A 57671-nucleotide genomic window follows, 5' to 3' on the forward strand; every position below is an offset into this window, starting at 1 on the left:
AAAGAAAAATAAGTTCAAATTCCAGCTTAGGTGAGACCAAATCATAAATCAGCATGCTGAGCCCGACAGATATCGAACCGAAAAATACGTACTTAGTCAAAAAGATAACGGCAAAGAACGTGACGTAAGCGATTGCGAGTAACGGCAGATTTGCAATCAACAATGCCCCAGCCGTTGTAGCAATGGCTTTGCCTCCGCGAAAACCGGCAAAGATGGGAAAGCAATGGCCGACAACTGCTGCTAGACCAAAGTAAAGCGGTTCTGTATCAAGCTGAAAATAGAGGGGAAGTGCTGCGGCCAATGCGCCCTTAGCCAGGTCAATTACTAGTACGAAAGAAGCAGACTTTTTTCCCAAAACTCTCAGCGTGTTAGTAGCACCGGGGTTTTTACTGCCGTGGTCGCGGATATCAATCCCATAGACCAATTTCCCTATAATCAATGCAGTTGGAATGCTTCCGATTAAATAGGAAGCAAGTAGCAGCCACCAAAACATAAGAATCATTCCCTTTTAAAAGAATTTATCTATAATTCTACCATAAGTATTTGGAAGTATTTTGTCGAACTATCATGATTTGGAAATTAAAAAGTTTGTCTTTGGCGATTAAAGACTCGCAAGTTTATCACAATGATGGCGAAATAAAATGGAGGACCCATGGGAGTCCTCCATTTTATAGATATTAAGATTTCAAGAATCGGCTTAAGAAGGTTTGTAATCTTGGACTTTGAGGGTTTTCAAAGATCTCCTTTGGAGTTCCTTGTTCTTCAATTTGTCCGTCGTGAAGGAAGACGACCCGGTCGGCCACATCACGGGCAAAGTCCATTTCATGGGTAACCAAAATCATCGCCATATCGGTTTCTTTTGCCAGGTCCTTGATCACCTGGAGAACCTCACCCACAAGTTCAGGGTCAAGTGCAGAAGTAACCTCATCAAACAGCATTACCTTTGGCTGCATGACAACCGCTCTTGCAATAGCGACCCGCTGTTTTTGGCCGCCGGAAAGCTGACCTGGGTAAGCATCCAATTTATCGCCTAGGCCAACCTTTTCAAGCATTTCAACGGCCCTTTGATGGGCTTCCTCCTTTGGCATCCCCAATACATGGATGGGTGCCTCAGTGACATTCCGTAAAATGTTCATGTGGGGAAAGAGGTTAAAGTGCTGGAAGACCATTCCTATATTTTGGCGCATGTTGCGTAAATGTTTTTCAGTGGCCGGAACTAATCCTCCATTCATTTCTTTATGCCACAAATAATTCCCCTCTACCTTAATAAAACCGGAAGTCGGTTTTTCCAATGTCATCAGCATCCGGATAATCGTGGTTTTTCCTGAACCGCTCGGGCCAATTAATGCCACTTTTTCACCAGGACTGATGTTAAGGTTCACACCCTTTAATACTTCAACCTCACCATAACTTTTTTTGATATTTTCATAGGCAACAATAGGATTATTCGTTTTCTTCATTGGATATACCTTTGACGGCTCTAGCTTCCTTTCAGGAATACTCATCATCTCAACCTTTCTATTTTCCAATTAATGTTAAGCCCCCGACTTTAATCGAAAAGGTTTTTTGCTCGGGCGTTTATTTTTTCCGCTGAATGCCAGCTTTGACCTCTGTTCCAGTTTATTAATAAGTAGTGCCGATGGATAACTAAGCAGTAGGAATAACAATCCCACAATGGTAATTGGTTCGAGATATTTAAATTGATTAGCTCCTATCAATTGCGCTTTTTGTAAAAATTCCCCGATGCCAATGGCCATTAAAATCGGGGTTTCTTTAAATAACACAATAAAATAGTTCCCAAGCATCGGGATAACTGGAGGTATGGCTTGCGGCAGGATGACACGGAACCAGGTTTGTGTTTTGCTAAAGTTCATCGCAGTAGCTGCTTCCCATTGTCCCTTAGAAACCCCCTCTATTCCCGAACGATATACTTCTGAAATATAAGTGCTGTAATGAACCCCTAGTGTCAGGATCCCTGCCGCATATTTATTGATGGAAATGCCAATCGCAGGAAGTGCAAAGTATACAAAAAACAATTGAACAAGCGGGGGAGTGCTTCTGACAAATTCAATAAATGCGTAAACGGTTAGTGATAATGGCTTAAACCTTGACCGTCTCCCAAAAGTCAAAATTAGCCCGAGGATTAAAGAAACAAGAAAAGATCCAACAGTTATTGCAATCACAAGCCAAATAGCGGCGAGAATTTCAGGGAAAACTTCAATGGCAAAATTCCAATCCCAACTCATGCGTTTGCCACTCCTTTCGCTGACCATTTCTCCAGTTTTCTAGCGAGGATAATAAGCGGCAGTGCCACAATGAAATAGGCGAACAGCAAGGTAACGAAAACTGGCATCGTATAGCTAATATTTGAATTCTGAATGATTAAGCCCCTATAAGTTAAATCGGTTAAGGTAATCAAGGATACAAGCGAGGTCCCTTTCAAAAGTTCAATTGATATATTGCCGAATCCTGGCAGCATCATACGAAAGGCCTGCGGTAAAATGACCAGTCTCATCCGCTGGAAGTTCGTCATATTTAATGCAATTGAAGCTTCTGTCTGCCCTTTGGGGATAGCCGTAATAGCGCCGCGAACAATTTCAGAACCGTACGCCCCATAATTTAGCCCGAGGGCAACGACACTGGCGAGAAAAGCGGAAAACTGAATGCCGAAAGCCGGCAGTGCAAAGAAAATCCAAAATAGCTGTACAAGTAACGATGTTCCTCTAAACAGCTCAACATAAACAGCGGTGACTCGGCGGACAACGGGGAATCGGGATACACGTCCGAGCCCAGCGATGAATGCGATAACAAATGCCAATACGGCGGATGCGAGCAAAACCTCAATGGTCACGACTGCCCCTGGTAATATTTTTGAAAAAATATCGATATATTTATTGATAATTCATCCCTCCAAAAATAGTTTCATAGATTAGCAGGAAAAAGGCACTCTCAATCGGAGCGCCTTTTTAAACTGGAACAACAATCATTATTTGCAAAGTTCTGCTGTTGTGACATCTCCAGGTAATTCTGACTCCGTAAATCCAAATTTGCTGAGGATATCCAAAAGCTCCCCAGATTCTTTCAGTTTATTCAGTTCGTCGTTATAGGCTTTGACAATTTCCTTATCGCCTTGTTTAAACGCTGCCGCTCCGTATCCGCGGACGCTTTTTCCATCAACGGAAGGCTGGGTGAAATCATCGACAATCTCAATGTTCTTAGCATTTGCTGTGTCAAGAGCAGCATTCAGTGTTGGGCCTGTCATCGTAATGGCATCAACACGATTGGACTCTAGTGAGGTGATATTGGATGGAATATCGGTGACAACTTCCATCTGGCTTTCCTTCACCCCGGCTGCCTTAAGATATTCTACTTCAATCGCGCCGTTCATAACTGCAATTTTGGTATCGGGGTTTGCAGCAATGTCTTTGTAGCTGTGAATGTTTTTTGGATTCCCTTTTCTAACAGCGAGTGCTTCGCCGATGGAATAATCAGGTTCGGCAAAATCCACTTGCTTACACCGTTCTGGTGTTATGTACATGCCAGCGGTAATAACATCAAATTTCCCAGCTTTTAGCCCCGGAATCAGTGAACTAAACTTCGTTAATTTTCCTTCCATTTTTTCAATACCCATTTCCTTGAAGATGGCGCGGGCAACCTCAACGGCTTCTCCGGTTAGTTTCCCGTTTTCATCTTCATATGCATACGGCTTTTCACCGGCAAATCCAACCACAATCTTGCCTTCCTTTTTTGCTTTTTCAAGGGTGGATACTTGTTCATCCCCTGAAGTGGTAACCGAACAAGCGGCTAATAGAAAAATAGATAACATGCCTATCAATATAGTTTTTAGCTGTTTCATGATCGACCTCCTTGATAATAATAAAAAATTTCTTTGATTGGAAAAATGGAAGAAAACTGGGCAGAAAAGGGTTGGTTCCCATTTTACTTTAAGTTTAAATATCAGACAAATCTGATATTTCAGGATTATCTTGGATGAGAAGGGTTCTCGCTAGCTCTCGTTTTATGAGCTGAAACATCCTAAAAAATCCTCCCATATGCTCCCAGATACTCTTGGATGCTAACCTGGCACAGTCTAAAGGCCTTTTTCGGTGAGTTAAAAAGGTAATTATTTTTTGCAAAAAAATAAAACAAAGGTATTATAGTAAAGGGACGTTTTTGCTTAAAAATAGGGTGTAAGGCATAATTGTAACGCACTACATTAATTGGTAGAATATAGAAATAACGAGTTGATATTATAATTAGGATGATGATGGATGAAAAGAGCAAGACTGATTTATAATCCTACTTCCGGACGTGAAATGATTAAACGTCATTTACCGGAAATCCTTGAAAAATTAGAACTTGCCGGATATGAAGCATCTTGCCACGCGACAACAGGTGCGGGCGATGCGACAAAGGCGGCGCGAATTGCTGTGGAACGTCAGTACGATGTGGTCATTGCTGCTGGCGGTGACGGAACAATTAATGAAGTGGTTAATGGCATTGCTGAGCAAGACTACCGTCCGAGACTAGGGATTATTCCTGCCGGTACGACCAATGATTTTGCCAGGGCTCTGCATATACCGCGTGATATTACGGCAGCAGTTGATATTATCACACGCGGGGAACTCATTCCTGTTGATATTGGCCGGATTAATGATAAATATTTTATTAATATTGGCGGCGGGGGCAGGATTACCGAATTAACCTATGAGGTACCCAGCAAATTGAAAACAATGCTCGGCCAGCTTGCCTACTACTTAAAAGGAATGGAAATGCTGCCGTCAATTAAAGCTTCCCATCTCAGGATTGAATATGATGGAAAAATATTCGAAGGGGAAGCGATGATGTTTCTTATTGGGTTGACCAATTCCATTGGTGGATTTGAAAGGTTAGCTCCAGATGCATCAATTAACGACGGATTATTTTCACTGCTGATTTTGAAAAAAGTAAATTTAGCTGAATTTATTAGGGTTGCATCGCTAGCTGTTCGCGGTGAGCATGTAAATGACCCAAACGTCCTTTATACCAAAGCAAACCGAGTGAAAGTGTATTCAGATGAAAAGGTGCAGTTAAATTTAGACGGAGAATTTGGCGGCTTGCTGCCGGCTGAATTCGAAAACCTGTACCGCCATTTGGAAGTATTCGTCCGATTTGATGATATCCGTCCAAATGACCGGCCGACGGATTGGGTTCCGGGAAAGCGATATAGTTAGAGGGAAAATAAATACAATCGCGAAAGTTCGTTCCAGATGGAGCGGACTTTTTTATGAATTCTTAATTGTGTGAAAAGGTTTCAAAGACTGTGTATAATGAATTAAAGACATAAGTCATGACACGATTAAAAGGAGCGATTTCACATGGGTAAAAGGGCGTTAATAAATATTGATTATACGTTTGATTTTGTTGCCGAGACGGGAGCATTAACCTGTGGCGCACCAGGGCAGGCTATTGAGGGGAAGATTGTAGAACTGACAAAAGAGTTTATTGCAAGCGGCGACTACGTTGTTTTTGCGATTGATGTCCACGACCAAGGTGATGAATTTCATCCGGAAACAAAGCTATTTCCGCCCCATAACCTGCGCGGCACCTCCGGAAGGGATTTATTCGGGGCGCTGCAGGAAGTATATGAGGGAAATAAGGAACGGGAAAATGTCCAGTACATGGATAAAACCAGATACTCTGCCTTTGCTGGGACAGACCTTGAAATCAAGCTGCGCGAGCGCGAAATCACGGAGGTTCACCTAGTTGGTGTATGTACCGATATTTGTGTGCTCCATACCGCTGTTGACGCCTATAACAAAGGCTTTAAGATTGTTGTTTACAAGGATGCGGTTGCTTCTTTTAATCCGGCGGGGCATGAGTGGACTCTCGGCCACTTCGAACAGTCGCTAGGCGTTGTGGTTAAATAGTCTTATTAATGATAATATGGGATATAATAGTAAAAAGCTGTATTAGTACCTCGGAGGTCAATTATGAAACACATTTATCATGATGATAGTTTAAGTCTGCATACAGATCTTTACCAGATTAATATGGCAGAGACGTATTGGAGGGATGGCATTCACAATAAACGGGCTGTCTTTGAATTGTTTTTCCGCAAGCAGCCGTTTGGTAATGGCTATGCCGTTTTTGCCGGTCTTGAAAAAGTCATCCAATTTATTCAAGGCTTTCGTTTTAGTGAGGAAGACCTCGAGTATTTGAAAAATGAAGTAGGCTACCAGACTGATTTTTTGGACTATTTAAAAGGGATGAGTTTCACTGGAACCATTCGGTCCATGAAGGAAGGCGAACTTGTTTTTGCCAGTGAGCCGATTTTGCGAGTGGAAGCACCACTTGCGGAGGCACAGCTCATTGAAACAGCCTTGCTTAACATTGTGAACTATCAAACATTAATCGCCACGAAGGCATCAAGAATCAAGCAGGTTGTCGGCAATGAAGTAGCGATGGAGTTTGGTTCAAGACGGGCTCAGGAAATGGATGCCGCTATTTGGGGAACGAGAGCTGCATATCTAGGCGGCTTCGAAGCTACCAGCAATGTTAGAGCGGGGAAAATGTTCGGGATTCCTGTGGCCGGGACACATGCCCATTCCATGGTGCAAGCCTATAAGGATGAGTATACTGCTTTTCATAAATATGCCGAGACCCATAAAGATTGTGTTTTTCTAGTGGATACGTATGACACGCTTCGCCTTGGCGTGCCAAATGCCATCAAGGTGGCAAAGGAACTGGGGGACACGATTAATTTCATCGGCATTCGCCTTGACAGCGGGGACCTTGCTTATCTTTCCAAGGAAGCAAGGAAAATGTTGGACGAGGCAGGTTTTAAGGATGCAAAAATCTTTGCCTCGAGCGATTTGGATGAATATACGATTATTAACTTGAAGGCGCAAGGCGCGAGAATCGACAGCTGGGGAATTGGCACGAAATTGATTACTGCCTATGATCAGGCTGCGTTAGGTGCTGTTTATAAAATCGTCTCGATTGAAAACGGTGCGGGTGAAATGGAGGATACGATTAAAATTTCTTCCAACCCTGAAAAGGTAACAACTCCGGGCCTGAAAAAGGTTTACCGGATTATCAATAATACAAACCATCATGCGGAAGGGGATTATATCGCGATGGAGGGTGAAAAGCTTCCGGAAAAGAAGCTGCGCATGTTCCATCCGACCCATACGTATTTAAATAAGGTGGTCACGAATTTTACAGCAAAAGAACTTCATGAGGACATTTTTGTAAACGGGGAGTATGTTTATGAAATTCCTTGTTTGGAGGAATCCCGGGATTATTTAAAACAAAACTTGGCTGCTCTTTGGGATGAATACAAGCGGATGCTGAATCCAGAGCATTACCCAGTGGACTTAAGCCAAAAATGCTGGGATAACAAAATGAGAAATATCAAAGAAGTGAAAGATAAAGTAGAAGCGATGAAAGAAGAAGAATAACAAAAAGGTTGCCCCCAAGATTTATCATGATTGAGGGGGCAGCCTTATTTTTATTTTTACTTTTGTTTAAAGAAGTCGATAAAGGCATGGTAAATTTCGATGCCTTGGAAGGTCAGAAGTCCAGCTGCTGTTAAGGAAAAGTAGCCAATCATTAATAGTCGGAACCACATTGCCATTTATATTTCCTCCCTTGTTTTTAAATTTATTTAAAAAAGGGAGGCCTTAATCACATAATTAGATTGATAAAAAATGGGGATAAGAAAACTTTGCTTTCTGCTGAAGTTTGGCTGAAACAATGGGAGAGGTATTGCTGCGAAAGGCGTGATGGATATAAGCAGGAAGAATAGGTGCAGGTCAAATGGCTGTTTTTTCTCATCGTCCCATTGATGTTTCGCTGTCCAATCATCTAATTGAATGATTGCCTTGCTTTCTGGATGGTGGTGCGGAGGCGAATTTGAAGAATGTAAAAAGGTGAAGGCCAGAAAGGCAAGGAACATGATGATTGAGAAGCCTTTTATCATCTTCATCGCGATCCACTCCTTCCAAAAGGGATAATTTAATCATATACACTATCATTATATTTTAAAACAAAAATATTCTGACAATTTATGTGCCTATTTTACAATATTATTTTTTCAAGGACAAACTCGCATCCAAATCGGATGAAAATGTCTTTAATAAGCCGGAAAAGGGTCTTTTCGCATTTGATACTGCTTTATGATAAAATTTTGCTAGTAAATAGAGACGTAAAGGAAGAAGAAAATGAACAGAGCATTGCCAGTCAATAAAAATGATTATATAGATGTTGTATTTGAAGATTTAACTCATGACGGGGCAGGGGTAGCAAAGGTGGAAGGCTATCCGCTGTTCGTGCCGAACGGCCTGCCGGGTGAAAAGGGGAAAGTCAAAGTCATCAAGGTTAATAAAAGCTACGGGATTGGGCGGCTAATCGAGCTTTACGAACGAAGTCCATATCGGGTGAATATCCCTGACAGTGAGAAAACGAAATACGGAGGCTGTCAGCTTGAGCATATCAGCTACGAGGGGCAGCTAAAGTACAAGGAAAATCAAGTCAGGCAGGTACTCACACGGATTGGTAAATTGGAGGATGTGACAGTTCACCCGATTTTAGGAATGGACAACCCCTTGTCTTACCGTAACAAAGCCCAGGTGCCTGTCGGTGAAAAGGATGGCAAGCTGGTTGTCGGTTTTTTTAAGCCAAGAAGCCATGAAATCGTCGCTATGGATGAAAGTGTCATCCAGCTGCCTGAAGTAAATGAAGCTATCCAGACGGCTAAGGAAATCTGCAGCCAGTTTGGGATTCCGGCTTATAATGAGGAAACGCATAAAGGTGTTTTAAGGCATATTATGGCTCGGTATGGAAAACAAACCGAGGAACTCATGGTCGTGCTGATTACTAGAACGCCGGAAATTCCGCATAAAAAGGAGTTAATTGAAGAAATCATCGCCCGTCTTCCGAAAGTAAAGTCGATTGTCCATAACGTGAATTCGAAGCGGACAAATGTCATCATGGGTGAGAAAACAAACCTTTTATGGGGCAGCGAAGTGATCTATGATTATATTGGCGATGTGAAATTCGCAATCTCAGCGTTATCCTTTTATCAGGTTAATCCTGTTCAAACGAAGGTGCTTTACGATAAAGCTTTGGAATATGCGGATTTAGAAGGTGAGGAAAGTGTCATTGATGCGTATTGTGGAATTGGTACCATCTCTTTATTTTTGGCGCAAAAGGCTCGGAAGGTTTTTGGGGTCGAAGTGGTTCCGGAAGCGATTGAAGATGCGCGCAGGAATGCAGCATTGAACGGAATGACTAATGCTGAATTCGCAGTAGGGGAAGCCGAGGTTGTTATCCCAAAATGGTACAAGGAAGGCAATAAAGCGGATGTGCTGGTCGTGGACCCGCCGCGCAAAGGCTGCGACGAGGCCCTCCTTCAAACCATCATCGACATGAAACCGAGAAAAGTAGTGTACGTCTCCTGTAACCCGGCAACATTGGCAAGGGATTTACGGATATTAGAGGACGGCGGCTACAAAACACTGGAAGTCCAGCCGGTTGATATGTTTCCGATGACGACGCACGTGGAGTGTGTGGCGCAACTCATTTTAAAGTAAGACAACTAACCAAATATTATAATTCTAACCGTGAAAGGTTTTATTTCTATAGCAAAAAACCACTCCTTATAAAATAGTAACGGGTTCGGTTTTGAAGTACAAAATTATAAATAACATAGCAATTAACAACAAAAATAAGCAATAAATCATCAAACAATTAGCAATTGAATTAGTATAGAAAAGAGCATTGGCTTTATGCAATGCTCTTTTTAATATTCAATCATTTAATTTTTTATATGTTTTAACCATTGGACCGAAATTGTTTCAACCCATTCTTTAAATGTATTACAATTGTTAATCTTGTAAAGTGTATACTCTGGATAGTTATCGTAAGGAGTAATGAAATCAAAAAAATGGTCAGAGGCATACATAAGAACTTCACTAGATTGAATATGGTACATCGTAACATTCCCATTCGCTTCGAAAGCAAATGATATATAATCATCGGGCTTTATTTTTACTTCTACTCCTTCTTCCTGACATATTTCATTAAATAAGTCTTCAAATCCGTTGAAACCAATTTGTGTATCTTCATAGGTTAAAGCGTTATTTAAATTCATCAGCCAAGTATCTTCAGGTTCATTCCATCTTTCAGTTATCCCACCAAAATTTTTTAATAAAAGGATATGGTCAGGATGAAGGGGCTTATCAACTTTTATTTTGGGTTCTAAACAAAGCCAACCAAATGACTGAGAAGCTAAATTTGTCCAACCATATAGTTCGTAATTTTGACCTTCGTATTTAATTTTTGTAATTCGTGCTTTTTTGAGTAATTTTGTTAAGGAAGGAAATTTGTCTTCAAATTCTTTAGAACAAATAAATGATTTTTTCTCAATTACTTCTATTTTTTCGTTATCGCTAAAAAACCAAGATATATCGGTCAAAAAGTCTGCCAAATCTTTATTCATACAATTCACCCACTATTATCTAAGATACAATACATCATTAATATTAAATTTTTTAGTTACAAGTCCTAGTCGCTGTGCAGGTGTAGCGATAGTTTCTGTTTTCCCTTCTTTTGTCTTATACGCTAAACAGAAATTGTAATATGTCCGAAGGATTGTTAAAGCCATTTGAGCATATTTAGGATTGAAATTAGAGTAAATATAGCTCTTACCATCGCCACGAGCGGTTGTCAGTGGTCGTTCTAAAATAGATAATCTTCTACGAATATGTTGGATAAATGTATTTGTGGCATTGTCATTTACATTTAAAATTAGTGTCGCAACATCTTTTGGTTCAAGAGAAGAGAGGTCTGTGGTGCAATCAACGGAACGATAACCTCTATCAGGTGTAGCTAAAGGGTGTTCAACTGGATTATCTGCATATTCGTTATGGGAACTTGTTCCATCAGAAACCTCTTTATGAAACCGATGTGTTTCAAATAAATCCGTTAAATAAAGGTATGCCAATTTCCGTAAAGAGTTTGTCCCTAAATCTCTTAAAGAACCCCATTCTAATAAATTCGCTTTGGCTTCTTTAAATTCCTCGTATGCTTTTTTACGAGATTTTGTTTTGTCCGTTTGGCATAAGAAGAGGTGCCCATCAGTCCGGCGAATTTCTTGTGAGAAAACACGATGGATTGAATTGATTAAAGACCTGTCTTCATCAGTTATAAAACGCCATTCTGAAGCCTTTACAAGCTGTTTAATCAGCCAAAAGTGAGCAGTGGTGGTATAAGCAGCCTGAACGTGTAATCCATCAATGTATTTCTCCCTATGTTCCATTTTAAGAAGTTCTCGATGATATTCCGATTGCGTTTGTGTATCACTTTTTGATGGTGGCTGCGGATAATGCGAATATTCATCAAAACGGGCGTGTTTCTTGGCGAATTCGCTTAAATGGTCTACTTTCAACAATACTGTATCAAGAGCGATGTCATTTAGGGTAATATCCCAATCATAAGCCACATCACATCTAAACACATACCTCGATAAAGCATCAGCAGTGACAACCACACTGGTAGGTAATTGGAGTTCTTCAATTCCATCAAATTGAGAACTTCCTTGTCCCTTTTTTCGAACATTGTTTAGATAGTAAGTCATCTTGTCGGTGTTTAGCCACATTTCCTTAAATTCTTTATTTTTTAAGGAGATAGTTTCGTGCTTTTCCAAAAACTCCAAACATCTTCGGTATAGGATTTCGAGCTTGTCATAATATGTTCCTCTGCCAATCTCTAAGATTTCACAAGTTCTACTTACAGGCGTTCGATTAAGCAGAAGTTTTGCGAACATCGGCATTATCTCACTACGCTTTTGATGGTAGGTAGATGATTGTCTTTGGTTCGGAAGAACATTGGTGAACTTCTTACACACCTTACATTGGTATCGTTGAGAGTTTGCGGTACTTTTCCCCCTCTTGTAAAAAGATTTTGGTTCTTTAAAAGGGGTTAAATCAGAAGCGTCACAACCATCCTTATGAAACTCATAGTCTGGCTCTATGTCCTGAACCGTTTGTATTCGGACCAATCGTTCAATTTCTTCAGCAACAGACCAATTTGAAATGGTCGTTGTACGAGTATTCAATACTAAGTTGCTTGTTGGATTTGTTGGGTCTGGATTGCATTTCAACATTCTATCCGTTCCTGATGAATCCAACTTGTATCGACTTGGCTTTCCTTTAACATCATCAAATTTCTTCTGTGGCAAACCATACCATTTACAAAAAGGGTTAAGGCAATGATTGTACTGAAATAGATGTGTTTGTCCATTCCAAGCAAATTTCACTGGCTCAAATAACAATTCTCTGTATTTCGTTCCAAATTGTTTTGGTGTCAGCTTGTCGTAATCCTTCAAACGGTTCGTTAGCTCATTATTTGATAAAGGAGAATGAACTGTAACTAAATTATCATCCTTTGTAGCTAACCGTTTTAACTTAGCCAATCACATTTTCCTCCAATACACCTTCTAATTCTAATTGCTTTATGATGCGGCGATTATTCCTTTTCTTTTCAATCCATTGAAGGAAGTCCTTGTCATCAAGGATGTTTAGGAGGAACTTATCGACTACTTCACTTTCACTATATTCCGTGTATTCAGCATAGTATTTAACAATGGCTCTGGTCCGTTCTGATAATAGCCAATCGACTTTTTCAGCATTCTTGTTTTTTGGTTTAATAAAGTTCATCCTTATTCACCTCGATAAATTGACCTATGTTTTAGCAATGTATTTAGAACTAATATTAGCACACAATTCGAACATATGACATTGAACATTGTCACTCTGTTAATTAGTATGCTAATTTTGGTGCTAATTTATACACAAATTACCAATAAACCTTATTAAATCAACAAAAACAATAGGTCCAAATCATATGCGATTTGGACCTAAAATATATATTCTAATTAAGTTTTTGTACTCTTAAACCGAACCCGTTAATAAAATAGGGAGTGGTTTTTTGTTGATAATCTTCGTAAATGAGGATAAAATTAATCGTCTGATTACGTAATCTTATATTTAAAAATACAATTCACGAACATTAACCTTAAATATAATATACACCATTCGTATTTCATGTTGCCAAAGAGAAATTAATAAATTATAATACTCTATGAAAGGAATACAACTTATACTTGTTTATTAACATGAATAACCCTTTTTGAAAGTGAGGCCAGATATGACACAGCGAAGAATCCCATACATCATCTTGGCTCCAGGATTGATTCTTTTGATTTTATTCTTGGTGTTACCGCTTATTACCGCCATTTACCCAACCTTCTTTGATGGAGGATTCACCTTGGCGAATTATATTTCGTTCTTCTTGGATGATTATAATTTTGGTATTTTTTGGCGGACGATAAAGATTTCACTGATTGCAACATTGATTTGTGTAGTGCTAGGAGTTCCGACTGCCTATTATATTTCGAAAAGTCCAAAAAAATGGCGTGGCCTGTTAATGTCGATTACATTGTTTCCGTTGTTAACGAATTCGGTTGTGCGAAGTTTTGCATGGATCACCATTTTAGGACAAGACGGTATTCTAAATAATGCGTTAAAGAGCTTGGGGTTAATATCAAAACCACTTACCCTGCTTTATACGGAATTCTCCATTGTGATTGGCTCTGTGTATCTCTTCTTGCCTTTAATGGTCATTACTTTAGTGGGGATATTAGAGAACATTGATTCAGAAATTATGGAAGCCGCAGAAACGTTAGGCGCCAATCGTTTGGTTGCTTTTATGAAGGTTATTCTGCCGTTAAGTGTGCCCGGAATTATTGTTGGGAGTATATTGGTTTTCACTGGAAGCATGACCGCTTATACTACTCCGCAATTATTAGGAGGAAACCGGAACATCATGCTAGCAACTTTCTTATATCAAAATGCGACTGCGTTAGGAAACTGGCAGGGTGCCAGTGTTATTGCTTTGATTATGATTGTTGCGACTTTGATCGTGATGAAGCTGTTCAACTGGGTTGCGGGCCGCATGGATAAGAGAGGTGAGGCAAGTGCGTAAAAATGTTGGTTTAAAAGTCTTTGCGGGTTTGGTTTTTGCGTTTTTGCTAGTGCCTTTGCTGATTATTATCGTGACTTCTTTTGGAACGAATTCAACCATTCAATTTCCAATTAAAGGTTTTACCCTTGATTGGTACGGTAAGGTGTTTAGTAATGAAGCCTTTATGGACAGCTTTTTTCTCAGTTTAAAAGTAGCTTTTATAGCGACACTCTTGGCATTGATTATTGGTGTACCAGCTGCCTATTCTTTGGCGCGTCATAAGGTTTTTGGACGAAATTGGATTAAGAGCTTCTTTCTTTCGCCAACAATTGTGCCTGGTTTGGTCGTTGGATATGCGATGTATCAATTTATCGTGATTAAGTTCCAATTCCCGATTATCCAAGGATTATTGTTAGGCCATTTCCTAATTTGCCTACCATACGTAATCCGGGTTGTCGGCTCAACGATTGAGCAGTTAGATTTTTCAATTGAAGAGGTTTCATGGACGTTAGGCTGCACAAAATTACAGACGTTTATCAAAGTAGTGCTGCCAAACATTACTTCGGGAATTTTTGCTTCCTTTATGCTCGCGTTCATTAACTCCTTTAACAATATTCCTGTTTCGCAGTTTTTATCAGGACCAGGTGTTACCATGCTGCCAACCAGCTTAATGAATTATATTGAATACAACTACGACCCATCGGTTTCGGCATTATCCGTTGTATTAATGCTAGGGACGATTGTTTTAATGTTTATTATTGAAAAAACATTAGGGTTAGCCAGTATTTCATAGGAACAGACAGAATACAAAAGCGACGGGGGTAGAACAGCATAATGTCCTATGTTGAATTAAAAGATATTCGTGTAAGTTATGATAACAAAGCTGACATATTAAAAGATTTAAATTTATCGATTGAAAAAGGAGAATTGGTCTCTTTATTAGGACCATCCGGATGCGGGAAAACAACCACTTTAAGAGTAATTGCCGGCTTAATTGAGCCAAATGATGGCGAGTTCGTGGTTGATAATAAAAACTTAACGAAAGTGCCCGTTCATAAACGGGAGTTTGGAATGGTCTTCCAAAGCTATGCCTTGTTTCCCCATTTAACAATTAAAGAAAATGTTGCGTTCGGGTTGAAATTACGCAAGGAAAAAAAGCAAACCATTGAAAAAAAAGTAAGTGATATTTTAGCGATTACGGGATTAGAAGAGTTGGGCAATCGTTATCCTAAGCAGCTCTCAGGCGGGCAAAGACAGCGTGTAGCTTTAGCTCGTGCCTTAGTGATTGAACCGAAATTATTATTATTGGATGAACCTCTTAGTAACCTGGATGCAAAATTGCGCCTTCAGATGCGGATAGAAATTAAACGGATCCAAAGCCAATTGGGGATTACATCCGTGTTTGTCACGCATGACCAAGAGGAGTGTTTCTCCATTTCGGACAAGGTGGCCGTTATGAATAAAGGCGTGATCGAGCAGTTCGACACACCTGAAGAAATTTATAAAAATCCAAAAACGGAGTTTGTGGCTCGTTTTATCGGGTTTGAGAACTTCTTTAAGCTAGCGCCTACTGAAGACTGGAAGTATAAAGCAGTTGATGGAACGGTCTTCGAAAGCACCCGCCAATGGAGACCAGCAAAAGGTACAGGAACCATTCGTCCAGATGATATTGAGATTGGGGAAGGTACCGAGCCAAGTACCAACAATGCGGTATCAGGAAAGATAAAAGTCCGGACGTTCCTGGGCAAGTCCTACCAATATGAGGTAGAAACCCCGATTGGAACATTACGGGCAAATAAAGCGGATGATGTCATCTACCAAGTTGGAGACACAGTTACATTATCCATTCCTGCTCACAAGCTAATCATAGTTTAATAGGCAATAAGTTATTAATAAAAACAACATCTAAGAAAAGGGGAAATAAAAAATGAAAAAAACAATGGGTTTAGTAGGCTTAACTCTTGCAGCAGCTAGTGTACTGGCTGCATGCGGCGGCGGAGGCAGCACTGCAAGCAAGGAAAAACCAAAAACATTAGTCATCTCAACTTTTGGCTTGGAAGAAGATAAAATGCAGGAAGATGTCTTCAAACCATTTGAGAAAAAATATAATGTAGACATTGTGTTAGAAACAGGTACAAGCTCTGAGCGTTTAACAAAGCTTAAAAGCAATCCAAACTCAACGGTGGATGTCATTGAATTGTCGCAATCCAATGCGGCTGACGGTGTAGCAGCAGGTCTTTTTGAAAAAGTAGACAGCTCCAAGGTTCCAAATATGGACAACTTAATCGATAGTGCAAAAGAATTAGCTGCAGACGGATCTGGCCCGGCCTACACGTTAAACAGTATCGGAATTGTCTATAATAAGAAGACAGCAGGGAAAGAAATCAAAGAATGGAATGATTTATGGGATTCTTCTTTGAAAGGGAAAATTTCCATTCCAGACATTGCGACCACCTTTGGTCCTGCCATGCTTTATTTAGGAAGTAATCACGAGAATACTGAGATTTCTAAAGATAATGGTAAGGCAGCATTTAAAGGAATCACTGATATTGCACCAAACGTGGTAAAAACGTATAGCAAATCATCCGATTTGGCCAATATGTTCCAATCAGGGGAAATCACAGCAGCGGTTGTCGGTGACTTTGCTGTTCCGATGATTACAGAATCAAATCCAGATGTCGCTTATGTAGTACCGCAATCTGGGACTTACGCCAACTTTAACACTATCAATATCAACAAAAATTCTAAAAATAAAGATTTAGCTTATAAGTATATCAACTGGAGATTAAGCCAGGAGGCTCAAGAAAAAACTGCCGTATCTCTCAATGAAGCCCCAACCAATAAAAAGGTAGAGCTAAACGAAGAAACAGCAAAAAATAAAACATATGGTGATGTGGCAGCTCGAACAAAGAAAGTGGATTCACTATTAGTCAATAAGAACCTAGAATCTTGGATTAATCAGTGGAATAGAATTTTGAACAAATAGTTTCGGTTAAGGAAAAGGGCTGAGGATCATCTTGGCCCTTTTCTCTTTACCGGTTATCTAAAGGAGGGAATGGGAAATGAAAGCTGACTTAGTCATTATAAATGGACAGGTTTTTAACACGTTTACAAAAAAGTTTGAAAAGAAAAATGTCTACATTGTTGAAGATAAATTTTACTATGTAACAGCTGACAAAGTGGAGAATTTACAGGCCGGTGAAGTAGTCGATGCTAGAGGTCAATATTTGGTCCCAGGTTTAATGGATATTCATATGCACATTGAAAGCTCGATGACGTCCCCTGCCATTTTTTCTGAGGCTGTCTTAACCCATGGAGTGACAACGGTTGTAGCTGATGCCCATGAGATTGCCAATGTGTTTGGCATGGAAGGGCTGGAGGCGTTTTTTTCCCAGCCAAGTGCCATGGATATTTTCTATGCGATTCCTTCCTCTGTTCCTTCGACGACGCCAGAGCTGGAAACGACTGGCGGGTATATTGGCGTTGAGGAAGTGAAGCAGCTCCTCAAGCATCCGAGAGTAATTGCGTTAGGGGAAGCGATGGACTTCAACGGCATTGTCAATCAAGAGGATTCCTTAATTCGGCAGATTTTACGCGTTGTTCAAACGGAGAGGCCAGCTATGCCTTTGGAAGGACATGTGCCGCGTGTTTCGGATTTGGAATTGGCTAAATTTTTATATGCGGGCATTACTGCTGACCATACTCATCAGTCACCCCAATCGATTTATGAGAAAATCACCGGCGGGATGTTTTTAGAATTTCAAAAGAAATCAATAACGCCGGAAAATATGCGTGTTATTGTGGAAAATCAATTCTATGAATATATGGCAATCATTACAGATGATGTGATGGCGGACGATTTGCTTGAAGGACATTTGGATGCGAACGTACGATTAGCCATTTCATGCGGCATGCCGGCGGAACAGGCGCTATACTGTGCTACCTATACCCCTGCAAGACGGATGGGATTCCAGGACCGCGGCGCTATTGTCCCGGGGTTTAAAGCCGATTTTCTATTAGTAGATGATGTGGAACGCCTGGATATAAAGGCAGTTTATAAGGATGGAAAATTGGTACACGAGCGGGGAAATGCAATCAAGTATCCGGCAGTGGAACCTGCTTTTCCTGAGCACTTCTATAAATCTATACATTGTCGGGAACTGACTTTAGAGGATTTGCGGATCAAGGTGAATTCAGCTGAAAAGGCTGTCGTTAACGTGATGCAAATTTCCGAAGTGGGTACCTTTACCGAACATGTACAGCGAGAGATGGCCGTTACAGATGGTTATTTAGATTGGGAGAATAGCGGACTGGCCTTAATTGTAGTGATGGAACGGTATGGGAAAACAGGGAACATCGCCTATGGGTTTGTTGAAAATGCATTATCTGAAAAAGGAGCCGTAGCCACTACCTGGGCACATGATCATCATAATTTGATGGTAATGGGAATGAGTGCGGAAGATATACTAGCGGCACAGAAACAATTATTGGACATGCAAGGCGGATATGTCGTGACACAAGCGGGAAAGGTTCAAGCCGTATGCCCATTGCCAGTCGGCGGGATAATCAGCGATGCACCGATTCAAGAATTAGGTCAGCAATTAAGCGAAGTTCGTCAAGCGATGATTAGCTTAGGCTATCGGAACAGTAATGAAATCATGTCTTTTTCAACTTTGTCTTTGCCGGTTTCACCTGCAATCAAAATTACCGACAAAGGGATGATGAATGTACGTTCGCAAATGATGATCCCATTGGTGGAGGATTGAGAAATTGAAGATAGTTATTAAAAACGCTTGGATATTAACAATGAATGAAAAGATGGAGCAGTTTCAAGACGGCTATTTAGTAGTAGACGATGGAAAAATTATAGAAATTGGTCCAATGGAGTTACTGCCAATGGGGCTGACCTTCGACCAATGCATTGATGCCAGAGGGGCGATTTTGCTGCCGGGTATGGTCAATACGCATACTCATATCGGGATGATTCCGTTTCGTTCTTTAGGTGATGACTATCCTGACCGGCTGCGCCGCTTCTTATTTCCGTTAGAAAATGAATGTATGAATGAACAGCTTGCCTACACCAGCGGAAAATATGCGATTGCCGAAATGCAGCTTGCCGGTGTGACAACCTTCTTTGATATGTATTATTTTGAGCAGCAATTGGCAGAAGCCGCAGAAGAAATGCATAGCCGCGGCATTCTGGCAGAAACAGTCATTGACTCCGTAACGGTCGATGTACCGGAGCCAATGGGCGGCTTGCAATACGCTGAAGGGTTTCTGCCAAGATGGCAAGGAGATAGCAGGATTCGGGCAACCGTAGCACCACATGCCCCTTACACGAACACGATTGAAGTGCTCCAGCAAGCGGATGCTTTGTCTCAAAGGTACAATGTGCCGTGGATGATGCATGTCAGTGAAATGGAGTTTGAAATGGAGAAGTATCGTAAAGAACGCAATCAAACGCCAATTGAATTTTTAGAAGAGATCGGTGTGCTAAGCTCGAGGCTGGTAGCTGCCCACTGTATTCATTTGTCTGATCATGATATTGAATTGCTGAAGCGGTATGATGTAAAGGTTGCCCATTGTATCGGCGCCAATACAAAATCGGCTAAAGGTGTGGCCCGTGTCCAAGATTTATTGTCTGCGGGTGTGACAGTTGGGTTGGGAACAGATGGGCCAAGCAGTGGGAATACGCTCGATTTATTTAGCCAAATGCGCTTGTTTGCAAATTTCCATAAAACTATTTTACAGGATCGCAGTGCCTTCCCGGCGGAAGAGATTGTAAAGTTAGCGACCATCGGGGGAGCGAAAGTTTTAGGTATGGAGGATAAAATTGGCTCAATCGAGGCAGGAAAACAAGCTGACTTCATTCTAGTGGAAGTTGATTCAGTCAATATGTTTCCTATTTTTGATCCGTACAGTGCTTTGGTGTACTCTGCAAATGCCGGAAATGTAAGGGATGTATTCATCGATGGAAAGCAAGTTGTGGCAGAAAAACAATTAGTACATTTTGATGTAAAGCAATTAAGAGCAGAGCTTGCTTCAGCCATGGAGGAATGCGGATTTAAAAGAAAGGCTCTAAAAGCAATGGAAGGAAAATAGTCTGTTTGCAGGTAACGCTAAGGAAGCAGTGATAACCGCAGAACAGCAGGCCGAGCGGTTTTTAAAGTTTAGGTCTGTTATTACTTATTGCTGATTTTCGTGTAGGTATGAGAATTCGTAGGCGGAGAATTTCCGGCTAATGCATAAAAGGAGCTTAAAAAAGCAGATATAAGCGGAGATTATTCCGATTAACTGCTCTAAATAAGACAAAATCTAAAGATTTGGATCAGATAAACGGAAAAACTTCCTTTATTTTTAAGGAAATATGGGTATTTCCCAATTTAAACGGAATTTTTCCGTTTATTTTTCAAACACTGTAAAATCAACATTCAGCTATAACAGAGCCTAAAGTTTAAATAAATAGATTTATGAATAGGATAGACGGGGCATTTTTAAGCTGCCGGCTATCCTTTTTTTGTTAAACTTTGAAGCGCCAATTTTTCCTTGAACTGCACTAGTTAGTTGCAAAGGTTGAGATATGGCGGTGAAACGGATTACTTTTTGGTTAAATGTGGTATCCTGTTGTTAGGAAATAAGAGATTAAAGGGGAGATAAAAATGTCCTATATCGTTGATTTTAAAAATGTTTCTACAGTTGGTTTAGAGTCCTCACCGGTAGCAGAAGCGCTTGCTGGTTTACGTGCTAATGAAGCCCGTTACTTTATGAACAAATACAAGCATGAATTTACGGTTGTGCCAGCTAGCGAAAGCGGGGAGACCCTTGAATATGTGAACCGAGTTTTGAAAGAAGAACGTGATATTGAGTTTGCCGCTAAACCTTTAGAGACGTCGCGTTTTCAAGTGGAAAATATCGACTGGACTTATGTCTTTTATGAGGATGGTCTTTCGGTCAACGTCCTGTATACAGTTGATAATCCTAAGAAGCGGGCTGTTGGTTTTAAGCTTTCTGAGGGGATGGAGGTACCAGAGGAGTTAGAAGGGAAGTTTAAGTTTGCTAGGCAGAAGTCTAAACTAGCTGGAACAATTCGTGGCTCGTATTTTGTAATTAAAGGTGAATATTAGGGGGAACACGTTTATGATCCCAGCAAATATAAATCCTTTATCTATCACTCCAATAAGGGAAAAAAGCCTCGAGTCCATCGTTGATTGGTTTGACCAACATAAACAATCGTTCTATACTCTGGGCTGGTTTTATCTTAGGACTCAGCAGCAAATGGAAGAGCTTTTTTACCGGTCCATTATAAAAGTGCACAAGGAATTACCTCGTTTTAAAAGTGAAACAACATACGAAACGGGGGTTACATCTATTTTTATACATAACTGCCGAGAACTTTCTAAAGATAGAAGTTTACAAGACTCAGAGGAAAGTGAACAACATAAGGATTTATTTAAAGCACTTGATCGGTTGAAAGAGGATGAGAAAGAAGCGGTGGCCCTTACATATGTAAAAGGAATCTCTAAGGAGGAAACGGCACATCTTCTTCAGGTTTCAATGGAAAAGCTGAAAGAGCTTCTGTTTTCCGGTATTCAGTCAGTTAGAAAAGAAATGGGGTACGGGTCATCCTTTAATGGGTGTAAGGAGTATCAAAAGAATTATATCGATTACTTGGAAAGAACCATGGAGCGGTCGGAAAAGATTGATTTCGAGGTGCATATTTATCATTGCCAAGACTGTCAGAAGGATTTGGGTACCTTTCAGGATGTCATGTTAACTATGGTAAATCTTACTGAAAGGATGAAGGATTTCCGTGTGCCAACTGATTTTATGGAGAACGTCAAATCTAGGCTGGCAGAAAGGGAAAAGCAAAGACAACAGAAGAATAATAAACGTAAAAGAATGGGCCTTGTTTTTGCAAGTGTTTTAGCATTATTGATCGGTATAGAAGTTTTTACAGGCTCTTTTACCAACCTTTATTATACATGGACAGAAGAAGATCAAGAGTTGCGTGCCTTTCTGCAACAGGGCCTGGGTGAAAGGCTGAACCTGGAAGCGGAAAGCGCGGGGGTGAAAATTAAGATCAAGAGCGCGATTGCTGATGATGTTCAGACGCTTATCCTTTATGAAATAGAAGATACAGAAGAAGACAATCAATATGTGATGGATTATAATGAGGGTTTTTTCGTAGAGAACGAACATGACATCATGAGCCGTGATACATATCCAAGGTACTATCCTCCAGACCTTAAATCGGCTGAAAATAATAGAGAAAAGAGTGTGTATCATGGAAAGATTAGTCTGCTGCCACTCACAACCGATAACGGGACAATCAAACTCAAGATTACCAAGCTTCAGAAATTAATTCGTGATACTACCGACCAGAATAGTTTTAGGCCTTACGGAAACATGGAGAATAAAGCAGGGGAGTGGAACTTCGAAATTCCTGTAACAAAACAGCCATCTATCGAATATGCGTTGAATGAAGAGACTGACATCGACGGGATCCCAATTCGATTTGATAAACTAACGATTGCTCCAACAGCAACGATTCTGCAATATGCTATTAATAATGAACAGACAGAGAAACGGGTGGATTTTCTTAATTTTGACAATCTAGAAGTGAACGATAAAAAAATGAAAGCTGATAGGTATGGCAGCAATTTTTTGGATTTACAGCAAGACATGAATTGGACTACTTTTCAAACACATTTTGACCCGCTTTTTGGAGAAAAGCCTAAAGAGATCAGCGTTCAATTCAAATCTGTTATTTTAACGTTTGAAGACCACAAAACCATTGAACTGGACGCTGCTAAGGAATATCCTCAAACCTTTGAGTATGCAGGCAGTACCATCTCCATAGACAAGGTAGAAGTTGGACAGCCTACCAATGTTATCATAAGCAATCATGAAATTAAGAATCGGGCATATGAGTCGCTTAACTTCAATATTGTGGGTGAGGATGAAAATGAAATTAGTTCAATGGAGATGGATTCAGAAGGAGTGCTCGTGGATAAAAACGGGAACGAATATGGTATGAATGAAATCCCGTTCGCATATGAAGAAATTGAACAGCCTCGTAATTTTTTTACCGTTCAAAGAATTAGGTTACACAGTAACAACGTTGATGACAAAGTGATCCCTAAAAGACTGGAGATTTATGGGTATAGCACTACGAAATATTTGGATGATGTTGTGGAGATTTCAATGGAATAACATAAATCGTTGGTAATGATATTTTTCCAAAATAAGTAACTCACATGTACAAACCATCTTGGATATGCTATGTTTTTATTAATCAGAAAATTTAAATTAATAGAATAGGAGGAATAAAATGGAACATATTTTAGTAGAAACACAGAATGGGGTCCGCACTTTAACACTAAACAGGCCGGAGCGTCTCAATGCTGTCAATGATAAACTTAGTGCTGAGATTATTCAGGCTATTTCAGAGGCATCTGCTGACGATGAAGTTCGTGTCATTGTGATAACCGGGAGCGGAAAAGGTTTTTGTGCAGGTCTTGACCTGACTGAGTTTGCGAAGAGAGATAAATCCGCTGATTCTCGTCATAAAACATTAGATAACTTGGGCTGGGTCGGTCATCAGGCGTTAGGAATCGTTCATTGTGATAAACCTGTCATCGCCGCGATTAACGGAATTGCAGCTGGTGCAGGACTCGCTCTGGCTCTTGCCTGTGATCTGCGCTTTATGTCTGCTGGTGCAAGGGTAACTGCTGGATACATTCGCCGCGGTCTTAATCCAGATGCGGGAATGACCTATTTCTTACCACGTTTGGTAGGACAGGGAAAAGCAACGGAGTTGATATATACGGGTCGGGATATCTATCCTGAAGAAGCAGAACGGATTGGTTTGGTTAACGGAATATTCCCAGATGAAGAATTCCAAGACAGGGTTATGAATTTTGCCAAGGAGTTAGCGGAAGGACCGCCTGTTGCGTTGACACTTTCCAAAAGATTGCTTGCCGCAAGCCCTGACACGGATCTTACAACAATTCTAAAACAAGAATTAGCTTCAATTAAAGTTTGTTTTGGTACAAAAGACGTCCAAGAAGGGGTAAAAGCTTTTACCGAGAAACGGAAACCTGTTTTCCGGGGAGAGTAGTTATAAATAAATCAAAAGGGTGAACAAGTGTTCACTCGGTTCCTAGCAGGCAGCGTCATCCTTTAGGCGTTGCCTTTTTAGGTTGAAGCGGAGTGTTCACATAATTGTTGAAAACCCTTTCTAGAGACAAAATTTAAATGAAATGTAGTGTGATATAATTTTACCGGAAGGGAGGTAGAAAAATGTCGAAACAACAGTAATAAATAGCAATTTTGAAACTTAGATTCCTTTCATTAAATCCGCAATCTTCCCCCATCATTTTCATCATTTTAAACCCACTATCATGCCGTCTTATCATAACTTCCTGTTAAAATGCTGAAGTAAATAAAAAATAGAATAAATGGGAATGTTGCCGGTTCACTCGAAGTTATTAAAAAATAGGAGTGGTATTATGCCTGCTGTGATGAGTAAGATTGCTAAAGGCATCACTGTTTGTTATGCAGAGGTTTTCCCTGATCATGAAAACGATTATTTCCATTTAGTTTATATGGGAAAGATATTTTTAATTGCTGATTCATATTGTATGAATCCAGATTGTACATGCAAAGAGGCAGCACTTAATTTTGTTCAAGTTTATCCGAGAGAAGGTAAAAAAGCTGACAGTTTTATGATAAGGCTTAAACTTAATGGCAGGGGATATAAAATACATGACCATGGCAAATTTAATAGACGTGAAATAAAAGCCATCGTTATGCATTTTACCGCCGACGACACAATCCTGAAACTTTTAAATGAACGATACAAGGAAATGAAGGAAAAAGTAAAAGATATTCTATGTTAAGTGCAAGAATAGAAGTGTTTGATCCTTGTTGGGCTAGTTTTTATGTACTTGGATCATACATCTTTTGGTATCTTTTGTTTAGCGAAAAACAGCTCTAATTTCTACGTTTTTGTATGATGTTTCTGTGGAATAAACTATAATAAAGATCAATAGAGAGGGCACTAGGAGGCTGGATAATATGAAATGGCAAGAAGCTAGGGAACTATTTCCAAACCAGTTTCTTTTGGTTCTAATTCTTGATTATCATGAAGAAGGTGACAAGAAAATTGTGGATGAAGTAGCCCCAATTAGAACCATTTCAGAAAAGGATGTAAACAAAGAGTTCTTCAGCGCAAAAGAAGGAACTTTTGTTTATCACACTTCAAATGAAGAATTTGTGATTAACATCCGAAGAGATCCTTTAATGAAAGTGAGAAGAATAAATGAGGCTTTAATTCCTTCGAAATAGGAAATTTACTAAAGTCCAAACTGAATCCCCAAAAATGGGCGCCCTTAAAAAAATTATATATTTGATTGCGCCCTTTTTTTTGCCAATTTTTCTACAAGAGTGTTCCATGATAAAGTATGGTAATATGGAATCATGTACTTAAGTTGTAGATAGTAATAACCACTTTTTGGGGAGGGTTGTAAGGATGAGTCAAAATGGAATACCTTCCGCACTGAAAGGCAAAAGTGCTGCTATTTCAAATAATCGTTCCGGCCTTATGGCTGATATAAAAGCTCTTTTTAAAGGACCTGTCTTAATAGCCAATGTTCTGCCAGTATTTACTGGGTTTTGGCTGGCCCTTTATTTTACCGGCGCCTCTTTTTCTGATTACTTGAATGTATTTTTGCTGACCATCATCGGCAGTACGCTGGTCATGGGCGGAGCACTTGTCATCAATAACTGGTATGATGTTGACATCGATACTGTCATGGATAGAACGAAGCATCGGCCGACCGTAACAGGGCATATTCCTCTAAAAGTAGTATTAACGATAGGAATTGTCCTCACAGTACTAGGCTTCATTCTTTTGTCTTTTACAAGATGGGAAGCAGTGATTTATGCCTTCGTAGGCTGGTTTACTTATGTCATCTTATATACAATGTGGTCCAAACGGAGGTATACACTTAACACCGTGATTGGTGCCGTTTCAGGTGCTGTTACCCCGCTAATTGGCTGGACGGCAATTGAGCCAGGGACTCATATTGTTCCGATTATGTTATTTCTGATTATCTTTGTTTTCCAAATGCCGCATACCTTTGCCATCGCGATGAAGAAGTGCGAGGAATATCGTGCGGCGAAGGTAGCGATGCTGCCTGTGGTACATGGGTTTGAAATGACGAAGCGGCAGATGGTGGTCTATATCGCCTGCCTATTGCCATTGCCGTTTTATCTAGGATCGCTTGGGCTTACCTTTGTTGTCATTGCTACAGTGATGAACCTTGGCTGGCTAATTGTGAGCATAAGCGGATTTTTTACAAAAGATGACCTGAAATGGGCCCAGATTAATTTTCTGTACTCCGTAAACTATATCACCATCCTGTTTCTTATGATGATTGTGGTAACATTGCCAATATTTAAATAGGTTATTTAGCAGCTGTCCTTATGAAAAATAAGGGCGGCTTTTTTTGTTATTTTAAGATGATTTTACTTCAATTCACAAATTTGTCATTTTTGATTTCTTCCCCTTTTTCCGCCACTTTTTTCTATTCCACAATAAAAATTATCCGATTAACAAGTTAAAAACAGTGGAAATACAGCTATTTTCCGTGCTCTTTTTCATAAACATTCGGATTTTGGACAAAAAGTACAATAATATTCCCTTTTTTCTTACGACCAAAATCACTTATGAAATGTGACGCAGTTCACTTCGCTGAGAATCGTTCCTAACTATGATAGAAGTAAGAAAACAGAATAAATCAAAAGGGGGATTCACAAATGGCATCTGTAAAAGCAAATCGAAATAATAAGCCAGGCAAGCAGCACGAAGAACCGTTAAAAGGTACATGGATTTCCGTAGGTGTGGTTGGCGTCGTTATTCTCGTTACTTATTTAACTTTATATGGGCTTTATATGACTAGAGTATAGGGGGGAAAGAAATGAAAATGCATCTTGATGAAAAAATATGGCTGGCATTAAGCTTCGGTATAATGATGATTTTCATGTTAATCACGGGCTATCAAGCTGTTGCTGAAGGAATGGCACCGCCAAGTAATATCCAAACTATCGATTCGCAAAAAGTAGATCAAACAGCGCCTTTTGATAAGCCTGGAATTAAACAGATTGGCGATCATGAATACGAAGTAGTCATGACATTGCAAGTTTTTAGCTTTAATCCTGGAAATATTGAAGTTCCAGCTGGATCAACTGTACATTTTATCTTAACTTCAAAAGATGTTGTCCACGGTTTTGAAATTGCAGGAACCAACGCTAACGCAATGGTAACACCAGGTTATATCTCAAGAGTTACCCAAAAGTTTGATAAACCGGGAAGTTATTTAGTGCTATGTAACGAATATTGCGGTGCCGGTCACCAAATGATGAGCACGACAATTACGGTTAAGTAAGGGGGGAAAGGCTAATGGAAACAGCATTAAAGCAAACGTATAAAACAAAAGCAACTAAATTGCTAGGTGTTAATAAAGAAGACGCAAAAATTTCAAAAACATATTTATTTGTATCATTTGTCATCTTGTTAATTGGTGGATTTTTAGGATTAGCGCAAGGTTTAAACCGTGCCGGTCTTCTGGAGCTGCCATCGTGGTTAAACTATTATCAGGTTCTTACGATGCACGGTGTGTTCATGCTTCTGGCATTCACTACTTTCTTTACATTTGGTTATCTGTATGCAGGTCTTTCACATGAACTGGGAGGTCTTCTTCCAAAGGTTAGAAAGTTTGTCTGGACTGCATTTGCAGCCAAAATTATTGGCGCGGTATTGGTTGTTATTCCAATCCTTATGAATGAAGCATCAGTAATGTACACATTCTATCCGCCTTTAAAAGCACACCCAATGTTTTATATTGGTTTAGTATTCTTCGCAGTAGGTATGTGGTTGTGCAACGTTGGCGCATTTATCCAAGTAGCCAATTGGCGGAAAAATAATAAAGGAAAGCATGTTCCGATCTTTTCTTACTTTGCAACTGGTATCAACGTTCTAATGTTTTTTGCACTTATTCCTGTAGCAGTTGAAGTTTTAATTCTAGTTCCTTGGTCCTTAGGCTGGGTTAAGACCGTTAATGTAATGGTTTCTCGTACATTGTTCTGGGCCTTTGGACATACGCTTGTAAATATCTGGTACTTAACAGCTACTTCTGCATGGTATGTCATTGCACCGAAATTAATGGGCGGCAAACGCTGGAGCGATACATTAACCCGCGTCGTTATTATCGCTTTGGTAATCATGAACATTACCGGTGGATTCCATCACCAAATCATTGACCCAGGTATTTCTTTACCAGTTAAAATGATGCACGTATTTATGAGTTTAGCCATTGGTTTCCCATCATTAATGACCGCTTGGGCCATGTTTGCAGTATTTGAAAAGACTGCAAGAAAGCAAGGCGGAAAAGGACTGATCGGCTGGTATAAAAAAATGCCATGGGGCGATGTTCGTTTCCTAGCGTTATTTATCAGTATGGCTTCCTTTGCCCCAGCGGGTGCCGGTGGTATTGCGCAAACAACAAACCAATTGGACACAGTTGTTCATAACACAATGTGGATTGTCGGTCACTTCCACTTAACACTTGGTGTGACGGTTGCATTGGCATTCTTTGGGATTAGTTATTGGTTAGTTCCATATATTTCAGGACGTGTTCTAACACCACAAATCAATAAATTAGGTGTCATTCAAACTTGGATCTGGACAATCGGCATGATCTTTATGTCGGGTTCCATGCACACAGTCGGATTACTTGGCTCACCACGAAGAACTTCTTTTACAACATATGGCGATCATGCAACAGCATTAGGCTGGAACCCATATATGATGGCACTGGCTGTCGGTGGTACTTTGTTAATCATCGGTGTAATTCTCCAAGTGTATGCGGTAATTAATATGATGTTCTTTGCACCAAAAGGAGAAACAGAATTCCCAATTGCGGAAGCAGAAGAAAATGCTGCTCCAACTCCTTATTGGACAGAGCGCTGGGGACTTTGGATTGTGGTTATGCTAGTAGTCGTTGCAATGGCATATGTCGTTCCATTAACAGAATTTATTGTCAATGCACCTCCAGGATCACCTGGGTTCAAGACTTGGTAATTAGAAAAGCGGACGCCCCTAGGCGCTGAAGCTGGACAGTTTTGATAACAAAAGAGATAGCTCGCATGCAGGGCTATCTCTTTCTGCTAAAAAGAGAGAGAACTTTTTTAAAAATAGGTTTGGGAAGTGGTCGTTATGATCAAAAATCGGCATCAGGTAATTTCACTATTAGTCGTATTTGTGTTTGGATTTGTCTTATTTTATACAGGTACAGACGGGTTTCGGGCCTTTACGGCGGAAACGGCCAGGGTGAACAGGCTGCTGGACGAGAAGCCGAAATTTCCTAAAATTACGTTGGAGGACAGTAAGCAACGGGAGTATTCCATTTCTGAATTCAAAGGGAAGTACGTATTTATTACCTTTCTTTATACGTCTTGTACATCTGTCTGCCCGCAGTTGGAAATGAACATGTCAAAGGTTTACGAGCAGATTCCAAAAAAATATTTGGGAAAAGATATTGTATTTTTAAGCATCAGCTTTGACCCATCCAGAGACACCCCACAGACGCTGGAAAAATACCGCACTTATTTTAAAAGTGATGGGGAAACCTGGCGGATGGCAAGGGTTCCGGATAAGAATGAATTGGATGCTTTGCTAAAAGAATTTGGAGTGACTGTTATTCCTGACGGATACGGGAATTTCACGCATAATTCAGCATTTTATTTAGTGGACCCAAAAGGCAGTCTTCAAGATGTGATGGACTATAAAAAAATAGATGAGGCATCCGATAAGGTTGTCAAGATTCTGAATCAGGAAGCGGGGGAATAATCAATGCAACAATTTATATATGGATTATTGTTACTTATTGCCCTAGCTATTCCACCTATTGCCCATTTTATGGAGTCTGTAATGATTATCCATATGCATATGCAAATGCCAATGGTGGTGTTTGCGGGATTCCTGATGGCACGACTTTTTATGGACCGCTTTCCGAGATTTTTTGAAAAATGGAACGGGAATGGCGTTCCTGGAATTTTATTGTTTGTTATAATTATAGGCTTCTGGACTCTGCCGCGTTCGATGGATGATGCTTTAACTGAACAAAGCGTAGAGGTATTTAAGTTTTTGAGTTTATCACTTTTAGCTGGAATTCCCTTGAGGGACAGCTGGAAAAAGTTAAATTCTCTTGGTAAAAATATTTTTTTCATCTTCTTCACCATTTTGTTCCTGGTGGTGGGCTGGCTTTATATTGATGCACCTGTCCAGTTATGCAATAACTATTTGGTTATCGAGCAAATCACGCTAGGCTGGGGCTTCTTGACTACGGCAATTTGTATAGTTATATACTTGATATATATTACCTTTACGGACCGGACGAAATATGAATAGGAGCACAGTGGCCGCTTGGAATGATTCCAGGCGGCTGCTTTTTTGTTTTGTCTGAGATAGAGGTAATGAGTGGGGAACCGGTTAAGACGAAGCATTTATTTTGCCTGGTACAGAGTCTAGGAGGTATCCATGGTAAAAATAGAGGGTTTATTTTGCCCGAGGCAAGGCTTAAGAGGGGTTCCCGGAAAAAATAGAGGGTTTATTTTGCCCGAGGCAAGGTTTGAGAGGGGTTCCCGGTAAAAATAGAGGGTTTATTTTGCCCGAGGCAAGGCTTGAGAGGGGTTCCCGGTAAAAATAGAGGGTTTATTTTGCCCGAGGCAAGGTTTGGGAGGGGTTCCCGGTAAAAATAGAGGGGATTATTTTGCCCGAGGCGAGGTCTGAGAGGGGTTCCCGGTAAAAATAGAGGGTTTATTTTGCCCGAGGCAAGGTTTGAGAGGGGTTCCCGGTAAAAATAGAGGGTTTATTTTGCCCGAGGCAAGGCATGAGAGGGGGCGCCGGTAAAAATAGAGCACTAATTTTTCCCGAGACAATGATAAAGTGATGCCAGTGGGAAAATAGGTACCTAATTTAAAACACAATAATGGGTTTTGTAAAAATAATACAACCAATGTTTTAATGCTATATAATGGAAGGAGGTAAGGAGGGTACGAAATGATTGAGATGCATACAAAAGAGGATGTCACTTGTATTGAGGGAACCGTGGAAAGGTTCGACCGTAAAATTTATGCCTATTTAGTAGACGGCCTGTTGGTTGACACAGGTCCACAATCCATTGAAGAGGATTTTATTTCTTTTTATAAAGAACATTCATTTGATAAGGCTGTTTTAACCCACAGCCACGAGGACCATTCCGGAATCGCTCCGTGGATTCAAGAGAATCGCGATATTCCAATTTATGTCCATCCAAAAGGGGTCGGCGTTTGTGCGAAGTTTGCTCCCTATCCGAAATACCGCCAGATTACTTGGGGAGTGCGCAGGGAGTTTCAGGCATTGCCGCTGGGAGAATCAATTCAATCGCACAAATCAACTTGGAAAGTGATTTACACCCCGGGCCATGCCGATGATCATGTTGCACTGCTTGATGAAGAGACAGGCCGGCTTTTTTCAGGCGATTTATTTGTCGCCCCGAAAACAAAGGTAATTATGTCGAGCGAATCGATTCCGGTTATTATCAATTCCATTCGGACCCTATTAAGCTATGATTTTGGTTCGATGTTTTGCGCCCATGCAGGCTACATACCGAATGGAAAAGATACGCTGAAGCAAAAATTGGACAATCTCGAGAATCTTAGCGGGGAAGTGGAGCATCTCTATAAACGCGGGCTTTCCGTAGCGGAGATTAATGAAAAGCTGTTTCCAAAAAAATACCCGCTTATTACTGTTTCGGGCGGGGAATGGGACTCGATTCATATCGTTTCGTCAATAGTCGCAGATTTTTCGAAAGGTGTTATCAATAGTGGAAGACAAGATTAATAGACTGGAAACCTATATGGAATCATTAGCCGCCAACGAGTTTTTTAACGGCGCAGTGCTTGTCGGACATAAGGGGGAAATTTTATTAAAAAAAGGATACGGTTATGCATCGTTCCAATATGATATTTCCAACTCTTCGACCACAAGGTTTAGGGTAGGTTCGTTAACAAAAGCCTTCACCGCGATAGGGATAATGCTGCTGCATGAAAAAGGAAAATTAGATATTGATCACCAGATTGATAAAATTCTCGCGGATTATCCGAATGGTTCTGTCATTACAACTCGCCACTTATTAACCCATACCTCAGGAATTCCTAATTTCACTTCCAATCCAGAGTACTGGGCGAAAACCATGAGGCTTCCTGCTGATCTTGATGCTGTTATAGATTCTTTCAAAGACCTGCCGCTCGAGTTTACGCCAGGAACCGATATGAGCTACAGCAATTCCGGTTATTTGGTCCTGACAAAAATCATTGAAATGGCTTCCGGCCAAACATTTACGGACTTTCTCCAAACGGAGATTTTTGAAAAATTAGGTCTTAAAGGTACAGGTATTGACGATGGCCGCAGAATTGTAAAGTCAATGGCGGAAGGCTATACGATATGGGGGGACATTATCCATACCGAGCATATCGATATGTCATTCCCGCTCGGCGCCTATGGCATGTACTCCACTGTGGAAGATTTATATATTTGGTGTCAGGCACTTTTAAAAAGCAGCTTAGTAGACCAGTCGCTGCTGGAGCAAATGTTTACGAATATTAACGGGTATGGATATGGCTTCGGTTGGTTTATTGATGAGGGTGAATATAAAACTTGTAGTCATTTCGGCGATGTGAACGGTTTTGTTAATCATTTAATGATGTATCCTAATGAGGACCTTGTGGTAATCGTATTAAGTAACCTCAATATTACCCCTGTTACGAAAATCAGCAGTGATTTGGCAAAAATAGTGTTCGGAGAAAAAGTGAAGGGCTTTTCTGCGCCTGTTCTGCTTGAGAAGGATTCGCTTCCGTTGGATTTACTGGCAGGGACCTATAAAGGTGATAAGGTTGAGATTACGGTTGGGTATAATCATGACTTGTTTGCGGTCGTTCCGAAAATGTATGGTGTTCCCTATAAATTCCGTTTGCAGCCAATCCATGTCGAGGCCGCAAAGATGATTTGTAAAAGCGATTTTATCAATGATACATATAGTTTCTTTTTTGATAGCAATGGTTTACCAAGCAAGCTTGAATTTACTGATTGTTATGGTCATGTAAGTTTCCTTGAACGGCAGAAACTCTGAAACAGGGTACTGCCGTTTTATTTTTTTAAAAAGAGTGGTAAATTTATCGTAAACATTATTTTAAACAGCAGATGGGTGATCAACATGGAGTTGCCAAGGGACTTTCTCGAAAAAATGAAGGACCTTTTAGATGAGGAATATGAGGATTTTGTAAAAAGTTATCACGAGAATAGAGCGCAAGGGTTTCGGGTGAACCCTTTAAAAATCTCAGTTGAGGAGTTTAAAAAAATCAGCCCTTTTAATCTGGAAAAAATCCCATGGGTGAAAGAGGGGTTTTTCTATGGAATGGAGGACCGGCCGGGTAAGCATCCGTACCATGAGGCGGGGTTGTATTATATTCAGGAGCCAAGCGCGATGGCAGCTGGTGAATTGGTTGACCCTCAGCCGGGTGAGCGAGTGCTGGATTTATGTGCGGCACCGGGCGGGAAAACAACCCATATCGCGGGAAAAATGCAGCAACAGGGATTTTTGCTGACAAATGAAATTCATCCAGCCCGGGCCAAGATTCTTTCGCAGAATGTCGAGCGGATGGGGATTAGGAACGCCGTGGTAACCAATGAAACTCCGGCGAGACTGGCCCAGCGGTTTCCGGGGTATTTTGACCGGATCATGGTCGATGCACCGTGCTCTGGAGAGGGGATGTTTCGCAAGGACCCTGATGCCTGTGCTGAATGGAGTCCTGAAAATGTAGCGGTATGTGCCGCTCGGCAGTTTGATATTCTCGAACACGCTGGGACGATGCTTCGCCCGGGGGGCAGGCTCGTTTACTCGACCTGTACATTTTCACCTGAAGAAAATGAAGGTGTTATTAGTAATTTTATAAAAGATAACCCTAACTTTGAGATAGAGGACGTTCAGGTTTATGAAGGCTTTGGAAAGGGCAGGCCCGACTGGATTTCAGAAGGCGCTTCCGGTCTTGGAAAGACAATCAGGATTTGGCCTCATCAATTACATGGTGAGGGCCACTTCATTACCGTTCTAAGAAAAACGGATGGTGACGAGGCGGGCGGCAGGCTGAAGTACGCCAAGACCTTGTCTGACCAGAAAGTTTTAAAAAGCTATTATCAGTTTGCGGAGGAGACTTTACTTGAGACGCCAAAAGGGGAATTTCTTTTATTTGGCGAGCAGTTGTACTTGCTGCCGAAAGAGATGCTGTCATTGGAAAATTTGAAGGTTGTCCGACCGGGATGGCACCTTGGCACAATCAAAAAGAACCGCTTTGAGCCGTCACATGCCCTTGCTTTAGGTTTAACCGGGGAACAGGTAAAGCATAAATGGAATCTTAAGGAGGATTCCCGTGAAATGCTCGCCTATTTGAAAGGAGAGTCTTTGGCGGCAGACGGCCCGAAAGGCTGGTACTTGTTGGAGGTAGACGGTTATTCCATCGGCTGGGGCAAGCTGTCAGATCATATTTTGAAAAATCATTTTCCAAAAGGGCTGCGCTGGACGGGGATTGGTTGAGGGACATGAAAGAACATTATTATGATAAGCTATTAAATATAAAGACAAGAGCGGAGCAGCAGGGATTTCACCAGTCCCTGCATTACCACCGCTATGAGCCAACTCCCTATAGCGGCCTGGAAGAATTATTTGAAACATTTGAGCTGAAGCCGGGCGACCGGGTCGTGGACTTTGGCTGCGGCAGGGGACGGCTGAACTTTTATATCCATTATTTTTTTCATGCATCAGTGGTCGGGATTGAGATGGATGAGGGGCTGTTTCAGGCAGCGCTGACGAATTGTGAAAGTTATGTTAGAAAAACAAAGAACCGCCGCGACAAGATTGAGTTTCATTGCTGCCTGGCTGAGGAGTATCCGATAGACCCTAAGGATAATCGATTTTACTTCTTTAATCCGTTTTCGGTTCAGGTATTTCAAAAGGTTATAAATAATATTTTAATCTCACTGGAAGAGTGCCCGCGTGATATTGAGGTAATTTTATATTATCCGTCCGAGGATTATATTTATTTTTTGGAAAACCAAACGGCGTTTGAATTGAAATTGGAAGTGAGAGTACCATTTGTTTATCGGCACAACCCGAACGAGCGTTTTTTAGTTTATAGGCTTGGATATTAGGGGATTTGCTTTGGGGAGAAGCTGTTTAAACCGGGAGGGTTCTTTATGTACCATCGGTTATGGATATTTTTTAATGGATTTTTAGTTTTAGTTTCTTTTGTCTATATCTGGTTTTTTAGACCGCATGAAAGCTCTCTTGTAGTAATCGCGCAGTTTTTGGCACAGTTGGCAATGCTATTGTTCCTAGTCAATATCAATATGTATTTTATATTTTTGGTGATTCGGAAAACGTCGATACGAAAGGTAAAGGTCCGGCTTGCCAAGTTTTCGCGGTACTTTATGAAGTGGCATATCCCGATTGCCGTTTTAGGTACCTCGTTTATTGTAGGACACGCATTCATAAATTTATATGCGATTGCTCCGGTTATTGGCTGGGGGCATCTTAAATTGCTTAGCGGCTTTCTCTCAATAGCCATGCTGACGGTTGTTATGTTCGCGGGCTGGCTGCGGCACAAAAAAGCATCCGGCTTTCGCCGCAAACTCCACCTTACCGCTGCCATGACCTTCCTTGTTACCTTCCTGATTCATATGTTTATACCAGTATAAGGATTAGAGTGTTGGATGCTGCTGGAGTGTCCACCCCAGGAGGAGAAATGTCCACGGGCAGTGCCTGACACCCTTAGCAACGTTAACACTATTGCGATGCCAGTAAATGGTGCATAACACTCATTTGGTTTGGAGGTATTAAGCAGTTAAAAAATTATTATTAATTTTTTGTGAAATCTGGTGAAATTTAAATTCCATTATTATACCATTATCTTAACAGTAAATGGAAACCGGAATTTAAAAAATCATTGAGGTCATGTTCAATGAAAATAACTCGAATCTGCCAGATTAAAGACGCTAATCAATACGATTTACATTTCTTGAATCAGCTAATGCGGGTATTTTGTTCTGCCCAGCGTTTTTCTTTTAACCGTTTACTTGAAGGAGAAAATTCTGGTAAGTTAATCAAAAAGGTTCAAGAAAAGTTTCGCTTGAACAAGCGTTATGCGGAGGATGCCGTCATGCAGGCACAAGCGATTATTTCTAGCCAAAAGGAATTATTGCCTGTTAGGATTGAAGGCGTTCAAGGTAAAATCCAAAAAACAAGACAGAAAATCGAAGATTATACAACGGGGAAGAAAAAACCGAAAAAAGTTGCTTTGGAATTGTGTCTTAAAGGCCTTCAATCACGTTTGGAAAAGCTGCAGAAAAAAGAGGAACTTCTATTGCACCATCAATCAAATGGAACGATTCCCCCCGTTGTTTTTGGTGGGAAGAAACACTTTTACGAAAGATTGAAAAACAAAATTTCTAAAGAAGAGTGGAAAGACCTTCGAACGAACACACTCTACTCCCGCGGGGATAAGTCAAAAAAAGGTAATTTGAATACAAGGATTGTTTTCGATGAAACAGAACAACAATTCTATTTAGAAGTAGCCAATCCGCTACTGTTAGAAGCAGGAAAGAGAAATAATCCAAGACTACGGTTTAAGCTTCAAATACCAGATAAGTATTATGAAGAAATCATTCATGTCGTCTTGCCTGAAATGACAGGGCAAAACGAAAAAGGCAAACCAACCCAGGAATACAAAGTTTATTCTATTGAGCTCAAACGAAAAGGGAAAAAATATTATGTTCATCTTACGTATGATTTTGAAACTTTTGCTACAGAACTTACATGGAATGGAAAAATCACTTCGGATATTGTAGCGGGTATTGATGTAAATATTGATCGAATCGCCGTTTCGGTTTTAACGAAGCAAGGAAATTTATTAGAATCCAAAACTTTCTATTGTCACGAAATGGAGTATGTAAAAAGTACAAGAAGAACAAATATAGCGGGCGAAAAGGCTAAAGAGGTGATTGATTATCTTCTGCAATGGAATGTTGGAGCTTTTGTTTTAGAGGATATCAAACTAAAACAAGACCATGGTACCGACAAACGTTTTAACCGGTTAGTCCATTCATTTGCCAAAAACAAGCTTCAAAAAGCTCTCATTTCAAGAGGATTGAGAAATGGTTTTAGAATTAAAAAGGTCAATCCAGCTTATACATCGGTCATTGGAAGATTTAAATACTGCCAAATGTACGGCTTGTCCGTTCATGAAGCAGCATCTTTTGTGATTGGCAGGAGAGGATTGGATTTGGGAGAAAAAATTCCAAGGGAATTAATAAAACAGCTTCACTCGACGGTTAAACCACATTTGATTCACATTCTTGGGTCAATGGAAGAATCCGAGAAAAAATCAAAAACAGGGAAACAAAGGCGAAAATATATAGGTATGTTGCTTGATCATATGGATCATTTCAAGGAAAACCACAGCTGGAAGCTATGGAATGTGATTCATAAAACATTCATGTTAAAGAACCAGGAACTACAATTGAAGGAGGTGTAATCCTGGTACTAAAATCTTTGTGGCAGACTGACCATTGGAAGGAATGGTCTGTCGCAATAAGCCGGCTCTAACAGAGCGCTGCGGGGTGTCTTGGGCAACAGGTTCATGACAAGGGTTAATCCCTTCCTGACAGAATGACGTGAGAATCGTCACGGAAGTCCTTCTTTTCTTGGTTCGGGGGCGAGTTTTAGAAATCATTAGATTTTAGTAACCAGGTGATTTTGAATGGAGAGTATTACGGTTGTTTCGCTTCTAGATGTAATTAGTGAGCTGTTTTCGGATGAGATTTCGATTGCGGTTTCCAACACTAGTGAGTATATTTATTACCGGCCGAGCAAGCGGATTGATTTGAAGATTCGGCGTGGCGATCCTTTGAAGGATGGCACGATTGCCTATAAGGCAGTGAATACTGGGCAGAAGGTTTCGGAGTTTATCGACCGTGATGTTTTTGGGATTCCTTACCACGGGATGGCTGTGCCATTTTTTCATGATGGGAACATTGAAGGCTGTGTGACAGCAATATTTCCTTCACTGACCAGCGGCAAGTTAGTCGTCACCATTAAATCAGAAGACGGCTGGATTCCAGTTCCGTTTTCACAGGTGATCTACCTCGAGGCTAAGGAAAAGAAGACCTTTGTTTACGCCGAGGAGCATAGCGGCACCCATAAATATTCGCTGCAGGAATTTGAATTCCTGCTGCCAAAGGATAACTTTATCCGCTGCCACCGCTCGTTTCTTGTGAATGTCAATCATATAAAGGAGATCCACCCTGACACCCATTCAACCTTTATACTAACGATGAAAAATGGCGACAGGGTGCAGGTCAGCCAATCTTATTCGAGCTATTTTCGTAGATTGTTAGGATTTTAGAAAAAATTCTGCTTTAGTCAGTAGATTTTCTGTTTTATCCGAAAATTTCGTAACTAGTCCCCAATTTCTCTGACTGAAAACCTTTATCGGTTACAATTAAAATAAAATTCCATTGGGGAGTGGGATGAAATGTTAGATAGCAAATACGAACGGATTAAAGATTCACGACTTTGGGACCGTGTAGTGTCGCAAGAAGAGGCAGCATCTTGGATTCAAGACGGTATGACACTGGGATTAAGCGGCTTTACACGTGCCGGTGATGTGAAAGCGGTTCCCTTTGCGTTAGTAAAACGTGCCGAGCACGAATCGTTTAAGGTAAATGTTTATACGGGAGCATCATTGGGCTCAGACGTTGACAAGCTGTTTGCAGAGGCTGGAATTATTGGGAAAAGGCTGCCTTTCCAAGCAGACCCGACGATGCGCGGAAAAATCAATAACGGTGAGATGTTGTTTGTAGATCAGCACTTATCACACACTTCGGAACTAGTTCGCGCTGGTGTAATGGAGCCTGTCGATTACGCTATATTGGAAGCGTTCTCAGTTACCGAGGATGGAATGGTGATTCCGACCACTTCAGTGGGCAATTCTCTATCGTTTGCCCTGAATGCAAAGTCGATTATTATTGAGATCAATTTGGCACATCAGGTGAACCTGGAAGGCTTGCATGATTTATATGAGCCTGGGAAGCAGGGAGAGCGCGGACCGATTCCATTGACGGGGGTAAAAGATCGGATCGGCACGATTGGAATACCGGTTGATATTGATAAGGTAAGAGGGATTGTGTTTACCAACCAGCTAGACTCACCTTCAACGATTGTTCCTCCAGACGAGGAAACGGTCATCATGGCCAACCATTTAATTGATTTCTTACGTACCGAAGTGCAAACGGGCCGTCTGACAAACCGGCTTGCGCCGCTTCAGTCAGGGATTGGTTCGGTTGCGAATGCAGTTCTTCATGGCCTCTTGGATTCAGAGTTTGAAGACCTTGAAGTATACTCTGAAGTATTGCAGGATGCCGTGTTTGATTTAATTGATGCCGGGAAGGTTAAGTATGCTTCATGCTGCTCCATTACATTGTCAGAGCAGAAGATGAAAGAGGTTTATGGCAATTTTGAAAAATACCGCGATCTGCTTATCATGCGGCCGCAGGAGATTTCCAATCATCCGGAAATTATCCGCCGTCTTGGATTAATTTCCATTAACACCGCGCTGGAATTAGACATTTACGGCAATGTCAACTCCACTCATGTACTTGGAACAAAGATGATGAACGGAATCGGCGGTTCCGGGGATTTCGCTCGCAATGCCCGCCTTGCGATTTTTGTAACGAAATCCATCGCTAAGGGCGGTAAGATATCAAGCATCGTGCCTTTCGTTTCCCACGTCGACCATACCGAGCATGATGTCGATGTCATCGTGACGGAACAGGGGTATGCAGACTTACGGGGACTTGCACCGAGGCAGCGAGTAGAATTGATCATCGAGCGCTGCGCGCATCCAATGTACCGTCAGCAGCTGCGCGAATATTACCAGGAAGCTCTCACAAGAGGCGGACAAACCCCTCATGTGTTGGAAAAAGCATTTTCCTGGCATACGAATTTTGCAGCAAATGGAACTATGCTGCAGCCTGTACTGGAAACTGTATAATAAATTTAGGCGAGACCTTAGTAAAAAAGGCTCGCCTATTTTATTTATTGAGAGGAAAAGAAGGGAAGGAAGCGAATCTTAAGTAGGTAATATGTTTTTTGGAGGCGAAGATTGATGGAAAAAAAGAACAGGAGAGTTCAATGGAGTTAAATAAACGAATCGATGTGCTAGATTATCTGCGAGGGTTTGCATTGATGGGAATCATTTTGGTGAATATTGGACCGCTGCTGTCTGCTGAAACGCCTGATCTTGACTCGCTGGATGCTTCCTATTGGCGGTTTTTATATTTATTTGTGGAAGGCCGGTTTTATACGATTTTCACCTTCCTGTTTGGCGTCGGGTTCTATATTTTTATCACACGGGCGAAAGCAAAGGGTATGAACGGATATGTATTATTCCTGCGGCGGATTGCCATATTATTTGTCTTTGGCTTGATTCATGTACGGTTTCATCCGGGAGAGGCGCTAACCGTTTACGCTATCTGTGGATTACTTCTTTTGCCTTTTTATAAGCTGAGTAAAGTGGTGAATCTCATTATTGGCTTTGGATTGTTAGTCATAATTGGTATTTCCGCCATTAAAATCTTTATGGTCATTCCCGTTATGCTGTTAGGGATTGCGGCAGGGCAGTTCGGATTGTTTGAGGTTATATCCAAAAGGGCAAAGCCGGTTGCCGTTTTTACGGTGATTATGTTCGGGTTAAGCGTAATAGGACTGCTTTATCAATACCAATATGCCCCGATTTTGTCCGAGGGATGGTCAGGGCCGTCTGGAAGAGAGGCAGCAAGGTTTATTGATATTGGCATAACAATAGGTCCGATTGTTTCGGCTTTTTATGCCGGTCTTGTAGTGCTGTTGCTGCAGATTCAGATTATCAAAAAGCTGCTGTCACCTTTAAAAAGCTACGGAAGAATGGCACTGACGAATTATCTATTGCAAACTGTGTTTATCTATCTGGCAGGCTATACCTTTAACCTGTTCGGAAGGGTTTCTTACATAGAAACGCTTTATATATGTCTAGCTATTTACGTTATTCAAATGACATATAGTTACATTTGGCTGCGATTCTACCAATACGGCCCGCTCGAATGGATTTGGCGGGCACTAACCTACCTAAAGGTCCCACCAATGCGGCAACGCACTAAAACGCCGGGGGCCTGACCCTCGGACCCCTGATTGTTTGTACGATTACTTGGTATAGCGGTTGGCGTAGCTTGAGGCGACGAAGGCGTCAGGTTTTATTTTTGGTTCTACGCCCATGGATTCCATTCGCATGACCATTTCTTTAACAAACTCACTCGTTTTGTTTCGAATTCCCGCCCCAATGTCGATATGGCCCTCTATCGTAAAAGTAGCCCCTTGATAGACATTTGGCAGAACAATATTGATTAATTCATTTTTCTTTTCTTCTGTAAATAGGGAAACGACTTCCTCCGTTAATGATAATTCTAGTGAAATCCGCTCGTGCAGCTGAGTCATTTTTCTTGGAACAATCACCTTTTTTATACACGCCCAAACGCCATTCCCCATATTTTGAATGACAATGCCGGTAATGAAAATGGTATGTGACCTGTGAACCTGAGAATCCGTTCCCACCATTAAGCGGTAATTTCCGCGTGGGTCACACTTCATAAATTCAGTTATTCGCTCGAAAACCTGTTCAAATTCCATTTTGCTCTCTTGAAGATTTTTAAATGTATGGCCTGCAGGCCTGGGATTTACCATCATGAATCCACCACATCTTTCCCTTCAATTCTTTGATGTTATTACTCTAGCTTATGGAAAAGTAAGGATTGGCGTGCAACGATTGAAATGATTCTAGGGATGGGCTTTAGAGAATTTCAGATTTAATTTCCTTTATTTGCTCAATATGCCGCTGGTCGTGCAAATAGACGTTTTCAATCCATTGGAAAAGAGGTAGATAGCCAAAAAGAGGATGTTTAGCGGATTTCTCTATCAGAATGGTCTCGTCTTTTATTCCACCCATAACATCGAGTAATAATGTTCTTGATTCATCTAGCAAATTGAGAATTTCCTCCAGCTCGAAAGACTCCGCTGAAGGGGCAACGATACTCGGGGCATCTACTTTCTTGGAACGGTCTAATAAATATAGGTGTAAAGGTTTTGCTTCTGCCTTTTTACTCTTTTCGGAGTTAAGGCCATAAAGTAGCGCACTAGTAAAAGACTTTTCAGCTAAATAAAGATGGTGGCAGACTTGAGCAACACTCCAGGAATTTTCTCCGGGTAATTTGTTTAAATCTGCAAAACTGAGCGTTTGGATCTCGTTCATCAACTGCTGGCGAGCCTCTGCCAGCCTTTCGCGTAGAGCCTCCAATTCTATCATAAACATCCCCCCTAAATTGGACTAACAAAATATGTCCCACTATGTTTTATATTCGCCCCCAAGCCAAATATTCCTTTTTAAGCCAATCAACAATGGTGAGAACTTGTCCTCATGAGGTGGACATTGTCCTCTTGAGGTGGACAATGTCCACCAACGGTGCCTGACACCCCTACAAAACAAACGATTATTTTTCACAAACCTTTAAGGACCGCCTATTTACTTGAAAATTGGACAAGTACCGTTACCATTTTTTTGAAGTTTCATAACTTATTTAAAAAGCTATGAAAGGGTGAGAAAATAATTGTTTGGTTATTCAATGGTTCAAATGGTGCGTACTCATGCCCATAAATTGGACAGACATTTGCGGGAAGAAGTTTTAAACCTGTACAAGCCGTTTACATGGACACCATGTTTTTTGCATAAACATTTCGAGGGATTCCTTAAATGGGGCCGCAAAATATCCGTTATTATTGAATTTGAGGAAGGCTGCTTTGAAAAAGGCTGCCATCAGGTATCCGAGGTGATGAAACAGCATGCCCGAAATACCATGAAACGAAGCATATCAAGTGTGTCCTGCCATAGTGCAGATGTGACTCCAAATGGGTTAGAAGGGATCCTGTCAAGCTGTCATCATGTCAAAAAGGTTTATTTAAACAGGGAAGTAAAGGCGTTGCTTGATGTTGCTGTACCTGCCGCTAATGCCAAAAATATCAAAAGAAATAACACTGTACTTACAGGGGAAGGAGTAACAATCGCGATTATCGACACTGGCATTTATCCTCACAAGGACTTAGGGGATAGAATTAAGGGCTTTGTTGACCTCGTCAATAATGAAACAGACCCTTATGATGATAATGGCCATGGCACGCACTGTGCCGGTGACGCGGCTGCCAATGGTCCCTATGCAGGACCAGCCCCAGGAGCTCATCTGATTGGCGTAAAGGTGTTGGATAAATTAGGCTCGGGGTCTTTGGATACAGTCATGGAAGGGGTGGATTGGTGTATTAAGTACAATGCCGGTAATCCGCCTGAAAAAATTGATATCATCAGCATGTCATTAGGCAGCAAGGTCCAGCCGGGTGAAGATCTAATGGTAACGGCCGTTGAAAAGGCGTGGGAAGCAGGGATTATCGTGGTAGTGGCGGCTGGGAATGAAGGTCCGAATTATGGAACCATCGCAAGTCCTGGTATTAGTCAAAAAGTGATTACCGTTGGGGCTCTTGATGATAAAAATTCTGTGGACCGCGGCGATGACGATGTGGCCAGCTTTTCAAGCAGAGGGGCAAAGGATGTTAAAGATGAGCTAAATAAGCCGGATATTTTAGCGCCTGGGGTGAATATCATTTCACTAAGATCTCCTAATTCTTATTTAGACAAGCTGCAAAAATCGGCAAGGGTAGACAATGATTACTTTGTTTTATCGGGCACTTCCATGGCAACACCTATTTGTGCGGGTATATGTGCATTGATTAAACAACGCGTTCCTGGAGCAACACCGCAGCAAGTGAAAGATCTATTGAAGAATAACACAGATTTATGGAAGGACCGAGAAAACGCGATTTACGGCGAAGGCTACATTAATGCGGATAGATCCATTCCGTAGTAAGCCAATAAAGCGGAATAGGGTGATATCTCATTAATTATGGTCAAAATCAGTTTTTGTTAACTTTAATCATATTTTGGTTGACAAATAACCGCCCGCCCATTATTTTTAAACTATCAGATATCAGAATTTAATTTAGGGTGGGGAGAAAATGAGAAAGTTAAGAGCGCTGGACATCACGCTTGTCGGGATGTTCGTGGCCCTGATGGCGGTCGGGGCAAATATTACGACGATTGCACCATTTTTGCAGGTTGGCGGAGTGCCAATCACGCTGCAGACCTTTTTTGCTATTTTGGCAGGATTAATTTTAGGAAGCCGATTGGGAGCCATTGCGATGATTGTTTATACGTTAGTTGGCATGATCGGAGTACCTGTTTTTGCCGGCTTTTTTGGAGGACTCGGAATCATCCTTCGTCCAACCTTCGGCTTTATTATTTCTTATATTTTTGTAGCTTTTATCATTGGGAAAATCGTCGAAAAGAAAAAAAGCCTGCCCGCTTTTATTATAGCGGCTTTAATTGGAATGACGGTCAATTACCTGTTTGGAACCAACTGGATGTATTATGCCTACAAGCTTTGGGCTGCAGCGCCGGAAGGCTTCGCCTATAAAATGGCCTGGTTATGGATGGTACCGCCGCTTCCGAAAGATATCATCCTGTCCGTATTTGCCGGTATCATGGCCCACCGTCTAGAAAAAACCGTCCTCTCTAAGGGACAATTCAAAAACCTGAAGCGGGCATCTTGAAATGTCCACCCCATGTGGACAAATGTCTTTTGTGTTGTCTGTCACCAAAAATGGCACCACACGAAAACAAAGAAGCGGCAGTACCTATTGTTAGGTTACTGCCGCTTCTTTGTTTATAAGACCGTTTAGAAAGGATACATGATTTTTTCCGAGCTGCTTGGATTCGAACATTAATTCGTCGGCAAGGATATAGGCTTTTTCCATTGATACATATTCATTAACCTTATAGTAGTAAAGCCCGAAAGATGCGGTATAAAAAATCAGAATGTTTTCCCCGTTGTATTCCGCATTTACTGACCCTTTTTCATTCCCATTGCGAATATCGTTCACCAAATCAACGGTTTGTTCGAAATTCCGATTTCGGAGGCAAAGTGTAAATTCCTCACCGCCGCTCCTAAACAGATAATCCTCCGGTCCAAGATAACTCTTTAAAGTGGCGGCAAACTGCTGAATGACTTTATCACCCACAGCGTGGTTATAGCTGTCGTTTATTCCTTTGAATTTATCAATATCGGTTACGACAATCCCGATATTTTCATTAGACCGACTGAGCTCGGCCAATTTTTTGTCCATAAAGGTCCGGTTGAAGGCCCCTGTCAAAAAGTCAGTATAGGCCATTTGCTCGAATTGGTCACGCTCCAATTTCGTTTGAATGTTTTGCGATTTTAAATAGAAGGAATGGCTGACAATGTAATTCAAAATAAAGACAATGATTAACATTTCCCACTTTTGATCCTGAAGGAAATGGAAAAGAAGGCCGTTTGATATGGCAACTTTCCCATAATCCAGCATGCTGATGTCTTTAAAAATAAAATTGATGGCCTTCTTAAAGGATATTTTTTCACCCAAGAATAGAAACAGGATGACCATCGTGGTACCGGAAAGGTAAGAGGTAATGCAAACAATTAGAAAGATTAGAATCCAATACCCAAATGGAATGGCTTGAAAGTTTTCATGGAGGTAATGAAATAACAGGTAGGCTGCCGAGTTAGTGATCACAAAGGTTCCGGCATTATAAAAGGCATCAAAAAACTCGGTCGGGTCTGCTGTTTTTGTCCATTTCCGATAAATATAAACAGAAAAACGGTAAATCGTCTCAAATATAAATAAGCCGAGCGGCCCGGCAAATAGGACAAAGGATAAGTCGTAGCTAATCCCATATTCAATATTGGTATTGCCATTTTTAAAGAACACCCGAAGGCGGAAGTAAAGAATGGAGAAGAACCAGTATACAATTAATATTTTTAAAAAAATGGAATGGTCCACTAAAATACCGGAAGAACTTAAAGCTGCTAAAAGTGCAGCGGTAAATAAGGAAATCTCGTAAAGCTTGGCTTTATGCATGATGGTCAGTCCTTCCAACAGGTTTCAAAGAAGAGGCAATGAAATTGCCGATTTGATTATTGGCCAAGCGAGTGGATAATCATATTTTACAAAATTTCTATTATATAACCTACATTTTTTTAAAAAACATCCTGCCTCAATTTTAAGTGGGAAAATAAGTCATCATTCTTTTTTCATAGGAAGGATAATAAATTGAAGGGAAGAGATAATGTCTTAGTGTTGGGGGGAATTTATGAGGGACGAGAGGTTTATGAAAATGGCCGTTGATGTAGCGCTTGATAATGTACTCCGTTATGGCGGCGGTCCGTTTGGGGCGGTTATCGTGAAGAATGGCCAGATTATCAGTGTTGGCCGTAATCAGGTAACCGTGAAGAATGACCCGACCGCCCATGCTGAGATGCAGGCGATTAGGGCAGCCTGCAAGGTTTTAAATAGTTTCCAATTAACCGGCTGTGAACTATATACAAGCTGTGAGCCCTGCCCCATGTGTTTCGGCGCCATCTATTGGTCCAGATTAGAGAAGGTGTATTATTCCTGTACACATGAAGATGCTGCGAAAATTGGGTTCGATGACCAATTTATTTACGAACAGCTTGAAGTGCCTCCTGAAAAACGCACCATTCCTTTTATACGGCTTCTCACAAACAACACTTATCAGCCCTTCACTGCTTGGGCCAGCAAACCAAACAAACAACAATACTGAGCAAATGTCCACCCGGGGTGGACATTTGCTTTTTTTGTGGTGCCTGACACCGTTTCGATTATTTTGCTCCTAATTTTCCGGAGATGCGCAGCCCAAATTCCATTACTTTTTCAATCAAAAAGCTTTTCCTTTCCTCCGTTACATTGAAATTGACATAACCAATGCTGATGGCGCCGATGAGCTCATTTTGGTGGTTGAAAATCGGAGCTGCAACGGATGATGTCCCCGATGTTCTCTCCCCGTGGCTCTCTCCATACCCCTGCTTTCGAATCTCACGCAATAATTTTAAAAACGAATCCCGTTCATCTTCAGACACTAGTGAATTAACGATTTTTACCGCTTCTTTAGGAGGCATGTGAGCAAGCATCACTTTATTAGCCGCGCCAATGTTAAACGGAATCCGTATTCCAAGCTGATCATAAATTCGAATCGGGTTATTCAGGCAATCGATTCTTTCCACAACTAAAGACTCTAAACCAATGGGTTTACTGAAATAAACGCTTTCCTCTACTTCATGCATTAATTTTTCCAATTCCGGCCGGATCAGCGCCACAAAATCAAAGGTATCGTACATTTGCAGGCCATACTCGAGCCAGGCAGTCCCCATTGAATAGAATTTTGAATCGGAATCCTGTTGAATAAGACCGTGCTGCTTCATGGATTGCAAAAGCCGGTGAAGAGTACTGACAGGCAGTCCACATTCCTTCGATAATTCCGAAATGGCGAACCATCTTTTTGTATCACTTCCTGCAAGAACCTTAATAACCTGCATTGCTCGATCGATTGTTTGCATATAGCTATTCCCTGCCTTTATTAACTACTGGAAGATATTGTATATATTCTGTAAATTCAAAAAATATTGACATGTAATTTCTAAGATTATAATATCATATTATAAGTTTTCCTGTCACAGGAAAAGCATTCCACTATGCGGAAAATGGAGGAGATTTTTTGCTGACGTCCATGTATAAGAAGCTCAACAGAGTCATCGTCAAACATCCGAAAGACGCTTTTATCAGTCAAGAACATTTAGGTAGGGAATGGAAAAGATTCAACTATATTAATGAACCGGATTTTCAAAAGGCTCAGCATGAATATGAGCAGTTTATTGCCATCATCAAGGAGCATGTGGGAAATATTGAGTTTTTGCCTGTCTCGGAACGGGTTGGATTGGATTCACTCTATGCCCATGATCCCGTTAAATTTACGCCAAAGGGCGCCATCATTTTGAAATCAGGAAAAACATTGCGGCAGCCGGAGGCAGAGGTTTACAAAGATTTTTTACAAGAAAAAGAGATTCCGATAGTAGGAGAATTGACGGGGGAGGCAGTTGCCGACGGGGGAGACCTTGTCTGGCTTGATGACCGCACACTGTTAATCGGACGCGGCTACCGGACAAATGATGAAGCCATCCTACAAATTAAAGAGATGGTCGCAGATCAAGTCGATGAGGTAATCGTGGTACAACTCCCGCATGACCAAGGAGAGGACGAATGTCTGCACCTAATGTCCATTATCAGTATCGTGGACGAAGATTTGGCAGTAGTCTATTCAAGATTGATGCCTGTGTTTCTCAGGCAAATGCTGATTAAACGGGGCTTCCGGCTGGTTGAGGTACCCGAAGATGAGTACCTAAGACTTGGCTGCAACGTGCTCGCGCTGGCACCTCGGGTTTGTATGATGGTTTCTGGAAACCCCTTCACGAAACAGCAATTAATCGATGCCGGAGCAACTGTCTATGAATATGACGGAAACGAAATCTCTTATTTAGGGACTGGCGGCCCGACCTGCCTGACATGCCCAGTGGAACGAGAATAAGAAATTGGAGGATGAAAAAATGTTAAAAGAATCTGCGTTGAAATCAACAGAAGGAACAAAATTGTTCCATCATACAATTGTCAAAAGACCTGGAACGACTTACGTTAATGGCTTAACTACCTCAGACCTTGGCAAACCGATTTTGGAAAAAGCATTGGAGCAGCACGATGCTTATATTGAAGCACTTAAAAAATGCGGGACTGAAGTAACTGTCCTGCCAAGCAATGACCAGTTTCCGGACTCCACCTTTGTGGAAGATACAGCTGTTTTAACCCCGGAATTTGCAGTTATTTCCAATCCGGGCGCTGAGTCAAGAAACGGAGAGATCCATGACATGGAGCCTGCCATCAAATCCTTCTACGATAAAATTTACTATATTAAAGCGCCAGGTACACTCGATGGCGGCGATATTTTACAAGCTGAAGACCATTTTTATATCGGCATTTCCGCACGGACAAACCAGGAAGGCGCAGAGCAGCTCAAAGCAATTTTAGAATCTGAAAACTATAAAGCTACTATTGTACCGCTTCAGAAGTTCTTCCATTTAAAAACCGGAATTGCTTATTTGGGAAATCAAACCATTGTGGCGGCTGGTGAATTTGTCGATCACCCTGATTTTAATTCTTACAAAAAAATTATTGTGCCTCCGGAAGAAGAATATGCGGCAAATTGCATTCAGGTAAACGACTACGTAATCATCCCAGCAGGCTACCCGCAGACAAGACAAAAACTTGAGGAAGCCGGATATCAGACGATTGAGGTTGATACATCGGAATTCAGGAAATTGGACGGCGGTTTGAGCTGCTTGTCACTAAGATTTTAAAAATTGTGTGTGAAGGAGTTTGGAAGCAATGACACAGCTTAAGTGGGGAACACCGAAAGCATTGCGGGAGCTATTATGCGAAGTAGTAAGCTGGAAAAGTATGACGCTGACGGAGGGAGAGCGTGAATTTCCTTCCAAGGTGATGGCGAAGCTTAAAGATTTGGCATATTTTCAAGAAAATCCAGAACACTTGGGTCTTCATGATGCCGATCTGGGCCGCCGTTTTGTAACCGCTTTATATAAACACCCGAGTGCCGCGGAAACGGTTGTATTAATTAGTCATTTTGATACGGTGAATACCGAAGAATACGGAGACCTTCAGGAGTATGCATACCGTCCAGAGGAATTAACGAAGCTTCTCCATTCTCGAATCGATGAATTGCCGGCAGAGGCCCGGGAAGATCTTTTATCAGGAGAGTACCTATTTGGCAGGGGCACGATGGATATGAAAATGGGTCTGGTCATGCATATGGGGCTGATGGAAAAAGCTTCGGTCGAGCAATGGCCGATTAATCTCTTGCTCCTGACAGTTCCGGATGAAGAAGTGAATTCTTCGGGAATGCGGGCAGCGGTTCCAAAATTATTGGAATTAAAGGAAAAGCATCAGCTAACCTTTAAGCTTTTCCTAAACAGTGAGCCGGTCTTTACCCAGGAGCCGGGAGACCGAAACTTTTATGTGTACTCAGGTTCAATCGGCAAGATTATGCCGTCTGCCCTTTTTTACGGAAAAGAGACCCATGTAGGGGAACCGCTTAGCGGAATTACCGGACCTTATATTGCTTCATTTTTAACACAGAGGATGGAGTGGAATTTAAGCTTGCAGGAAACGGTGATGGGAGAAAGAACGCCCCTTCCGGTGACACTGCAGCAAAAGGATTTACGGCTGGAGTACTCTGTTCAAACTCCATACCGTTCAGCCGCTTTGTATAACGTATTTTTAATGCAGCGGAATGCGGAAGAAATTATGAATATGTTCGAAAAAGTCGCATTAGATGCAGCTAAATCCTGCAACCAGGCCTATTATGAGATTTGCAAAGCGCAGTCGGTTACTCCGGTAGGGCAGGTTCGAGTGCTGCGCTATGATGAACTAGAAAAGCATGCACTTCGAAAATTTGGTGCAGATTTTGTTGCGGGAATCAAAGCCTCCGTTCATAAAAGGGAGGAGTGGGATGACCGTGAAAAATCTTTCCGTATTGCGGATGCGTTAATCATTGAGTGTCAGGAGCTTGCACCAGCGATTGTCCTCTTGTATGCACCGCCTTATTATCCTGCTGTAAACTCGTCGGAAAATGAATTGGTGAAAAAGTGCATTTCCTACGTGAAGGAACACGGTTTTGAAAAGTTCGGGCTTCCAGTCAATCAAGTCCACTATTTTAATGGAATCAGCGATTTAAGCTATGTCAATTACCAGGATGCCGGCGAAGGCTGGACCGTCTTTAAAGAAAATACACCTGTCTGGGGAACAAGCTACAGCATCCCATTCGATGAAATGACCCAGCTCCATGCACCGGTTCTAAACGTCGGACCATTCGGCAAAGATGCTCACAAACGAACCGAACGCCTTCACATCAAAAACGCCTTCGAAGAAGTGCCAGCCCTCGTCGAAGGCATGGTCAAAATGCTGGCGGGGAAAAAGGTTCGCTGCTAGGAATTAAAAAATGAAAATAAAATGGTGTTTGGCACCCCACGTGGACAAATGGGTGTTTTGTCTACGTGGGGTGGACACCGCTAAAAAAGGGGTGGGTAAAGATGGAACAAGAAGGTCAAAAGAACCAGTTAAACAGGTCAATGAAGCGGCGGCATTTGTTTATGCTTTCATTAGGTGGTGTCATTGGCACCGGGTTATTTCTAAATGCGGGTTACACGATTAACCAGGCAGGAGCAGGCGGGGCGTTAATAGGGTATTTATTTGGCGGTCTTATTTTGTATTTGGTAATGGTGTGCCTGGGAGAGCTTGCGGTCTATATGCCGGTTACAGGTTCCTTTCAAACATACGCCAGCAAATTTATTAATCCAGCAGCCGGTTTCTCGTTGGGCTGGATGTATTTCATTGGTTCCGCTACCACTGCGGGTGTGGAATTTACAGCTGCGGGGATTTTGATGCAGCGCTGGTTTCCGGGTGTTTCAGTGTGGATTTGGTGCGCCATTTTCATCGCCTTGTTATTTGTCCTTAATGCGCTGACCACAAGGGGGTTTGCTGAGGCCGAATATTGGTTTGCGGGTATTAAGGTTGTAGCCGTTATTTTCTTTATCATTATTGGGGCAGCGGCGATTTTTGGCATTATTCCGCTTGAAGACAGACCAGCACCATTTATGGAAAACCTCGCTCCCAAAGGGCTGTTTCCAGCAGGGCTGACAATTATTTTTGTCACCATGATGAATGTTATTTTTTCCTACCAAGGCTCAGAATTAATAGGTATAGCCGCCGGCGAAAGTGAAGAACCTCAAAAGAATATACCTCGTGCCATTCGAAATGTCCTTTTTAGAATTATCGTCTTTTATATCGCTTCTATTATTATCTTATCGGCTATTTTTCCAACGAAGGAACTTGGCCTGCTTGAAAGCCCGTTCGTTACGCTGATGGATATGGCGGGAATCCCATTTGCTCCTGATATTATGAACTTTGTTATTTTAACCGCAATTCTTTCGGTGGGGAACTCCTGTATTTATGCTTCCACCCGATTGCTTTGGGCGATGGCGCATGACGATATGGCGCCGAAGTATTTCGGAAAATTATCCAAACGGAAAGTGCCGTTCGCAGCCCTTGTGTTTACGATGATTTTCTCGTTATTGTCGCTGCTTACAAGCGTGTTGGCGGCGGATACAGTGTTTGTGTTATTGATGTCGGTTGCTGGTATTTCCGTTACAATCTCCTGGATTGGCATCGCACTCTCACAGTTGATGTTCCGGCGTAAGTACTTGCAAGCAGGCGGAAAATTGGAGGATCTGCAATTTAAGGTTCGCTACTATCCACTAGTTCCACTCGTTTGCATCATCTTCTGTGTATCCATATTAATATTCCTGGCCTTTGACCCAACCCAGCTGACCGGGCTCCTGATTGGACTAGGCTTCTTATTAATTTGCTATTTGTTCTATTACTTTAGAAATAAGAAGTTGGAGAAACTCAGCACAACGAGTAACGATATAAATCCACTTTAAGAACAATCTATTTAACTGACTTGCTTCGTGGCAAGTCAGTTTTTTTTCTTTAAAAAATTTATTCCATTACACCGTTTCTGTAATGGAATTTTAACATTCTTCCATACATATTTATGTAATATCAAACGTTTGATGGTATTAAAAACGGAATTCCGACTTGGCGCATTGGAATGTGTAGAATAGCGTTTCCCAACAACTTTTAAAGGGAGGACTAACATGAATACCATTCTGATTATTGTAAACATTGCTGTTCTGTTGTTGCTCATGTTCGGGTTGTTCCAAATGCAAAGGAAGCATGTCTCGTTTTCGAAGCGTGTTTTTACGGCGCTTGGCTTAGGTATTATTTTTGGAATTATTCTTCATGCCATCTACGGTACGACATCTGAAGTGCTGGCCCGTTCCATTGAATGGTTTAATATTGCCGGAAACGGTTATGTAAAACTACTGCAAATGGTAGTAATGCCGTTAATCTTTGTCTCGATTGTCGGGGCATTTACGAAACTGAAATTATCCAAAAACATTGGCAAAATCAGTGTCCTTGTCATTGGTATTCTGCTGGGAACGACGGCGATTGCGGCAGCCATCGGAATTGGCTCTGCCCTGGGATTTAATTTAGACGGCGCTCAGTTGACCCAAGGCGATGCAGAGAAGGCCCGTATTGCACAATTGGAGGAACGGGTTCCGACCGTGGAAAATATGACATTGCCGCAGCAAATCGTTGATTTCATCCCAAGTAATCCGTTTCAAGACCTTACAGGCGCCCGAGCAACCTCAACAATCGCGGTGGTCATCTTTGCCGCCTTTATCGGGATTGCCTATCTCGGGGTAAAACGAAAAGAACCGGACCATGCGGAATTCTTTGCAAAAATCATTGATACCGTCTATTCGATCGTTATGAGAGTGGTCACCCTGGTGCTCCGGCTGACACCATATGGGATTCTTGCGATTATCACGAGGGTGGCTGCAACAAGCGATTACGACGCGATTGTGAAATTGGGGACGTTTGTGATCGCCTCCTATGTAGCGCTCATCATTATGTTTATTGTGCATCTATTGCTTTTAATGGCGGCCAAATTAAGCCCATATAACTATGTGAAAAAAGCATTGCCAACGTTAACCTTTGCGTTCACTTCACGAACGAGTGCGGGAACACTGCCGATGACGATTAAAACCCAGTCGAAGGATTTGGGTGTATCTGAAGGGATTGCAAACTTTGCCGGCTCCTTCGGACTGACCATTGGGCAAAATGGCTGTGCCGGGATTTATCCAGCCATGCTTGCGGTCATGGTTGCACCGGCTGCCGGGGTCGATCCGACCAGTCTAAGCTTTATTCTGACTCTTATACTTGTCGTCGCAATTAGTTCTTTCGGTGTTGCCGGTGTTGGCGGCGGTGCGACCTTCGCAGCCCTCATCGTGCTATCCGTCATGAACCTGCCAATTGCCATCGTCGGCCTGCTCATCTCCGTTGAGCCGCTCATTGATATGGGCCGTACCGCCCTAAACGTCAGCGGTGCCATGACAGCTGGCGTCCTCACTAGCAAAGCAACAGGCGAATTCGATACTGACACCTACAAACAGCCGGATATCGTTGAAGCATAAGCACAGGTGTCGGGCAACGCTTGTTGACATTTGTCCGCCTAGGGTGGACACCTAATATAAAAAGCCGAGCCCCAAATGGTATGGTTGGGGTTCGGCTTCTTTTTATTCGTTATTAAACCTCTCTAATCTATGCTTGCAGTGCCAGTTGGATCATTAGTTCGATGGCGGTTGGGATAGCGTCTTCGTCAATATCGAATTTCGGGTGGTGGTGTGGATACTGGCTTTTTTCACTTTGCATCCCGACGTTGATGAAGGCCCCGACCTTATCTTTCAGGTAATAGGAGAAATCCTCGGCTCCTAATACAGGATCTATTGGCAAGAAGGCATCTGCTCCAAAGGTATTTTCAATGACACCGCGAGCAAATTCACATGCCTCCGGGTGATTGTACAACGGAGGGGTTCCCTCGATAAATTGATAATGTCCTTTAGCCCCAAAGCTTGCGCAGATGGACTCTGTCAGCTGGGCCGTTTTCTCGTGCATGAGCTCGGCTGCCTCAAAGGTCAACGCCCGGATTGTCCCCTTCAACGTTACCTCGTGAGGAATGACATTGTAGGAATTTCCTGCCTGCATCCCGCCAAATGAAATAACGCCTGCATGTAATGGATGCAAATTCCTGCTGACAACGGATTGGAAAGCCTGAATCAAGTGGCTGGCAATATAAATCGGGTCGACCGTATCATGTGGATAGCCGGCATGTCCGCCTTTACCTTCAATCTTAATATCAAAATCATTACAGGAAGCCATCGCATAGCCGGTGGCAAAGCCAACCTTTCCCATAGGCATGCGTGATATCAGATGGATTCCATAAATCGCGTCAATTCCGTCCAGCACTCCTTCTTTCACAAGCTTCTGGGCGCCGCTTGGCGAAGCCTCCTCTGAGCTTTGAAAAATCAAGCGGATATTATTTTTCACCAAATCAGGGTGATTGCTCATCCATTTAGCCGCCGCTAGCAAAACCGCCGTATGGCCGTCATGGCCGCAGCCGTGCATGACACCTGGAACCTTGGAAATATAAGGCTTGTCCCCTTCCTCTTGGAGCGGCAGGGCATCCATGTCGGCCCTTAGGGCAATCGTCTTGTTGCCTTCCGTTCCTTTAAAAAATGCCACCACACTAGGGCCGGAAAACCTGTTATCTAAAGGGATGCCGAACTCCGCCAATTTTTCTTTTACATAGGCGGAGGTATTATATTCCTGCCCGGACAGCTCCGGATTCATATGAAAATGTCGGCGCTGCTCGATGGCCCAAGCCTTTAACTCTGAATCAACATTTTTTGTCTGTAACATGATGTAACTCCTTCGATTCTATGTGTATTTTTATGCAACCAATTTTAAGGTATATTCACTAATATTACAAGAATCAAATGCTGGATGGAAAAAAATGCTGTCATGCAGCGGCTTATCTAGATAGTTCCAAAGGACCTAATCCGGAAAAGAAATCCACTAGACTATTAACCTGATTAAGAGATATATTTATTGTAAGATTTTTAAAGAAAACTCGCCGATTGGCGAGCCCCTTAGGGCGAAGACAGAGGAGTAGTTGCACTTATGCGTTAAGAAAGTATAAAGCTTTCGACAGAAAGTTTATACTTTCTTATTAGCTGAAAAAGGAGAGCCGGATGAAAAACAATAAAGTGCTTTTTAATACAGGGGAAATGGACCGCACAGAATTACCTTACTATTACGATTATGGAAAAATAATTTCCACGATTCAATATCGTCTTCATGAGGAAGTGGGCGTGGACTTCAACATGTATTCCGATGAAGATACCTCCAATGAGATTTGGGAGATTCTCGAGGAAGATTTGAAGGTGGAATCACCCGAGGTACGGCTTCTAAGCTATGTTTATAAGGAGGGGGAGACCCGGACGATTTCCTCCAACCATACGGATAAAGCCTTGGAGTTTATCATCAAGCCGCGGATTGCGAATGGTCTTTACTACTATTCGGCCTATCGGGTTGCCTTATCCAGGGTGCTAACCTTTCAAAGTGATGGCGAGCTCCACCGCGATCTTATTTTTGCCGAAAATGATGCATGCTTGGTTTCTTTCCTGCAATATGTTCTAAAAAGAAAGCGGGATTATATTAAAAACTATGTTACCGTCTATACGGATACCGAAGATGGTGTGGAGACAGACGTCGAAAGCATTAATAGTTTGGTAAGAAGAGAGGACGTTTTCCTTGAAGAACCATTGAAAAAGGAAATCTTCCGGTCGATTGACGAGTTTTTCTCAGATAGCGGTGAGTTTTTCAAGATATATGATATCCCGTACAAGCGGGGGATCCTATTATACGGTAGTCCCGGCAACGGCAAAACAACACTAGTAAAATCAATTGCCAGCAGCATCAATGCTCCGGTGGCTTATTGGCAGATTACCGAATATACCTCGAGCTATACGATTAAAGAAGTGTTCAGTTCTGTTTTGAAGCTGGCGCCGATGGTGCTGGTAATTGAGGATATTGATTCAATGCCAGCAGGGGTCCGCTCGGTATTCTTAAATACACTCGACGGAGCTACCTCCAAAGAAGGTGTTTTCTTAATCGGCACGACGAATTATCCGGAAAAAATTGACCCGGCCCTAATGAACCGCTCCGGCCGATTTGACCGCGCCTATGAAATCAAACTGCCGACAAAAGAGCTTCGCTATCAGTATTTAATGGCGAAAAAGCTTGACCGAATCCTATCGGAGGAAGAAATAAGGGAGGTCGTCGAGACATCGAAGGACTTTTCCTATGCCCAGTTGAACGAACTGTACACCTCCATTGCACTTCAATGGCATTATGAACAGCAGGTCGACATCGCGCGACTCTGTGCCGATTTAAAATCCATCCAGCAAAAACAGAAAAAACAATCGTGGGATGACAGCGATTCGAATGCTTCGATGGGATTCATCGGATTTCACGAAGAGTAATTTATATGAACGGATAGCCCTAGTCGGTTATCCGTTTTTATTTTTAAAACTGTCTAGTGAAATATTGTTTAGCTGGACTATAATTAAAATAACTGAATATTCCTGTAATGTTTAAGGGGCATTTTTACTACACAAGCATTTCTTCTCCAAGAGATTTTTAAAAAATGTTATCAATCTATAAGGGGAGTGTTTAAATGCAAAAACAAAAGCTGTTGATTAATGGAGAAAGACTTAAAGAAGAATTGGAACGTTTTGCCCAGTTTGGCCGAACGGAAAACAATGGTGTCACCCGTCTTTCTTTATCGGAAGAGGACCGTGCGGCTAGAGGTTATTTCCGCAAATGCTGTGAGGATCTAGGAATGGCTGTGAAGGTCGACGACATGGGCTGTATGTACGCGACACTGGCCGG

Annotated in this window: 54 protein-coding genes (2 of these 54 cut by a window edge); 40 read left to right on the top strand and 14 right to left on the bottom strand. The window is 41.6% G+C overall.

The features are described from left to right. The 5 genes from plsY to ehuB all read right to left on the bottom strand — a co-directional run. Positions 1–493, bottom strand: the 5' portion of a protein-coding gene (plsY, locus tag ACNQGS_RS12675; RefSeq protein ID WP_491487658.1) for a glycerol-3-phosphate 1-O-acyltransferase PlsY. Its footprint begins 134 nt before the window's first position; the window shows 493 of its 627 coding nt (coding positions 1–493); it begins with the start codon at positions 491–493; its stop codon lies beyond the left edge, outside the window. Positions 494–677: 184 nt separating this feature from the next. Next, positions 678–1460, bottom strand: a complete 783-nt coding sequence (gene ehuA, locus ACNQGS_RS12680; RefSeq protein ID WP_491487659.1) for an ectoine/hydroxyectoine ABC transporter ATP-binding protein EhuA — start codon at positions 1458–1460, stop codon at positions 678–680. Positions 1461–1535: 75 nt separating this feature from the next. Further along, positions 1536–2246, bottom strand: a complete 711-nt coding sequence (ehuD, locus tag ACNQGS_RS12685) for an ectoine/hydroxyectoine ABC transporter permease subunit EhuD (protein ID WP_491487612.1) — start codon at positions 2244–2246, stop codon at positions 1536–1538. After that, a complete protein-coding gene (ehuC, locus tag ACNQGS_RS12690; protein WP_491487660.1) occupies positions 2243–2899 on the bottom strand; it encodes an ectoine/hydroxyectoine ABC transporter permease subunit EhuC in 657 nt (218 codons plus the stop codon). The genes ehuD and ehuC overlap by 4 nt, the downstream gene beginning before the upstream one ends. A gap of 87 nt (positions 2900–2986) precedes the next feature. Next, complete coding sequence (gene ehuB, locus ACNQGS_RS12695) at positions 2987–3856, bottom strand: ectoine/hydroxyectoine ABC transporter substrate-binding protein EhuB (protein ID WP_491487613.1); 870 nt, start codon at positions 3854–3856, stop codon at positions 2987–2989. 415 nt (positions 3857–4271) lie between these two features. Between ehuB and ACNQGS_RS12700 the strand changes: the two genes are divergently transcribed. The 3 genes from ACNQGS_RS12700 (at position 4272) to ACNQGS_RS12710 (ending at position 7442) form a co-directional block, all read left to right on the top strand. After that, positions 4272–5213, top strand: a complete 942-nt coding sequence (locus ACNQGS_RS12700) for a diacylglycerol kinase (RefSeq protein WP_491487614.1) — start codon at positions 4272–4274, stop codon at positions 5211–5213. A 144-nt stretch (positions 5214–5357) separates the two neighbouring features. Next, a complete protein-coding gene (locus tag ACNQGS_RS12705; RefSeq protein WP_491487615.1) occupies positions 5358–5909 on the top strand; it encodes a cysteine hydrolase family protein in 552 nt (183 codons plus the stop codon). Between the two features lie 63 nt (positions 5910–5972). Next, on the top strand, positions 5973–7442 hold the full coding sequence (locus ACNQGS_RS12710; protein ID WP_491487616.1) for a nicotinate phosphoribosyltransferase: 1470 nt from the start codon (positions 5973–5975) through the stop codon (positions 7440–7442). A 206-nt stretch (positions 7443–7648) separates the two neighbouring features. Here ACNQGS_RS12710 and ACNQGS_RS12715 read toward each other — a convergent pair whose 3' ends face one another. Then, a complete protein-coding gene (locus ACNQGS_RS12715) occupies positions 7649–7969 on the bottom strand; it encodes a hypothetical protein (RefSeq protein ID WP_491487617.1) in 321 nt (106 codons plus the stop codon). Between the two features lie 235 nt (positions 7970–8204). On the opposite strand from ACNQGS_RS12715, the gene rlmD reads away from it, so the two are divergent. Further along, on the top strand, positions 8205–9575 hold the full coding sequence (gene rlmD, locus ACNQGS_RS12720; RefSeq protein WP_491487618.1) for a 23S rRNA (uracil(1939)-C(5))-methyltransferase RlmD: 1371 nt from the start codon (positions 8205–8207) through the stop codon (positions 9573–9575). 224 nt (positions 9576–9799) lie between these two features. Here rlmD and ACNQGS_RS12725 read toward each other — a convergent pair whose 3' ends face one another. From ACNQGS_RS12725 to ACNQGS_RS12735, 3 genes are read right to left on the bottom strand one after another with little or no spacing between them, the layout of a single operon-like run. Further along, positions 9800–10483 (bottom strand): hypothetical protein, encoded by a 684-nt coding sequence (locus ACNQGS_RS12725; protein WP_464568707.1) that lies wholly within the window; start codon positions 10481–10483, stop codon positions 9800–9802. Between the two features lie 15 nt (positions 10484–10498). Then, entirely contained in the window at positions 10499–12457 is a 1959-nt protein-coding gene (locus ACNQGS_RS12730) for a transposase (protein ID WP_491487619.1), read from the bottom strand. Next, positions 12450–12701 (bottom strand): hypothetical protein, encoded by a 252-nt coding sequence (locus tag ACNQGS_RS12735; RefSeq protein ID WP_464568703.1) that lies wholly within the window; start codon positions 12699–12701, stop codon positions 12450–12452. Before ACNQGS_RS12735 ends, ACNQGS_RS12730 begins: the two co-directional genes overlap by 8 nt. 490 nt (positions 12702–13191) lie before the next feature. Between ACNQGS_RS12735 and ACNQGS_RS12740 the strand changes: the two genes are divergently transcribed. From ACNQGS_RS12740 to ACNQGS_RS12865, 26 genes are all read left to right on the top strand, one after another. After that, positions 13192–14028, top strand: a complete 837-nt coding sequence (locus ACNQGS_RS12740) for an ABC transporter permease (RefSeq protein WP_491487620.1) — start codon at positions 13192–13194, stop codon at positions 14026–14028. Further along, the gene (locus tag ACNQGS_RS12745; protein ID WP_213147701.1) at positions 14021–14800 is read left to right on the top strand and encodes an ABC transporter permease; all 780 of its coding nucleotides are present in this window, start codon (positions 14021–14023) and stop codon (positions 14798–14800) included. The genes ACNQGS_RS12740 and ACNQGS_RS12745 overlap by 8 nt, the downstream gene beginning before the upstream one ends. 41 nt (positions 14801–14841) lie before the next feature. Then, positions 14842–15882, top strand: coding sequence for an ABC transporter ATP-binding protein (locus ACNQGS_RS12750; RefSeq protein WP_491487621.1), 1041 nt, complete (start codon positions 14842–14844; stop codon positions 15880–15882). 52 nt (positions 15883–15934) lie between these two features. After that, positions 15935–16993 carry an ABC transporter substrate-binding protein gene (locus ACNQGS_RS12755; RefSeq protein ID WP_491487622.1) on the top strand — a complete coding sequence of 353 codons (1059 nt, stop codon included), beginning with the start codon at positions 15935–15937 and terminating at the stop codon, positions 16991–16993. A gap of 76 nt (positions 16994–17069) precedes the next feature. Continuing rightward, positions 17070–18773, top strand: coding sequence for an adenine deaminase C-terminal domain-containing protein (locus ACNQGS_RS12760; RefSeq protein ID WP_491487623.1), 1704 nt, complete (start codon positions 17070–17072; stop codon positions 18771–18773). Positions 18774–18777: 4 nt separating this feature from the next. Continuing rightward, complete coding sequence (locus ACNQGS_RS12765) at positions 18778–20109, top strand: amidohydrolase (RefSeq protein WP_491487624.1); 1332 nt, start codon at positions 18778–18780, stop codon at positions 20107–20109. Between the two features lie 557 nt (positions 20110–20666). Beyond that, positions 20667–21131: a DUF8821 family protein gene (locus ACNQGS_RS12770; RefSeq protein ID WP_491487625.1), complete on the top strand. Its 465-nt coding sequence runs from the start codon at positions 20667–20669 to the stop codon at positions 21129–21131. Between the two features lie 13 nt (positions 21132–21144). Beyond that, positions 21145–23220 carry a DUF5643 domain-containing protein gene (locus ACNQGS_RS12775; protein WP_491487626.1) on the top strand — a complete coding sequence of 692 codons (2076 nt, stop codon included), beginning with the start codon at positions 21145–21147 and terminating at the stop codon, positions 23218–23220. A 118-nt stretch (positions 23221–23338) separates the two neighbouring features. Then, positions 23339–24127: an enoyl-CoA hydratase/isomerase family protein gene (locus ACNQGS_RS12780; RefSeq protein WP_491487627.1), complete on the top strand. Its 789-nt coding sequence runs from the start codon at positions 23339–23341 to the stop codon at positions 24125–24127. A 391-nt stretch (positions 24128–24518) separates the two neighbouring features. After that, positions 24519–24908 (top strand): hypothetical protein, encoded by a 390-nt coding sequence (locus ACNQGS_RS12785; RefSeq protein WP_491487628.1) that lies wholly within the window; start codon positions 24519–24521, stop codon positions 24906–24908. Between the two features lie 178 nt (positions 24909–25086). Then, on the top strand, positions 25087–25356 hold the full coding sequence (locus ACNQGS_RS12790) for a hypothetical protein (protein WP_491487629.1): 270 nt from the start codon (positions 25087–25089) through the stop codon (positions 25354–25356). A gap of 184 nt (positions 25357–25540) precedes the next feature. Further along, positions 25541–26476 carry a heme o synthase gene (gene cyoE / locus ACNQGS_RS12795; RefSeq protein ID WP_378588042.1) on the top strand — a complete coding sequence of 312 codons (936 nt, stop codon included), beginning with the start codon at positions 25541–25543 and terminating at the stop codon, positions 26474–26476. Positions 26477–26829: 353 nt separating this feature from the next. Next, positions 26830–26979 carry a hypothetical protein gene (locus tag ACNQGS_RS12800; protein ID WP_491487630.1) on the top strand — a complete coding sequence of 50 codons (150 nt, stop codon included), beginning with the start codon at positions 26830–26832 and terminating at the stop codon, positions 26977–26979. A gap of 11 nt (positions 26980–26990) precedes the next feature. After that, complete coding sequence (locus ACNQGS_RS12805) at positions 26991–27458, top strand: cytochrome c oxidase subunit II (RefSeq protein ID WP_423800506.1); 468 nt, start codon at positions 26991–26993, stop codon at positions 27456–27458. A gap of 14 nt (positions 27459–27472) precedes the next feature. Next, complete coding sequence (locus tag ACNQGS_RS12810; RefSeq protein ID WP_491487631.1) at positions 27473–29152, top strand: cbb3-type cytochrome c oxidase subunit I; 1680 nt, start codon at positions 27473–27475, stop codon at positions 29150–29152. Positions 29153–29287: 135 nt separating this feature from the next. After that, a complete protein-coding gene (locus ACNQGS_RS12815; RefSeq protein ID WP_491487632.1) occupies positions 29288–29920 on the top strand; it encodes an SCO family protein in 633 nt (210 codons plus the stop codon). Positions 29921–29923: 3 nt separating this feature from the next. Beyond that, positions 29924–30481 carry a hypothetical protein gene (locus ACNQGS_RS12820; protein ID WP_213147689.1) on the top strand — a complete coding sequence of 186 codons (558 nt, stop codon included), beginning with the start codon at positions 29924–29926 and terminating at the stop codon, positions 30479–30481. Positions 30482–31132: 651 nt separating this feature from the next. Further along, positions 31133–31954, top strand: a complete 822-nt coding sequence (locus ACNQGS_RS12825) for an MBL fold metallo-hydrolase (RefSeq protein WP_491487633.1) — start codon at positions 31133–31135, stop codon at positions 31952–31954. Beyond that, entirely contained in the window at positions 31938–33242 is a 1305-nt protein-coding gene (locus ACNQGS_RS12830; RefSeq protein WP_491487634.1) for a serine hydrolase domain-containing protein, read from the top strand. The genes ACNQGS_RS12825 and ACNQGS_RS12830 overlap by 17 nt, the downstream gene beginning before the upstream one ends. 84 nt (positions 33243–33326) lie before the next feature. After that, complete coding sequence (locus ACNQGS_RS12835) at positions 33327–34703, top strand: RsmF rRNA methyltransferase first C-terminal domain-containing protein (RefSeq protein ID WP_491487635.1); 1377 nt, start codon at positions 33327–33329, stop codon at positions 34701–34703. A gap of 5 nt (positions 34704–34708) precedes the next feature. Beyond that, entirely contained in the window at positions 34709–35317 is a 609-nt protein-coding gene (locus tag ACNQGS_RS12840; protein WP_491487636.1) for an SAM-dependent methyltransferase, read from the top strand. Positions 35318–35362: 45 nt separating this feature from the next. After that, on the top strand, positions 35363–35863 hold the full coding sequence (locus ACNQGS_RS12845) for a hypothetical protein (protein ID WP_491487637.1): 501 nt from the start codon (positions 35363–35365) through the stop codon (positions 35861–35863). A gap of 263 nt (positions 35864–36126) precedes the next feature. Further along, the gene (locus ACNQGS_RS12850; protein ID WP_491487638.1) at positions 36127–37698 is read left to right on the top strand and encodes an IS200/IS605 family accessory protein TnpB-related protein; all 1572 of its coding nucleotides are present in this window, start codon (positions 36127–36129) and stop codon (positions 37696–37698) included. Positions 37699–37923: 225 nt separating this feature from the next. After that, positions 37924–38568 carry a LytTR family DNA-binding domain-containing protein gene (locus ACNQGS_RS12855; protein ID WP_491487639.1) on the top strand — a complete coding sequence of 215 codons (645 nt, stop codon included), beginning with the start codon at positions 37924–37926 and terminating at the stop codon, positions 38566–38568. A gap of 129 nt (positions 38569–38697) precedes the next feature. Next, the gene (gene scpC, locus ACNQGS_RS12860) at positions 38698–40215 is read left to right on the top strand and encodes a succinyl-CoA:acetate CoA-transferase ScpC (RefSeq protein ID WP_491487640.1); all 1518 of its coding nucleotides are present in this window, start codon (positions 38698–38700) and stop codon (positions 40213–40215) included. Positions 40216–40355: 140 nt separating this feature from the next. Further along, positions 40356–41375, top strand: coding sequence for a DUF418 domain-containing protein (locus ACNQGS_RS12865; RefSeq protein WP_491487661.1), 1020 nt, complete (start codon positions 40356–40358; stop codon positions 41373–41375). 27 nt (positions 41376–41402) lie between these two features. Here ACNQGS_RS12865 and ACNQGS_RS12870 read toward each other — a convergent pair whose 3' ends face one another. Both ACNQGS_RS12870 and ACNQGS_RS12875 read right to left on the bottom strand, forming a co-directional pair. After that, entirely contained in the window at positions 41403–41939 is a 537-nt protein-coding gene (locus tag ACNQGS_RS12870; RefSeq protein WP_491487641.1) for a ribonuclease H-like YkuK family protein, read from the bottom strand. 106 nt (positions 41940–42045) lie between these two features. Then, positions 42046–42558 carry a DinB family protein gene (locus ACNQGS_RS12875; RefSeq protein WP_491487642.1) on the bottom strand — a complete coding sequence of 171 codons (513 nt, stop codon included), beginning with the start codon at positions 42556–42558 and terminating at the stop codon, positions 42046–42048. Between the two features lie 301 nt (positions 42559–42859). Between ACNQGS_RS12875 and ACNQGS_RS12880 the strand changes: the two genes are divergently transcribed. Both ACNQGS_RS12880 and ACNQGS_RS12885 read left to right on the top strand, forming a co-directional pair. Then, on the top strand, positions 42860–44161 hold the full coding sequence (locus ACNQGS_RS12880; RefSeq protein ID WP_491487643.1) for a S8 family peptidase: 1302 nt from the start codon (positions 42860–42862) through the stop codon (positions 44159–44161). Positions 44162–44312: 151 nt separating this feature from the next. Further along, entirely contained in the window at positions 44313–44906 is a 594-nt protein-coding gene (locus ACNQGS_RS12885) for a biotin transporter BioY (protein ID WP_491487644.1), read from the top strand. Between the two features lie 90 nt (positions 44907–44996). Here ACNQGS_RS12885 and ACNQGS_RS12890 read toward each other — a convergent pair whose 3' ends face one another. Beyond that, complete coding sequence (locus ACNQGS_RS12890; RefSeq protein WP_491487645.1) at positions 44997–46250, bottom strand: GGDEF domain-containing protein; 1254 nt, start codon at positions 46248–46250, stop codon at positions 44997–44999. A gap of 232 nt (positions 46251–46482) precedes the next feature. Here ACNQGS_RS12890 and ACNQGS_RS12895 point away from each other — a divergent pair, with 232 nt between their 5' ends. Further along, on the top strand, positions 46483–46953 hold the full coding sequence (locus ACNQGS_RS12895; protein WP_491487646.1) for a nucleoside deaminase: 471 nt from the start codon (positions 46483–46485) through the stop codon (positions 46951–46953). Positions 46954–47011: 58 nt separating this feature from the next. Here ACNQGS_RS12895 and ACNQGS_RS12900 read toward each other — a convergent pair whose 3' ends face one another. Beyond that, positions 47012–47746 (bottom strand): IclR family transcriptional regulator, encoded by a 735-nt coding sequence (locus tag ACNQGS_RS12900; RefSeq protein WP_491487647.1) that lies wholly within the window; start codon positions 47744–47746, stop codon positions 47012–47014. A gap of 170 nt (positions 47747–47916) precedes the next feature. Here ACNQGS_RS12900 and ACNQGS_RS12905 point away from each other — a divergent pair, with 170 nt between their 5' ends. The 5 genes from ACNQGS_RS12905 to ACNQGS_RS12925 all read left to right on the top strand — a co-directional run bounded on the left by ACNQGS_RS12905 (position 47917) and on the right by ACNQGS_RS12925 (position 54352). After that, entirely contained in the window at positions 47917–48771 is an 855-nt protein-coding gene (locus tag ACNQGS_RS12905) for a dimethylarginine dimethylaminohydrolase family protein (protein WP_491487648.1), read from the top strand. A gap of 19 nt (positions 48772–48790) precedes the next feature. Then, on the top strand, positions 48791–49594 hold the full coding sequence (locus tag ACNQGS_RS12910; RefSeq protein WP_491487649.1) for a dimethylarginine dimethylaminohydrolase family protein: 804 nt from the start codon (positions 48791–48793) through the stop codon (positions 49592–49594). Positions 49595–49622: 28 nt separating this feature from the next. Then, on the top strand, positions 49623–51242 hold the full coding sequence (locus tag ACNQGS_RS12915) for a M20/M25/M40 family metallo-hydrolase (protein ID WP_491487650.1): 1620 nt from the start codon (positions 49623–49625) through the stop codon (positions 51240–51242). A gap of 101 nt (positions 51243–51343) precedes the next feature. Continuing rightward, positions 51344–52753: an amino acid permease gene (locus ACNQGS_RS12920; protein ID WP_491487651.1), complete on the top strand. Its 1410-nt coding sequence runs from the start codon at positions 51344–51346 to the stop codon at positions 52751–52753. Positions 52754–52969: 216 nt separating this feature from the next. Beyond that, positions 52970–54352: an L-cystine transporter gene (locus ACNQGS_RS12925; RefSeq protein ID WP_491487652.1), complete on the top strand. Its 1383-nt coding sequence runs from the start codon at positions 52970–52972 to the stop codon at positions 54350–54352. 127 nt (positions 54353–54479) lie between these two features. On the opposite strand, the gene ACNQGS_RS12930 is transcribed toward ACNQGS_RS12925, so the two are convergent. Then, positions 54480–55637, bottom strand: a complete 1158-nt coding sequence (locus tag ACNQGS_RS12930; RefSeq protein ID WP_491487653.1) for a M20 metallopeptidase family protein — start codon at positions 55635–55637, stop codon at positions 54480–54482. Between the two features lie 332 nt (positions 55638–55969). Between ACNQGS_RS12930 and ACNQGS_RS12935 the strand changes: the two genes are divergently transcribed. Next, entirely contained in the window at positions 55970–57262 is a 1293-nt protein-coding gene (locus ACNQGS_RS12935; RefSeq protein WP_491487654.1) for an ATP-binding protein, read from the top strand. Between the two features lie 194 nt (positions 57263–57456). Then, on the top strand, positions 57457–57671 hold the beginning of the coding sequence (locus tag ACNQGS_RS12940) for a Zn-dependent hydrolase (RefSeq protein ID WP_491487655.1). Its footprint extends 1018 nt past the window's final position; the window shows 215 of its 1233 coding nt (coding positions 1–215); the start codon lies at positions 57457–57459; its stop codon lies beyond the right edge, outside the window.

The organism is Neobacillus sp. PVCKKU3 (assembly GCF_058323225.1).

Excerpts from the sequence above, each read along its gene's own strand:
- ACNQGS_RS12715 (WP_491487617.1), bottom strand. The coding sequence starts at position 7,969 with ATGAAGATGATAAAAGGCTTCTCAATCATCATGTTCCTTGCCTTTCTG.
- ACNQGS_RS12760 (WP_491487623.1), top strand. The coding sequence starts at position 17,070 with ATGAAAGCTGACTTAGTCATTATAAATGGACAGGTTTTTAACACGTTT.
- ACNQGS_RS12705 (WP_491487615.1), top strand. The coding sequence starts at position 5,358 with ATGGGTAAAAGGGCGTTAATAAATATTGATTATACGTTTGATTTTGTT.
- ACNQGS_RS12775 (WP_491487626.1), top strand. The coding sequence starts at position 21,145 with ATGATCCCAGCAAATATAAATCCTTTATCTATCACTCCAATAAGGGAA.
- ACNQGS_RS12895 (WP_491487646.1), top strand. The coding sequence starts at position 46,483 with ATGAGGGACGAGAGGTTTATGAAAATGGCCGTTGATGTAGCGCTTGAT.
- ACNQGS_RS12805 (WP_423800506.1), top strand. The coding sequence starts at position 26,991 with ATGAAAATGCATCTTGATGAAAAAATATGGCTGGCATTAAGCTTCGGT.
- ACNQGS_RS12755 (WP_491487622.1), top strand. The coding sequence starts at position 15,935 with ATGAAAAAAACAATGGGTTTAGTAGGCTTAACTCTTGCAGCAGCTAGT.
- ACNQGS_RS12900 (WP_491487647.1), bottom strand. The coding sequence starts at position 47,746 with ATGCAAACAATCGATCGAGCAATGCAGGTTATTAAGGTTCTTGCAGGA.
- ACNQGS_RS12700 (WP_491487614.1), top strand. The coding sequence starts at position 4,272 with ATGAAAAGAGCAAGACTGATTTATAATCCTACTTCCGGACGTGAAATG.
- ACNQGS_RS12785 (WP_491487628.1), top strand. The coding sequence starts at position 24,519 with ATGCCTGCTGTGATGAGTAAGATTGCTAAAGGCATCACTGTTTGTTAT.
- ehuB (WP_491487613.1), bottom strand. The coding sequence starts at position 3,856 with ATGAAACAGCTAAAAACTATATTGATAGGCATGTTATCTATTTTTCTA.
- ACNQGS_RS12855 (WP_491487639.1), top strand. The coding sequence starts at position 37,924 with ATGGAGAGTATTACGGTTGTTTCGCTTCTAGATGTAATTAGTGAGCTG.
- ACNQGS_RS12890 (WP_491487645.1), bottom strand. The coding sequence starts at position 46,250 with ATGCATAAAGCCAAGCTTTACGAGATTTCCTTATTTACCGCTGCACTT.
- ACNQGS_RS12725 (WP_464568707.1), bottom strand. The coding sequence starts at position 10,483 with ATGAATAAAGATTTGGCAGACTTTTTGACCGATATATCTTGGTTTTTT.
- ACNQGS_RS12815 (WP_491487632.1), top strand. The coding sequence starts at position 29,288 with ATGATCAAAAATCGGCATCAGGTAATTTCACTATTAGTCGTATTTGTG.
- rlmD (WP_491487618.1), top strand. The coding sequence starts at position 8,205 with ATGAACAGAGCATTGCCAGTCAATAAAAATGATTATATAGATGTTGTA.
- ACNQGS_RS12870 (WP_491487641.1), bottom strand. The coding sequence starts at position 41,939 with ATGGTAAATCCCAGGCCTGCAGGCCATACATTTAAAAATCTTCAAGAG.
- ACNQGS_RS12915 (WP_491487650.1), top strand. The coding sequence starts at position 49,623 with ATGACACAGCTTAAGTGGGGAACACCGAAAGCATTGCGGGAGCTATTA.
- ACNQGS_RS12910 (WP_491487649.1), top strand. The coding sequence starts at position 48,791 with ATGTTAAAAGAATCTGCGTTGAAATCAACAGAAGGAACAAAATTGTTC.
- ACNQGS_RS12865 (WP_491487661.1), top strand. The coding sequence starts at position 40,356 with ATGGAGTTAAATAAACGAATCGATGTGCTAGATTATCTGCGAGGGTTT.
- ehuD (WP_491487612.1), bottom strand. The coding sequence starts at position 2,246 with ATGAGTTGGGATTGGAATTTTGCCATTGAAGTTTTCCCTGAAATTCTC.
- ACNQGS_RS12710 (WP_491487616.1), top strand. The coding sequence starts at position 5,973 with ATGAAACACATTTATCATGATGATAGTTTAAGTCTGCATACAGATCTT.
- ACNQGS_RS12875 (WP_491487642.1), bottom strand. The coding sequence starts at position 42,558 with ATGATAGAATTGGAGGCTCTACGCGAAAGGCTGGCAGAGGCTCGCCAG.
- ACNQGS_RS12850 (WP_491487638.1), top strand. The coding sequence starts at position 36,127 with ATGAAAATAACTCGAATCTGCCAGATTAAAGACGCTAATCAATACGAT.
- ACNQGS_RS12770 (WP_491487625.1), top strand. The coding sequence starts at position 20,667 with ATGTCCTATATCGTTGATTTTAAAAATGTTTCTACAGTTGGTTTAGAG.
- ACNQGS_RS12750 (WP_491487621.1), top strand. The coding sequence starts at position 14,842 with ATGTCCTATGTTGAATTAAAAGATATTCGTGTAAGTTATGATAACAAA.
- ACNQGS_RS12820 (WP_213147689.1), top strand. The coding sequence starts at position 29,924 with ATGCAACAATTTATATATGGATTATTGTTACTTATTGCCCTAGCTATT.
- ACNQGS_RS12735 (WP_464568703.1), bottom strand. The coding sequence starts at position 12,701 with ATGAACTTTATTAAACCAAAAAACAAGAATGCTGAAAAAGTCGATTGG.
- cyoE (WP_378588042.1), top strand. The coding sequence starts at position 25,541 with ATGAGTCAAAATGGAATACCTTCCGCACTGAAAGGCAAAAGTGCTGCT.
- ACNQGS_RS12810 (WP_491487631.1), top strand. The coding sequence starts at position 27,473 with ATGGAAACAGCATTAAAGCAAACGTATAAAACAAAAGCAACTAAATTG.
- ACNQGS_RS12740 (WP_491487620.1), top strand. The coding sequence starts at position 13,192 with ATGACACAGCGAAGAATCCCATACATCATCTTGGCTCCAGGATTGATT.
- ehuA (WP_491487659.1), bottom strand. The coding sequence starts at position 1,460 with ATGAAGAAAACGAATAATCCTATTGTTGCCTATGAAAATATCAAAAAA.
- ACNQGS_RS12840 (WP_491487636.1), top strand. The coding sequence starts at position 34,709 with ATGAAAGAACATTATTATGATAAGCTATTAAATATAAAGACAAGAGCG.
- ACNQGS_RS12825 (WP_491487633.1), top strand. The coding sequence starts at position 31,133 with ATGATTGAGATGCATACAAAAGAGGATGTCACTTGTATTGAGGGAACC.
- ACNQGS_RS12800 (WP_491487630.1), top strand. The coding sequence starts at position 26,830 with ATGGCATCTGTAAAAGCAAATCGAAATAATAAGCCAGGCAAGCAGCAC.
- ACNQGS_RS12925 (WP_491487652.1), top strand. The coding sequence starts at position 52,970 with ATGAATACCATTCTGATTATTGTAAACATTGCTGTTCTGTTGTTGCTC.
- ACNQGS_RS12905 (WP_491487648.1), top strand. The coding sequence starts at position 47,917 with ATGTATAAGAAGCTCAACAGAGTCATCGTCAAACATCCGAAAGACGCT.
- ACNQGS_RS12790 (WP_491487629.1), top strand. The coding sequence starts at position 25,087 with ATGAAATGGCAAGAAGCTAGGGAACTATTTCCAAACCAGTTTCTTTTG.
- ACNQGS_RS12835 (WP_491487635.1), top strand. The coding sequence starts at position 33,327 with ATGGAGTTGCCAAGGGACTTTCTCGAAAAAATGAAGGACCTTTTAGAT.
- ACNQGS_RS12930 (WP_491487653.1), bottom strand. The coding sequence starts at position 55,637 with ATGTTACAGACAAAAAATGTTGATTCAGAGTTAAAGGCTTGGGCCATC.
- ACNQGS_RS12935 (WP_491487654.1), top strand. The coding sequence starts at position 55,970 with ATGAAAAACAATAAAGTGCTTTTTAATACAGGGGAAATGGACCGCACA.
- ACNQGS_RS12845 (WP_491487637.1), top strand. The coding sequence starts at position 35,363 with ATGTACCATCGGTTATGGATATTTTTTAATGGATTTTTAGTTTTAGTT.
- ACNQGS_RS12920 (WP_491487651.1), top strand. The coding sequence starts at position 51,344 with ATGGAACAAGAAGGTCAAAAGAACCAGTTAAACAGGTCAATGAAGCGG.
- scpC (WP_491487640.1), top strand. The coding sequence starts at position 38,698 with ATGTTAGATAGCAAATACGAACGGATTAAAGATTCACGACTTTGGGAC.
- ACNQGS_RS12780 (WP_491487627.1), top strand. The coding sequence starts at position 23,339 with ATGGAACATATTTTAGTAGAAACACAGAATGGGGTCCGCACTTTAACA.
- ACNQGS_RS12885 (WP_491487644.1), top strand. The coding sequence starts at position 44,313 with ATGAGAAAGTTAAGAGCGCTGGACATCACGCTTGTCGGGATGTTCGTG.